At 63.9% G+C, this 57268-nt stretch carries 49 protein-coding genes (1 of these 49 cut by a window edge); 35 read left to right on the top strand and 14 right to left on the bottom strand.

Annotated elements, in window-relative coordinates; translation table 11 throughout:
• The 5 genes from Q1W26_RS01625 to Q1W26_RS01605 form a co-directional block, all read right to left on the bottom strand.
• Positions 1-678, bottom strand: partial view of a flagellin gene (locus tag Q1W26_RS01625; RefSeq protein WP_300434991.1) — the beginning only. 1086 nt of this gene lie to the left of the window's left edge; only the first 678 of its 1764 coding nucleotides appear in the window; its start codon is at positions 676-678; its stop codon lies off the left edge, out of view.
• Between the two features lie 293 nt (positions 679-971).
• Positions 972-2192 carry a class I SAM-dependent methyltransferase gene (locus Q1W26_RS01620; protein ID WP_300434989.1) on the bottom strand — a complete coding sequence of 407 codons (1221 nt, stop codon included), beginning with the start codon at positions 2190-2192 and terminating at the stop codon, positions 972-974.
• Positions 2189-3127: an SDR family oxidoreductase gene (locus tag Q1W26_RS01615; protein ID WP_300434986.1), complete on the bottom strand. Its 939-nt coding sequence runs from the start codon at positions 3125-3127 to the stop codon at positions 2189-2191. The genes Q1W26_RS01620 and Q1W26_RS01615 overlap by 4 nt, the downstream gene beginning before the upstream one ends.
• A complete protein-coding gene (locus Q1W26_RS01610; RefSeq protein ID WP_300434983.1) occupies positions 3124-5568 on the bottom strand; it encodes a tetratricopeptide repeat protein in 2445 nt (814 codons plus the stop codon). The genes Q1W26_RS01615 and Q1W26_RS01610 overlap by 4 nt, the downstream gene beginning before the upstream one ends.
• A gap of 425 nt (positions 5569-5993) precedes the next feature.
• The gene (locus tag Q1W26_RS01605; protein ID WP_300434981.1) at positions 5994-6650 is read right to left on the bottom strand and encodes an HAD hydrolase-like protein; all 657 of its coding nucleotides are present in this window, start codon (positions 6648-6650) and stop codon (positions 5994-5996) included.
• 82 nt (positions 6651-6732) lie between these two features.
• Here Q1W26_RS01605 and tcdA point away from each other — a divergent pair, with 82 nt between their 5' ends.
• Positions 6733-7521 (top strand): tRNA cyclic N6-threonylcarbamoyladenosine(37) synthase TcdA, encoded by a 789-nt coding sequence (gene tcdA / locus Q1W26_RS01600; RefSeq protein ID WP_300434979.1) that lies wholly within the window; start codon positions 6733-6735, stop codon positions 7519-7521.
• On the opposite strand, the gene Q1W26_RS01595 is transcribed toward tcdA, so the two are convergent.
• Positions 7496-8356 carry a peptidoglycan DD-metalloendopeptidase family protein gene (locus Q1W26_RS01595; RefSeq protein WP_300434976.1) on the bottom strand — a complete coding sequence of 287 codons (861 nt, stop codon included), beginning with the start codon at positions 8354-8356 and terminating at the stop codon, positions 7496-7498. The genes tcdA and Q1W26_RS01595 overlap by 26 nt on opposite strands.
• 178 nt (positions 8357-8534) lie before the next feature.
• Here Q1W26_RS01595 and Q1W26_RS01590 point away from each other — a divergent pair, with 178 nt between their 5' ends.
• The 12 genes from Q1W26_RS01590 to Q1W26_RS01535 all read left to right on the top strand — a co-directional run bounded on the left by Q1W26_RS01590 (position 8535) and on the right by Q1W26_RS01535 (position 24686).
• Entirely contained in the window at positions 8535-8900 is a 366-nt protein-coding gene (locus tag Q1W26_RS01590; protein ID WP_300434973.1) for a CbiX/SirB N-terminal domain-containing protein, read from the top strand.
• Positions 8901-8982: 82 nt separating this feature from the next.
• Positions 8983-9786: an ATP-binding protein gene (locus Q1W26_RS01585; protein ID WP_300434971.1), complete on the top strand. Its 804-nt coding sequence runs from the start codon at positions 8983-8985 to the stop codon at positions 9784-9786.
• 160 nt (positions 9787-9946) lie between these two features.
• Positions 9947-10975, top strand: a complete 1029-nt coding sequence (locus tag Q1W26_RS01580; protein WP_300434968.1) for an efflux RND transporter periplasmic adaptor subunit — start codon at positions 9947-9949, stop codon at positions 10973-10975.
• Between the two features lie 3 nt (positions 10976-10978).
• Positions 10979-14239 carry an efflux RND transporter permease subunit gene (locus tag Q1W26_RS01575; protein WP_300434965.1) on the top strand — a complete coding sequence of 1087 codons (3261 nt, stop codon included), beginning with the start codon at positions 10979-10981 and terminating at the stop codon, positions 14237-14239.
• Entirely contained in the window at positions 14236-14460 is a 225-nt protein-coding gene (locus tag Q1W26_RS01570; protein ID WP_300434962.1) for a DUF2892 domain-containing protein, read from the top strand. The genes Q1W26_RS01575 and Q1W26_RS01570 overlap by 4 nt, the downstream gene beginning before the upstream one ends.
• 68 nt (positions 14461-14528) lie before the next feature.
• Positions 14529-17939: a PAS domain S-box protein gene (locus Q1W26_RS01565; protein WP_300434959.1), complete on the top strand. Its 3411-nt coding sequence runs from the start codon at positions 14529-14531 to the stop codon at positions 17937-17939.
• Positions 17936-18856: a response regulator gene (locus tag Q1W26_RS01560; protein WP_300434957.1), complete on the top strand. Its 921-nt coding sequence runs from the start codon at positions 17936-17938 to the stop codon at positions 18854-18856. The genes Q1W26_RS01565 and Q1W26_RS01560 overlap by 4 nt, the downstream gene beginning before the upstream one ends.
• Positions 18857-18959: 103 nt before the next feature.
• The gene (locus Q1W26_RS01555; protein WP_300434954.1) at positions 18960-20543 is read left to right on the top strand and encodes a SpoIIE family protein phosphatase; all 1584 of its coding nucleotides are present in this window, start codon (positions 18960-18962) and stop codon (positions 20541-20543) included.
• Positions 20544-20639: 96 nt separating this feature from the next.
• A complete protein-coding gene (locus Q1W26_RS01550; RefSeq protein ID WP_300434951.1) occupies positions 20640-21215 on the top strand; it encodes an ANTAR domain-containing protein in 576 nt (191 codons plus the stop codon).
• A gap of 399 nt (positions 21216-21614) precedes the next feature.
• Positions 21615-22871: an ABC transporter substrate-binding protein gene (locus Q1W26_RS01545; RefSeq protein ID WP_300434948.1), complete on the top strand. Its 1257-nt coding sequence runs from the start codon at positions 21615-21617 to the stop codon at positions 22869-22871.
• Between the two features lie 87 nt (positions 22872-22958).
• Entirely contained in the window at positions 22959-23879 is a 921-nt protein-coding gene (ntrB, locus tag Q1W26_RS01540) for a nitrate ABC transporter permease (RefSeq protein WP_300434945.1), read from the top strand.
• Positions 23880-23894: 15 nt separating this feature from the next.
• Positions 23895-24686, top strand: coding sequence for an ABC transporter ATP-binding protein (locus Q1W26_RS01535; protein ID WP_300434943.1), 792 nt, complete (start codon positions 23895-23897; stop codon positions 24684-24686).
• A gap of 27 nt (positions 24687-24713) precedes the next feature.
• On the opposite strand, the gene Q1W26_RS01530 is transcribed toward Q1W26_RS01535, so the two are convergent.
• A complete protein-coding gene (locus Q1W26_RS01530; protein ID WP_300434941.1) occupies positions 24714-25535 on the bottom strand; it encodes an NADPH-dependent oxidoreductase in 822 nt (273 codons plus the stop codon).
• Positions 25536-25620: 85 nt separating this feature from the next.
• The gene (locus tag Q1W26_RS01525) at positions 25621-26205 is read right to left on the bottom strand and encodes a hypothetical protein (RefSeq protein WP_300434938.1); all 585 of its coding nucleotides are present in this window, start codon (positions 26203-26205) and stop codon (positions 25621-25623) included.
• A gap of 197 nt (positions 26206-26402) precedes the next feature.
• Here Q1W26_RS01525 and Q1W26_RS01520 point away from each other — a divergent pair, with 197 nt between their 5' ends.
• Positions 26403-26735: a hypothetical protein gene (locus Q1W26_RS01520; protein WP_300434935.1), complete on the top strand. Its 333-nt coding sequence runs from the start codon at positions 26403-26405 to the stop codon at positions 26733-26735.
• Positions 26736-26763: 28 nt separating this feature from the next.
• Here the strand turns inward: Q1W26_RS01520 and Q1W26_RS01515 are convergent, their stop codons facing one another.
• On the bottom strand, positions 26764-27534 hold the full coding sequence (locus Q1W26_RS01515) for a PEP-CTERM/exosortase system-associated acyltransferase (RefSeq protein WP_300434932.1): 771 nt from the start codon (positions 27532-27534) through the stop codon (positions 26764-26766).
• A 206-nt stretch (positions 27535-27740) separates the two neighbouring features.
• On the opposite strand from Q1W26_RS01515, the gene Q1W26_RS01510 reads away from it, so the two are divergent.
• The 5 genes from Q1W26_RS01510 to Q1W26_RS01490 all read left to right on the top strand — a co-directional run bounded on the left by Q1W26_RS01510 (position 27741) and on the right by Q1W26_RS01490 (position 33195).
• Complete coding sequence (locus Q1W26_RS01510) at positions 27741-28640, top strand: ThiF family adenylyltransferase (RefSeq protein ID WP_300434929.1); 900 nt, start codon at positions 27741-27743, stop codon at positions 28638-28640.
• A gap of 39 nt (positions 28641-28679) precedes the next feature.
• Positions 28680-29759: a nitroreductase family protein gene (locus Q1W26_RS01505; RefSeq protein ID WP_300434926.1), complete on the top strand. Its 1080-nt coding sequence runs from the start codon at positions 28680-28682 to the stop codon at positions 29757-29759.
• Entirely contained in the window at positions 29756-30700 is a 945-nt protein-coding gene (locus Q1W26_RS01500) for a cation diffusion facilitator family transporter (protein ID WP_300434924.1), read from the top strand. The genes Q1W26_RS01505 and Q1W26_RS01500 overlap by 4 nt, the downstream gene beginning before the upstream one ends.
• A 468-nt stretch (positions 30701-31168) precedes the next feature.
• Positions 31169-32614 (top strand): AAA family ATPase, encoded by a 1446-nt coding sequence (locus tag Q1W26_RS01495; RefSeq protein ID WP_300434919.1) that lies wholly within the window; start codon positions 31169-31171, stop codon positions 32612-32614.
• The gene (locus Q1W26_RS01490) at positions 32611-33195 is read left to right on the top strand and encodes a hypothetical protein (RefSeq protein ID WP_300434916.1); all 585 of its coding nucleotides are present in this window, start codon (positions 32611-32613) and stop codon (positions 33193-33195) included. The genes Q1W26_RS01495 and Q1W26_RS01490 overlap by 4 nt, the downstream gene beginning before the upstream one ends.
• A gap of 331 nt (positions 33196-33526) precedes the next feature.
• Here the strand turns inward: Q1W26_RS01490 and yjjJ are convergent, their stop codons facing one another.
• Positions 33527-34831 carry a type II toxin-antitoxin system HipA family toxin YjjJ gene (yjjJ, locus tag Q1W26_RS01485; protein WP_300434913.1) on the bottom strand — a complete coding sequence of 435 codons (1305 nt, stop codon included), beginning with the start codon at positions 34829-34831 and terminating at the stop codon, positions 33527-33529.
• A gap of 216 nt (positions 34832-35047) precedes the next feature.
• On the opposite strand from yjjJ, the gene Q1W26_RS01480 reads away from it, so the two are divergent.
• From Q1W26_RS01480 to Q1W26_RS01450, 7 genes are all read left to right on the top strand, one after another.
• On the top strand, positions 35048-35419 hold the full coding sequence (locus Q1W26_RS01480; RefSeq protein WP_300434910.1) for a metalloregulator ArsR/SmtB family transcription factor: 372 nt from the start codon (positions 35048-35050) through the stop codon (positions 35417-35419).
• Positions 35412-35921: an arsenate reductase ArsC gene (locus Q1W26_RS01475; protein ID WP_300434908.1), complete on the top strand. Its 510-nt coding sequence runs from the start codon at positions 35412-35414 to the stop codon at positions 35919-35921. The genes Q1W26_RS01480 and Q1W26_RS01475 overlap by 8 nt, the downstream gene beginning before the upstream one ends.
• A 22-nt stretch (positions 35922-35943) precedes the next feature.
• Positions 35944-36363: an arsenate reductase ArsC gene (locus Q1W26_RS01470; RefSeq protein ID WP_300434906.1), complete on the top strand. Its 420-nt coding sequence runs from the start codon at positions 35944-35946 to the stop codon at positions 36361-36363.
• The gene (arsB, locus tag Q1W26_RS01465; protein WP_300434904.1) at positions 36360-37433 is read left to right on the top strand and encodes an ACR3 family arsenite efflux transporter; all 1074 of its coding nucleotides are present in this window, start codon (positions 36360-36362) and stop codon (positions 37431-37433) included. Before Q1W26_RS01470 ends, arsB begins: the two co-directional genes overlap by 4 nt.
• A 35-nt stretch (positions 37434-37468) precedes the next feature.
• Positions 37469-37840 (top strand): arsenite efflux transporter metallochaperone ArsD, encoded by a 372-nt coding sequence (gene arsD, locus Q1W26_RS01460; protein ID WP_300434901.1) that lies wholly within the window; start codon positions 37469-37471, stop codon positions 37838-37840.
• An 11-nt stretch (positions 37841-37851) separates the two neighbouring features.
• Positions 37852-39612: an arsenical pump-driving ATPase gene (arsA, locus tag Q1W26_RS01455; protein WP_300434899.1), complete on the top strand. Its 1761-nt coding sequence runs from the start codon at positions 37852-37854 to the stop codon at positions 39610-39612.
• A 90-nt stretch (positions 39613-39702) separates the two neighbouring features.
• Positions 39703-40179 carry a hypothetical protein gene (locus Q1W26_RS01450; RefSeq protein ID WP_300434897.1) on the top strand — a complete coding sequence of 159 codons (477 nt, stop codon included), beginning with the start codon at positions 39703-39705 and terminating at the stop codon, positions 40177-40179.
• A 3-nt stretch (positions 40180-40182) separates the two neighbouring features.
• Here the strand turns inward: Q1W26_RS01450 and Q1W26_RS01445 are convergent, their stop codons facing one another.
• On the bottom strand, positions 40183-40668 hold the full coding sequence (locus tag Q1W26_RS01445) for a YaiI/YqxD family protein (protein WP_300434895.1): 486 nt from the start codon (positions 40666-40668) through the stop codon (positions 40183-40185).
• Between the two features lie 337 nt (positions 40669-41005).
• Between Q1W26_RS01445 and Q1W26_RS01440 the strand changes: the two genes are divergently transcribed.
• The 9 genes from Q1W26_RS01440 to Q1W26_RS01400 all read left to right on the top strand — a co-directional run bounded on the left by Q1W26_RS01440 (position 41006) and on the right by Q1W26_RS01400 (position 54245).
• A complete protein-coding gene (locus tag Q1W26_RS01440; protein ID WP_300434893.1) occupies positions 41006-41842 on the top strand; it encodes a fumarate reductase cytochrome b subunit in 837 nt (278 codons plus the stop codon).
• 2 nt (positions 41843-41844) lie between these two features.
• A complete protein-coding gene (locus Q1W26_RS01435; protein WP_300434890.1) occupies positions 41845-43827 on the top strand; it encodes a fumarate reductase flavoprotein subunit in 1983 nt (660 codons plus the stop codon).
• Positions 43824-44156 carry a hypothetical protein gene (locus Q1W26_RS01430; protein WP_300434887.1) on the top strand — a complete coding sequence of 111 codons (333 nt, stop codon included), beginning with the start codon at positions 43824-43826 and terminating at the stop codon, positions 44154-44156. Before Q1W26_RS01435 ends, Q1W26_RS01430 begins: the two co-directional genes overlap by 4 nt.
• Entirely contained in the window at positions 44156-44884 is a 729-nt protein-coding gene (locus Q1W26_RS01425) for a fumarate reductase iron-sulfur subunit (RefSeq protein ID WP_300434885.1), read from the top strand. Before Q1W26_RS01430 ends, Q1W26_RS01425 begins: the two co-directional genes overlap by 1 nt.
• Positions 44885-45113: 229 nt before the next feature.
• Entirely contained in the window at positions 45114-46832 is a 1719-nt protein-coding gene (locus Q1W26_RS01420) for a class I SAM-dependent DNA methyltransferase (RefSeq protein WP_300434882.1), read from the top strand.
• Positions 46822-48273 carry a restriction endonuclease subunit S gene (locus Q1W26_RS01415; protein ID WP_300434879.1) on the top strand — a complete coding sequence of 484 codons (1452 nt, stop codon included), beginning with the start codon at positions 46822-46824 and terminating at the stop codon, positions 48271-48273. Before Q1W26_RS01420 ends, Q1W26_RS01415 begins: the two co-directional genes overlap by 11 nt.
• Positions 48270-49559 (top strand): FRG domain-containing protein, encoded by a 1290-nt coding sequence (locus Q1W26_RS01410; RefSeq protein ID WP_300434876.1) that lies wholly within the window; start codon positions 48270-48272, stop codon positions 49557-49559. The genes Q1W26_RS01415 and Q1W26_RS01410 overlap by 4 nt, the downstream gene beginning before the upstream one ends.
• Complete coding sequence (locus Q1W26_RS01405) at positions 49556-50965, top strand: ATP-binding protein (RefSeq protein ID WP_300434873.1); 1410 nt, start codon at positions 49556-49558, stop codon at positions 50963-50965. The genes Q1W26_RS01410 and Q1W26_RS01405 overlap by 4 nt, the downstream gene beginning before the upstream one ends.
• A gap of 130 nt (positions 50966-51095) precedes the next feature.
• Positions 51096-54245, top strand: coding sequence for a type I restriction endonuclease subunit R (locus tag Q1W26_RS01400; protein ID WP_300434870.1), 3150 nt, complete (start codon positions 51096-51098; stop codon positions 54243-54245).
• Between the two features lie 171 nt (positions 54246-54416).
• On the opposite strand, the gene Q1W26_RS01395 is transcribed toward Q1W26_RS01400, so the two are convergent.
• From Q1W26_RS01395 to ada, 3 genes are read right to left on the bottom strand one after another with little or no spacing between them, the layout of a single operon-like run.
• Positions 54417-55271, bottom strand: coding sequence for an AlkA N-terminal domain-containing protein (locus tag Q1W26_RS01395; RefSeq protein WP_300434868.1), 855 nt, complete (start codon positions 55269-55271; stop codon positions 54417-54419).
• 4 nt (positions 55272-55275) lie between these two features.
• On the bottom strand, positions 55276-55929 hold the full coding sequence (gene alkB, locus Q1W26_RS01390; protein WP_300434866.1) for a DNA oxidative demethylase AlkB: 654 nt from the start codon (positions 55927-55929) through the stop codon (positions 55276-55278).
• Positions 55926-56999 (bottom strand): bifunctional DNA-binding transcriptional regulator/O6-methylguanine-DNA methyltransferase Ada, encoded by a 1074-nt coding sequence (ada, locus tag Q1W26_RS01385; RefSeq protein WP_300434864.1) that lies wholly within the window; start codon positions 56997-56999, stop codon positions 55926-55928. The genes alkB and ada overlap by 4 nt, the downstream gene beginning before the upstream one ends.
• Positions 57000-57268 lie beyond the last annotated feature (269 nt).

Here is a 57268-nt window from a genome sequence, read left to right as displayed (position 1 = left end):
CGCGGCGGCTTTGGCGATCGCGCTGTCGTCGCCGCCGCCGACGGAAACACCGTCGGATTTGGTCGGGCCGACGCCGTAGCCATTGACGGTGATGCCCGCTGCGCTGATGGCGCCGCTGGTTACGCTGCCGGTCACCGAGGTCGAGTAGGACGACGTGGTGCCGACGCCGAGGGAGTCGGCCTTGGCGCTGGCGATGGAGGAGATGTTGATCGTCTCGCCCTTGTTGGCGCCCACCTGGAAGGTTTGCGAGCTGAAGGTGCCGTCGAGAAGCTTGACGCCGTTGAACGAGGTCTGGCTGGATACGGTGTTGATCTGCGATACGAGCTGATCGACTTCCTTTTGCAGCGAGGCGCGGTCGGAAGCGCTGTTGGTGGCGTTGGAAGCCTGGACGGCCAGTTCGCGCATGCGCTGCAGGGAGTCACCAACGCTCTGCAGAGCGCCTTCAGCCGTTTGCGCCAGGGAAATGCCGTCGTTGGCATTGCGGGCGGCCTGGTTGAGGCCCTTGATCTGGGAGGTCATGCGGTCGCTGATGGCAAGGCCGGCAGCGTCGTCCTTGGCGCTGTTGATACGCAGGCCGGACGACAGGCGTTGCAGCGAAGTCGTCAGGGACGATTGCGACGTGCCGAGGTTGCGTTGGGCATTGAGCGACGCGGTATTGGTGTTGATAACTGCAGCCATTTTGAGTCTCCTTAATTCCGTTCAAGATAAGCGTTTAGGCTTAACTTTGGTTCGCCTTGCCCTGTGTGTGTAAGGCAACCGCCGTTGAAATCATTAACGGAACTGCCTGTGGGGACTTTAGAAAAAATGTTTATTTCTTTGTAGGTTTGTGGCCTACAAGAATCGGGCCGGATTACCGCTTGGCTTAAGATAGCGGCGCGAAAAATCAAAGCTTTAGGGCTGGATGGCGAGTACGGGGCGGGCGCCTGAAGGGGTGTTGTGGCACTGCAGTTGTCGTCGGTGGGAGGTCGGGCTCAGTAAGGGTGCTGTCCAAGCGCGAAGTCCACGAGGTCGCCCCCGTGTTCGATGAGTATTTGCCTGGCCGCGATGTGTTCGCGCTGCATTTCGGCCAGGATGTCACGGGCGCGCCATTGGGTCGGAATGATCACCACATCGATGACGTTTTTTTTGAGGACGTCACGGAACTGGATCTCCTGACCTGTGCCGGGTACGAAGCTTCCGGCCTTGGATGGGTCGGAGTCGACAACCAGCGGAAAGCGCCGGGCGTCAGCGCCATAGTGATGCATGAAGGCGGCCGACTTTCCGGTGCCGCCCCAGATGGCGATGCGCAGCCCGCTGCGGGCCAGGGCGTCGAGGCGTGCAGCGATTTGGGCACGATTCTGTGCGCTGCGTGCCGCAAAGGCCGTGGCGTTCGCCGCCCGTTCCCGGCGGGCTGCCGGCAAGCCCAGTTCGAGGCAGGCGAACACCACTTCCCCATCGTAGCCATGGGCCAGTTCGATCTGCTCTCCGCCACGGCCAAGCAGCGCACGGAACGATTCGGTGGTGAAGTGCGACACGTGTTCATAGAAGAAGTCGGCGAGCCGGTCGGTGGCGAAGACGCGGTCTATGCAGGGGACTTCGGCGAAAAGGTGGCACGTTTTTCCGGTCTGGGTCGCAGCCCAGGCCAGTTGCTCGATGAGTTGCGCCGGCTCGGTGAGGTGTTCCAGTACATGCCTGATGACCACCGCGTCGGGGCGGTAGACCGGCATGTGGGCAAGCGGGTCGAAAAGACTGGCGAAAAACTCCACGCCGTGGCCGGTTTCCGGGCTGGCGTTGGGGTCGAAGCCGATGAAGCGGCCCCGACCACCAAGGGTTTCGGACACTCCGCGGAGAAAATGCCCCTCGCCACAGCCGATCTCCACCACGGTAGGCGAGTCGGGGATGCGTGCTAGGAGTCTGTCGCGGGTATCTGCCAGGTGGCCGCGCCAGATCTGCCCGCTGTTGAACATGCGGTTGGGGTTGCTTTTGTAGGGAACGGCGTCATAGGAGAACGCGGCATTCCAGACGTGGGTGCAGGCCGGGCACTGGACGAACCGGAGCGGCAGGCGCGGCATATGAACGGCCTCGTCCGCGCTGGTGGGCCAGCCGAGGGTGGCCAGGGGGTGTTCTCCGCCGTCGAAGAAGGGCAGTGCCAGGGTGCCGGCACAGACGGGGCAGGTGTGCACGAGGGGGCGGGGAGCGGTCGCGGAGTTCATGGATTCAGCAGCTTCCTGAAATAGTTGATGGTTTCCTTTAAGCCGTCTTCCAGGGACACCTTCGGCGTCCACGCCAGTTTCTCCTGGGCCTGCGAGATGTCCGGCTGGCGGCGCACGGGATCGTCGGGGGGAAGCGGGCCGAAAACCAGTTGGCTCTTGGAGCCGGTGAGTCGCAGCACCATCTCGGCCAGCTCACGGACGCTGAATTCGGCGGGGTTGCCGAGATTGACCGGGCCGATCAGTTCGCCCTGGTTCATCATCGCGATCAGTCCGTCCACCAGATCATCCACATAGCAGAACGAGCGGGTCTGGGTGCCGTCGCCATAGAGCATGATGGGTTCCCCGCGAAGAGCCTGGACGATGAAATTGCTGACTACCCTGCCGTCGCGCGGGTGCATCCGCGGGCCATAGGTGTTGAAGATGCGCACGACCCGGATGTCCACCCCGAACTGGCGGTGGTAGTCGAAGAACAGCGTTTCGGCACAACGCTTGCCTTCGTCGTAGCAGGCGCGTTTGCCTATCGGGTTGACGTGGCCCCAGTAGTCCTCGCGCTGAGGGTGACGTTGCGGGTCGCCATACACCTCGGATGTGGACGCCTGGAGAATCCGCCCCCGGCGCCGCTTTGCCAGCCCAAGCATGTTGATCGCGCCCAGGACGGAGGTTTTGGTGGTGGAGACCGGGTCGTTCTGATAATGCACCGGGCTCGCCGGGCAGGCCAGGTTGAAGATGCGGTTGACCTCGATGTAGACGGGCAGCCAGATGTCGTGCCGGATGAGCTCGAAGTTGGGGCAGTTGAGGAGGTGCCGGATGTTGTCCTTGGTGCCGGTGTAGAAATTGTCGAGGCACAGGACTTCTTCCCCTGCCGCAACCAGCCGTTCGCTCAGGTGGGAGCCGATGAAGCCGGCGCCGCCGGTGATCAGGGTGGTGGGAATCATGCAGGGTGTTCCTCCGGGGTGGGGCCCAGCTTGGCGATGTCGTGAAGGGCGGCGGCGAAGTGTTGGGCGAAGCGGGGAGCGTCGAACAACGGGGTGGCGCGCAGGCGTGCGCGCATACCGGCGCGGAGGGCCGCCAGTGTGGGGAGGTTTTGGCTGAAGTGTGTCGCCAGGCGGACGTAGTCGTCGTCGTCGCGGGCGATCCAGTCGGCCATGCCGGCGTTGTGGGCGACCGTCTCGCCGACGCGGGACAGGAAACGGTCGCCCTGCCGGGTGATGACGGGCACGCCCATCCACAGAGCCTCGGCGCTGGTGGTGCCGCCAGGGTAGGGGAAGGGATCGAGGGCGATGTCCACCCGGTGGTAGCTGGCGAGCAGCTGGGCGCGCGGAGACTTGCCTTCGAGGATCAGCCGGTCGGGCGTAATGCCCAGCCGGGCGAAGCGTTCGCGGGTCGTCTGCTGCTGGTCTGCCTTGTCGAGCAGGCCGGTCTTGAGGAAAAGCCGGGAGTCGGGCTGGGCCTGCAGAATGCGGGCCCAGACTGTAACGACTTCGTCGGTGAGCTTGATGAGGTTGTTGAAGCTGCCGAAGGTGAGCCGGCCGTCGGCCAGCGCGGGGAGGGGGCACACCTCGCCGGCTTCGGCCGGTGGCGTGAAGCACAGATAGCTTTCGGGCAGCCGCCAGATGCGCTCGGCGAAATGGGGCTCGTCGCCGGGGGGCACCACCCACGGGTCGGCGAGGACGTAGTCGATCTCGGCCATGCCTGTGCTCGCGAAATAGCCGAGCCAGCTGAGCTGGATGGCCGCGGGGCGCCAGGCGAAAAGCGGCAGGCGGTTGAGGGCGGTATGACCGGACAGGTCGATGAGGATGTCGATGCCGTCGGCGTGGATGCGCTGTGCGGCGGTTGCGTCGTCGAGGCTGCGGATCGAGGTCCATCCGGCAAAGTGAGGGCGAATCCGGGCGCTCAGCGCATCGAGCTCATCGATGGTGTGATAGGCGTGGAGCTGCAGGCCCTCGCCGGCCAGATGGGGAAGGACGGCTTCGAGGAAGTGTCCGACCGGGTGATGTCGCAGGTCGCCCGATACGAATCCGATCTTCAGCACGCCATCCGGGTGGGGTGGGGGCCAGGCGGTGTGAGGGGCCTTGGCCAGCGCGGCGGCGCAGCGGCCGAAGCTGCGCGCCGCCGCGAGGTAATACTCCGGCGACTGGTGACCGAGATGGCTCAGGGCCATCAGGCGCATGCTGTGTATTTGGGGCAAGTCGCTGCGCAGGTTCAGCGCTGCGTCGAAGAAGGCCAGCGATTCGTCGATTCGGCCGAGCTTGAGGTAGAGCCGCCCCAGGCCGCCTAGCGCCTGCGCGAGGTTGGGCTGTATCTCCAGCGCCCGGGTGTAGCAGTGGGCGGCTTCGTCGTCTTCGTCCAGGTCGACGAGGGTATTGCCAAGGTTGCAATGGGCTTCGGCCATGTCGGGGTGACCGGCGAGGAAGCGCCGGCACAGCGCAGCGGATTCCGCCAGATCACCCAGTTCGCGCATCACGTGACCGAGGTTGCCGATGGCTTCCAGGCAGTCAGGGTCGAGGTTGAGAGCGCGTTGGAGGCTGTCCTGAGCGCCGCGCAGATCGTTGAGGTCTTTTTGCAGGTTGGAAAGGTTGACCCAGGTGAGCGGGCGTCGGGGTGCGAGTTTCAGGCTGCGCTCGAAACACTTGCGCGAGGCGTCGTAGTTGTGAGCTACCCGTTCGGCGATGCCCAGGTGGTCCCACACTTCCGCGTCGTCGGGCAGCAGTTCGCTGGCGCGCTTGAGTGCGACGCGCCCGGCACCGTTATTGCCGAGCTGTACGTGGGCGATGCCCAGGAGGTTCCAGTCCTTGCCCTGGAGTGGATTGCGGGTGACGCATTCCAGTGCCGCGGCGGCCAGTCCCTGCCAGTCGTAGGTGGCCAGCAGCGGGGCGAGCCGCGGACTGGCGATGGGGAAGGCCTTGCGTCGTACAACTGCCTTGCGGACGCTCAGGCGGGCCAGTTCGGTCAACGTCGCGACGAGGGCGGCGTCCGGCGTATTGTCTTGGCGCTGATTGCTGCGGGCCTCGTCGAGAAGGGCCGTCGCGCGTGGGTCGTCCAGTCCGGCGGCAATGGCGGTTGCGAGCACATGCTGGGCTTCTTCGGCACGGTTGAGAGCCAGCAGGCACTCGGCGATGGCCAGCCAGGTTTCACCGCGGGTGGAAACCGCTTCGCAGGCGCGAGTCAGAAAGGGCAGCGCGCTGCCCGGCGCCCCGGCGTAGAGGTGAGCCATGCCGAGCCCGTGGAGGGCGTCGGCATGAGCCGGGTCAAATTGCAGGATGGCATCGAAGAGGGCCAGGGCGTCCGCACTGCGCCCTGCGTCAAGACAGGCCCGGGCGAGGGTCAGTGTGTCGGCAATGGTCTGCTCGGCGGCGACGGTCGGGGCGGGCGGCATGGGGCAGTGGGCAGTCTTGGTTGATGAGGCTTGCTTAGATTAGCAGTCGGGTGGCGTGCGCAAAGACGTGAACAGGATGCTAAAAGGGGCCCAGATCGGTCCGTGGTCCCTGCGGTCGAGCCATCGCTCGCTCGGTCGCCTCCTGTTCTCGCGCTTACTTCCTGATTGGAAGCGGCAGGTTCCGCGACGCGTCAGCGACGACCGGTGCTTGGCGAGGCGTTGGTCGCTGCAGCACGAAAGCGAGGGGCGTAAAAAAAGCCCACCGGGCGGAATCGCGAGGCAGGCTTTTGCGAGAAGGAGAGCGTGGGCGCCAGGAAAATGGAAGGCCATGAAATCCGGGAGGTCGCGCTCGACGGCTTCCTTTCAGGGGCTGTCGTGATCGTCAGGGCTGGCGGGCTGCGGCAGGTCCGCATCGGAGTCGCGCATCAGCCGGCCAGAAGGGTGTCGGCCAGCTCGCCGGGGCTGGTGGCCACGCGCCAGTGCGCGGCCATTTCGGTGGGCTCGAGGCTGCCGTAGCCCCAGGTTGCCGCGATGAAGGGCAGCGTGTTGGCGTCGGCCGATTCTCCGTCTTCGCTGCGGTCGCCGATGTAGATCGAGCGGTCGGCGGGCAGTGCGTGGTCGGTCATGAGGCGCGCGATCATCGCGGCCTTGTTCGGCAGGCGGGGCTCGAAGAGGTCGAGGGCGTAGAGGTGGTCGAAATACGCGCTCCAGCCCAGGTGATCGAGGATCAGGCGGGTGGGGAGGATGCGCTTGTTGGTGGCGATGGACAGGGACAGGCCGGCGTTTTTCAGGCGCTCGAGCATGTCGCCCACGCCGGCGTAGGCGGCGGTCTGCCTGTAGCCTTCGCTGTCATAGCCGGCCTTGAAGCCGTTGGCTAGGGTGTCGATCAGGGCCTTGTCGTGGCTGCCGCTGAGTATTTGCAGGGTTTCGAGGAGTGGCGGGCCGATGATGCTTTCGTCGATGGCGACGACGGGCGTGATGCCGGTTTTGGCAAAGGCATTGCGAAAGCTGGCGAGAATGGCGGGGGCCGAGTCGATGAGGGTGCCGTCGAGGTCGAAAAGGATGTGGGTGTAGCGGGGCATGGCGGTTTCGGCGGGAGGATGAATGGCCGTGATTATCGCCCTCTCGGTTATATTTGCGCGCCTCGACTGAATCTGCGCCGCCATGGAAACCTCCGACACCTCCGCCCCCGACGATACCCGCCGCTTTGGCGGCATTGCCCGCCTTTACGGGGAGGCCGGACGGGCGCGGCTGGCCGATGCGCGGGTTTGCGTGGTGGGCATCGGCGGCGTGGGCTCGTGGGCGGTCGAGGGGCTGGCGCGCAGCGGCATCGGCAAGCTGACCCTGATCGACCTCGACCATGTGGCCGAGTCCAACATCAACCGGCAGATCCACGCTTCCGACGCGACCCTCGGCCAGGCCAAGGTGGAGGCCATGCGCGAGCGCATCGCGTCCTACAACCCGGAGTGCCGGGTGACGGTGGTGGATGATTTCGTGAGCGCCGACAACGTTGCCGAACTCCTCGGTGCGGGCTTCGATTGCGTGATCGACGCCATCGACGCGGTGCGGGTGAAGGTGGCGATGGTGGTTTTTTGCCGCGAGGCCGGCGTGCCGCTGGTCACCTGCGGCGCCGCCGGCGGGCAGATCGATCCGACGCAGATCCGCGTCGATGACCTGTCGCGCACCGAGCAGGATCCGCTGTTGGCCAAGGTGCGCCGGCAGTTGCGCCAGAACTGCGGTTTTCCCCGCGATGTGCGGAGAAAGTTTGGCGTGGAGGCTGTTTATTCCGCCGAGCCGCTGCGCTATCCGCCCACCGACGTGGCCTGCGAGGTGTCGGTGGGCGGGCCGGCGGGGCTCAATTGCGCCGGCTTCGGCTCGGTGGTGACGGTGACCGCCACCATCGGGCTGTTTGCGGCGGCGCGGGTGCTCAACGTGCTGGCACAGGCCCAATGAAGAGCGCTGGATCGACGGCCGCGCCGTTGAGATAGACGCTCCAGTGCAGGTGCGGTCCGGTGGCGCGTCCGCTGCTGCCCGACTGGCCGATGACTTCGCCGCGGCGCACCGTCTGGCCGGCTTCCACGCCCGCTTTGTCCAGGTGGCAGACCATGCTGACGAAGCTCTGGCCGTGATCCACGAACACTGTTTTTCCGTTGAAGTAGAAATCGTCGACGAGGGTGACCACGCCGTCGGCGGGGGCGCGGATCGGCGTGCCGGTGGGCACCGCGACGTCGAGCCCGGTGTGGGGCGCGCGTGGTTCGCCGTTGAAGACCCGGCGCAGCCCGAAGCGGCTCGACAGGCGGCCCTCGGCCGGCAGGGCGAGGTCGGTGCGGGTCACCGGCACTTCGCGAAACTGGCTGCGGATGCTGATCTGGCGGTCGCGCTCGGCGTTGATGCGGGCGAGTTGCTCCGGGTCCGGCGTCACCATTTTCTGGTTGGCGATCTTGAGTTTTTGTACCGGGTAGTCTTTGGCGGCCACCTGGAAGGGCAGCGGGCGGCTGCTGTCGTTTGGCCCGAGATCCAGTTTTTGCTCGCCCACCGGCGTGTCGAGAGGCAGGCCGACCAGGGCGTACCAGCCCGTTTTGCGCTGCTGCAGCAGCACCGGACGCCCGCCGAAGCGCACCTCCGGACGGGGGGCTCCGGCGGCGGCGACGGCGATTTCCGCAACGCCGCCGGGAACGGCTTCCGGACGCAGCTGGGCTTGGGCAAGGGTCGGGCCAAGGCCCAGAAAAATGGCCGTCAGCAGAACTTGAGGAACGAAATGTCGATTGAGCGGGACTATGTCACACATGGCGGCAGGAAGTTGAACGTGGAGGCGAATTTGAGCATGGAAGGCTCATCGCACGGTTTAACATCTTGTAAAGATTAATTTTGTTTCACCCGCGGTGGCCTTGCCCTTGTGGGCTGGCAGGGTTCGGGCGTGTATTTGCGTGCGTGGCCGGCTCGCGGGATGTACCAGGAGTTTAGCGATGTCCCAGGAAGCCATTGTGCTGTTTGCCCACGGAGCGCGTGATCCGGAATGGGCTGTGCCGGCCCGGCAGGTTGCCGCAGAGGTGCAGCGGCTGCGGCCGGACGTGTCGGTGAGCGTCGCCTTTCTGGAGTTCATGGAGCCGACGCTGGCCGATGCGGTCGATGCGGCGGCGGCGGCGGGGGCCCGGGTGTTGCGGGTCGTGCCGCTCTTCGTGGCCCGGGGTGGTCACCTCAAAAAAGACGTGCCGGTGCTGATCGAGGCCGCGCAGGCCAAGCACCCCGACTGCCGGATCGAGCTGGCTGCGGTGGTGGGCGAGGATGCCGGCGTTGTGCATGCCATGGCGGTTTATGCGGCGGGCGCCTGATGGCGCCGCGCCTGACTTGTAGATAGTGGAAGGCTGGGGTTCGATGGCGTGTCGCATCTGGCTGGTGGGAGATGATCCCCGGTTGGGAGAATTACTCGAAAGTTTGCTGGTGCCTGCCGGCTATGCCTGCGAGCGTCTCGGCACGGCCGAGGCGGGCGGATATCTTGCGACCGGTCGCCTGCCGGTCGAGCGGGTTATCGTGGATGCCTGTTCCCGCACGGGCAGTCTTGATCTCCTGACGCCGTTCAAGGAGGCCGGGTTGCCGGTCACGCTGCTGGTAGAGGCCGAGGATCTGCTGGCGGTCGAAACCGGCCTGCATGCGGGGGTCTCCGGATTTCTCGTCAAACCCTTCGATGAAAAAGCCCTGGGGGCCGCGCTGGCCTTGCCGTCGGGCGGCGTGGATGCACCGTCGGGAGGCTGTTTTCCGTTTCGTACGCTGGAAGACGTCACCGGACTGTCGCAACTGGTGGCCGGATTGTGTCCCGAAGCCGAGATGGTGCAGATCGCCCTGTCCGAGCTGATGCTCAACGCGGTCGAGCATGGCAACCTGGGCCTGGGCTTCGAGCGCAAGGGCCGGCTGATGACGACAGGCAGCTGGCGTAACGAGGTCGAGCGTTTGCTCGACGCGCCTGAAAACCTCGCGCGCTTTGCCTACCTGCGAATTGAATGTCGCCCGCGGGAAGTGCGCTTCCTGATTCGCGACCAAGGCGACGGCTTCGATCCCGCGCCCTATCTGAACCTCAATCCGGCCCGCTCCGTCGAGCCCCACGGGCGCGGCATCGCCATTGCACGCATGCTGGCTTTTCCCGATCTGGTCTTCCTCGACGGTGGGCGCTGTGTTGAAGGCGTAGTGCGTCGCCAGGCCTGGCTGGACATGGCGGCCTGATGCTTTTGCGCTGATTTTTCCCCGCCCGTTGTGCTGACGGGCGGTCTCGTTCGTCAGCCAATCTTGACGAGGCATAATATTAGAGTATTCTTATATTATGCCTCGATGCCATTTCTCCTTTCGTTTCAGTGTTTCTTCCTGCCTGCTCTCGGCGGCCCTTGTGCTGTCGTCGGTCCAGGCCTTTGGCGCGGATGAGCGCGGCACCATTCCAACCCTTCGTGTTGGCCTGCAGCCGCGTGCGCAAACCTATGCCAGCGAGGCCACGATAGAGGCCGTGCGCCAGGCCACCGTTGCGGCCCAGGTGCAGGGGCGGGTGCTGGAGGTGCGGGTGGATGCCGGCGCCCGCGTGCGCCAGGGGGATGTGCTGATGCGCATCGATACCCGCGAGGCCGACCAGGCCGTGGCCGGTGCCGCCGCCAACGTGGCCGCCGCCCAGGCCCGGCTCGTGGATGCCCGCGCCAACCTCGAGCGCTCGCGCAGCCTCCGGGCGCGCAATTTCATCAGCGCGGCCGGCCTCGACCAGGCCCAGGCTGCTTTCGATGCTGCCGCGGCGCAGCACAAGGCGGCCGAGGCCGGGCGTGCCCAGGTGGATGCGTCGCGCGGTTTTGCAACGGTCACGGCGCCGCTCGGTGGCATCGTCGCCCAGCGCCTCACCGAAGTCGGGGAGATGGCCCAGCCGGGCCGGCCGCTGTTTGTCCTCTACGAACCGGGCAGTCTGCGCGCGGTGGCGGACGTGCCCCAATCCCGCCTTGCCGAACTCGGCCGGGCCGGGCTCAAGGCCAGGCTCGAATTTCCGGAAAGCGGTCGCTGGCTGGATGCCGTGGCGGTGACCGTGCTGCCCTCGGCCGACCCCCGCACCCACACGGCGCGGGTCCGCGTGAGCCTGCCGGCGGACGCGTCCGGCGTGGTGCCGGGGATGGCGGTGCGGGTGCATTTTGTACTTGGCGATGCGCCGCGACTGGCCATTCCGGCTGCGGCCGTGCTGCGTCGCGGCGAGCTTACCGGTGTTTATGTGGCAGACGGCGTGGGCGGTTTCAGCCTGCGCCAGCTGCGCGTGGGCAGCCCCTTGCCGGATGGTGCCGTCGAGGTGCTGGCCGGGCTGGCGGGCGGCGAGACCATCGCCCTCGACCCGGTGCGTGCCGGCCTGAGTGTCAGTCAGGCCGGCCGCCCGGGCCGCCAGGCGCGCTGAGCCATGGGAATTTCCGGACGCATCGCGGCGCTGTTTCAGCGTAACGCGCTCACCCCTCTCCTGGCCCTGGTGCTGCTGCTCCTGGGCGTGTTTGCCACGATCGTCACGCCCAAGGAGGAAGAGCCCCAGATCGACGTGACCATGGCCGATGTGATGGTGGCTTTTCCGGGCGCCTCGGCCAAGGACGTGGAATCGCTGGTGGCCCGGCCGGCCGAGCAGGTGCTGTCGCGCATCGCCGGCATGGATCACGTGTATTCGGTATCGCGCCCCGGCATGGCGGTGATCACCGTGCAGTTCAAGGTGGGGGTCAAGAACCAGGACGCGATCGTGCGTCTGTACGACACCATCCATAGCCACCGGGACTGGATTTCTCCCGAGCTGGGCGTGGCCGAGCCGGTGATTAAGCCCAAGGGCATCGACGACGTGCCGATTGCCGCGCTCACGCTGTGGACCCGCGATCCGGCCCGTTCGGCCTTCGAGCTGCAGCAGGTTGGGCGGGCGGTGGAGGTGGAGCTCAAGCGCGTAAAGGGCACGCGGGACGTGGTCACCATCGGCGGCCCCGGCCATGTGCTGCGGGTGCTGATGGACGCCGGGCGGATGAACGGATTCGGGCTCACCCCGCAGGATCTGAAAGGTGCGCTGCTGCTCGCCAACGCGTCCCAGCCGAGCGGCACGCTCACCGGCAACAACCGCGAGGTGCTGGTGCAGACCGGCACTTACATCGAAAGCGCCGAGGACGTGCGCCGGCTGGTAGTTGGCGTGTCCGGCGGGCGTCCGGTGACCATGGCCGACGTGGCCACGATTGTCGATGGCCCCGACCAGCCGTCGCGCTATGTATGGCATGGCGTCGGCAAGGGCTCACCGCAGGCGGAGGCGCTGGGCCGCGAGCGTTTTCCGGCGGTCACCCTGTCCATTTCCAAGAAGCCCGGCGAGAACGCCGCCGATGTGGCCGAGGGCGTGATTCGCCGCATCGAGCTGCTTAAAGGCAGCATCGTGCCGGCCGGCGTCGAGGTGGCGGTGACTCGCAACTACGGCGCCACCGCCACCGAAAAAGCCGACAAGCTGATCGGCAAGCTGGTCTTCGCGACCTCGGCCGTCGTGCTGCTGGTGTTCTTTGCGCTGGGCTGGCGCGAGGCGGTGATCGTTGGTGCGGCGGTCACGCTGACGCTGGCGGCAACCTTGTTTGCATCGTGGGCCTGGGGCTTCACGCTCAACCGGGTGAGCCTCTTCGCGCTGATCTTCTCGATCGGCATTCTCGTGGACGACGCCATCGTGGTGGTCGAGAACATCCACCGCTGGCAGACGCTCGAACCGGACAAGCCCTTGTGGCAGCTGATTCCCAAGGCGGTCGACGAGGTGGGCGGGCCGACCATCCTGGCCACATTTACGGTGATCGCCGCGCTCTTGCCGATGGCCTTCGTGAGCGGCCTGATGGGGCCGTACATGAGCCCGATCCCGATCAACTCGTCGATGGGCATGTTCATTTCGCTGGTGGTGGCCTTTGTGGTCACGCCCTGGCTGGCGGGCAAGCTGATGAAGGGCGCGGCCCACGGCGCTGCGCCGGGCGGGCACGGCCCCGACAAGCTCACCCGCAGGCTCGAAGCCCTGTTCCGCCGCATCATGACGCCGCTGCTCGACCCGCGCACCGGTGGCCGGGCGCGGGCCGGTTTGTGGCTGGGCGTGCTGGTGGCGATTGCGCTGTCGGTGTCGCTGGCGGTGGTTCAGCTGGTGGTGCTCAAGATGCTGCCGCTGGACAACAAGAGCGAATTTCAGGTGGTGCTCGACATGCCGGTGGGTACGCCGCTCGAAACCACCGCCGAAGTGCTGCGCGAGATCGGCGACGAGCTGGCCGGTGTAGATGAAGTGACCGACTTCCAGGCCTACGCCGGCACCGCTTCGCCGATCAACTTCAATGGCCTGGTGCGTCAGTACTACCTGCGTACGTTGCCCGAAATGGGCGACATCCAGGTGAACCTGGTGGACAAGCATCACCGCAGCCGCAAGAGCCACGAGATTGCCGTGGCGGTGCGCCCGGCGGTGGCGGCGATTGCCAAGAAGCATGGCGGCTCTGCCAGGGTGGTCGAAGTGCCGCCCGGCCCGCCGGTGCTCTCGCCCATCGTTGCCGAGGTATATGGCCCGGATTACGCCGGCCAGCTTGCCGTGGCCGGCAAGCTGCGCAAGGTTTTCGAGGACACGGCGGACATCGTGGATGTGGACGACACGGTGGATGAGGCGGCGCCCAAGCTGGTGCTGCGCGTCAACCAGGCCCGCGCGGCGCAGCTCGGGGTGGCCCAGGCGGATATCGTCGAGGTGGTGCGCCTCGGCCTTGGCGGCGAGAACGTCACGCCGGTGCATGGCGGCGACAACAAGTACGAAATCCCGGTGCGCCTCACGCTGCCGCCCGAGAGCCTGTCGTCGGTCGATCAGCTTTTGCAGATGAAGGTGCGGGCCCGCCACGCCGAGGCCGGCGGAGCGCTGGTGCCGGTGTCCGAACTGGTTCAGGTGCTGCCGACCCAGCGCGAGCAGGTGATCTACCACAAGGATCTGCTGCCGGTTGTGTATGTCACCGGCGACATGAGCGGCAAGCTCGATTCGCCGCTTTACGGCATGTTCGACATCCGGGCCAAGGTCAAGGATCTGCCGCTGGTGGGCGAGCGCCTGGCCGGCACGCTCGACGAGTGGTTCATCCACCAGCCGGACGACCCCTACGCCGCCTACGCGGTGAAGTGGGACGGCGAATGGCAGATCACCTACGAAACCTTCCGCGACATGGGCGCCGCCTACGCGGTGGGGCTGGTGCTGATCTACGTGCTGGTGGTGGCCCAGTTCAGGAGCTACCTGGTACCGCTGATCATCATGGCGCCGATTCCGCTCACCATCATCGGCGTGATGCCGGGCCACGCGCTGTTGCACAGCCAATACACCGCCACCAGCATGATCGGCATGATCGCGCTGGCCGGCATCATCGTGCGCAACTCCATTTTGCTGGTGGATTTCATCGACCAGCAGGTGGCGGCCGGTACGAGTTTTGCCGAGGCCACCATCCACGCCGCCGCGGTGCGCGCCAAGCCCATCGGCCTCACAGGGCTGGCGGCGATGATCGGGGCCTTGTTCATCCTCGACGACCCGATCTTCAACGGGCTGGCGATCAGCCTCGTGTTTGGCGTGCTGGTGTCCACACTGCTGACCCTCGTGGTCATTCCCGTTCTTTACTACGCGGTCATGCACAAGCGCCGCGCCGCTGCCGAAGGAGACGCATCATGACGCTCACCGTCAACCAGTTCGTTCGTATTTTTGCCGGCGCTTTCGTGCTGATTTCGCTGGCCCTCGGGGTGGAGGGCAGCCCGCTTTTCGTGAGCGGCAAGTTTCTGTGGTTTACCGCCTTCGTGGGGCTTAACCTGTTCCAGAGCGGCTTCACCCGGTTTTGCCCGCTGGAGAATATTCTGCGCAAATGCGGCGTCAAGGACAGCGCAGGCTGCGCCTGATTTCAGCGCCATGACACGGCTTGGGGCGAGTCCTCAAGCTTTGGGGGCCGGGGCCGTTCACGCGTCTGATGAACCCGAGCGTTGCGCCCCTTTCAAAGATCAACCGGGCCCTTCGAGAGTCCGGCCGCCGGCCGGGCATCGAAAGGCTGTGGTTCTTTGTGGCGCTGATGCTGGGCATTCTCGTCACCGCCCTGGGCTGGGCGCAGCTGCGGGATCACGAACGCGATCTTGAACAGGCCTATCACGACGCGGCCGCAGACCGCCTGACGCAGCAGATCAGCGAACGGCTCGGCAAGGTCGATTTCATCCTGCGTGGTGTTGCCGGATTGTTTGGTGCCCAGAATCTGGTCGAGCGACACGAGTACGAAACCTATGTTGCCGGTGTGAAGCCGACCGAAGCCCTGCCGGAAATGGTCGGCATCGGCTACCTGAGGCGGGTCGAGACGGCCCGCGCCGAGGCCATCGAGGCCCTGCTTTCTGCCAGCTACGACCGCAAGGTCCGCATTCTTCCACCGCCAGATCCGCTGCGTTCCGGGGTGGCTTTTCCTGTTACCTACATCTGGCCGCTGGACGAGCGAACGAGTTTTTCCATCGGCTACGATGGTTACGCCGATCCCGTGCGCCGTCGTGCCATCGACATGGCCCTGCGTTCCGGTACCCTGGCCATGACCGCGCCGCTGGCCCTGCGTGCTGCCGGATCAGTGAAAGAGATTCCCGGCATACTGTTCTACCGGGTTGTCCACTCCATCGACCAGACGAGCGTGGGGGACGTGGCAGATGGCCTGATCGGAACAGGCATCAGCGTCGACGTAATGTTCGGCGGCCTGCGCGACATCGCCGCACCCGGTTACGGGCTGCTGGTGGAGGACGTTGGCGAAAGCGCGCCGCAGCTTCTTTACCGCAGTGCGGATGCGCCGCTGCAGCCCGCCTTTGTTGCCGTGCGCCAGGTGCCAATCGGTGGCCGGCTGTGGCGGCTGTCGCTGATTGCCCCGCCGCTGGCCAAGCCCCTGGCCGTCTCCACGCTCGCGGGCATCGGCGGGCTGGTGGCGAGCGGCATGCTCGCCTTCCTGCTCTCCAGCCTGTCGGGCCAGCAGCGGCGGGCCAGGCGGCTCGCCGATATCCTGGCCGAGGATTACCGGATCAGTGAAAAGCGTTTCGAGCTGGCCGTCTCGGCAACCGACGACGGCATCTGGGAGTGGCAGGCCGGACAGCCGTGGATGTTCCTGTCGCCCCGCTGCGACCGTTTGATGGCTTACCCCGATGGCGGCCTGCCGCGCAGCGGGCGTGGCATTTTGCGGGTGCTGCCCGTGGCGGCTCGGCGTGAGTTTCTGCAGGCTTTTCGCAGTCACCTCCGCGGGCAGGGTGTCCTCGAGTGCATCCTCCCGATCCAGCGGCTGGACGGCAGCACGGGCTGGTTTCATCTGGCGGGGCGCACCGAGTTCGATGCTTCCGGGCGGCCCGTTCGCACTGCCGGCGCGGTGTCCGACGTGACCGGATTGCGCCTTGCGCAGCAGGAGGTGATCGACGCCCATGCCCAGCTCGACGCCCTGTACCGGTATGCCTCGCTGGGCATGGCGCTGGTGGATGGAAAGGGCCGCTACCTGCAGGCCAACGCCGAGTTTTGCCGGATCACCGGCTACACGGAGGCCGAGCTGTGCAGCCCGGGCCTTCCGGCCCTGACGCCTCCCGAATACGCGGCGCGGGATACCCGGGCTGTCGTCGATGCCTGTCTGGGTGTCCGTGCCCAGACCTATGAGAAGGAATTTCTGAACAAGGACGGGCGGCGGATACCGGTGATGGTGGCGACCACTGCCGTGGGGGGCAGCGACGGCGCCCACCGCTGGATCCTCGTCGAAGACGTCACCGTCCGCAAGGCGGAGCAGCGCGCCATCCAGGAGGCCCACGCCACCAATGAGTCGCTGATTGCGGCGATGCCCGACATGCTGTTTCAGCTCGACGGCGAGTTGCGGGTGGTGCGCTACCACGCGGAGGACAAGGCGGGCCTGTCGATGGCGCCCGAGACTTTCCTCGGCAAGCGCATCGAGGATGTGCTGTCGCCCCGCCTCACCCGCAGCTTTGGCAATGCCGCGCTGGCGGCGGCCCGCAGCGGCCGTTTGCAGCGCCTTGAATATTCCTCCCGCCGCGGCGGCCGCATGCGGCATTTCGAGGCCCGCCTGCGCACCGTGCGTACCGGCGGCACTTTGGTGGTGGTGCGCGACGTAACCGATCTGAAGGAAGCCGAGCTGGCCCTCAGGGAGAGCGAGGCGCGCTGGCAGTTTGCCCTTGACGGTGCCGGCGACGGCGTGTGGGACTGGAACATCGCGACAGGCCACGTCTTCCGTTCGGCCCGCTGCCTGACCATGCTGGGCTATGCGCCGGGTGAAGCCCTGATCGGGCAGCATGACTGGGGCTCCCATGTGCATCCGGACGATCTGCAGGCGCTGCGCGAGGCCCGCGCCGCCCATCTGCGCGGCGAATCGCCGTCACTCACCCGCGAAGCCCGGCTGCTCTGCAAGGACGGAAGCTACAAGTGGGTGCGGGTTCGCGGGCTGGTGGTGGAGCGGGCCGGGGACGGGCGGGCGCTGCGCATGATCGGCACCCATTCCGATATCGACGAGGCCAAGGCCCGCGAGGCGCAGATTCTCGATCACAACCTCAACCTTGCCAGCCTGGTGGCGGCGCGCACCAAGGATCTGCAGGCCGCCAAGGAGGCCGCCGAGGCGGCCAACGAGGCCAAGTCGGTGTTTCTTGCAAACATGTCTCACGAACTGCGCACCCCGATGCATGGCATTCTCAGTTATGCACGGCTCGGTGAAACCCGGGTGGCAACGGCCGGCCACGAAAAACTGCGGAGCTACTTCGACCGTATCCGCTCGAGCGGTGATCGTCTGATGCTGCTCGTCAATGATCTGCTCGATCTCTCGAAGCTCGAGGCGGGCCAGATGATCCTCAACCTGGGGCCGGTGCACCTCAATGGGCTGGTGCGGGACGTCATCGGGGAATTCGATCTTCTGACGCAGGCCCGGGGCCTGCAGATTGTGCTGGGGCAGAACGTGCATGAGCTGCCGCCCTGCCTGGCCGACGCCGCGCGGATCGGCCAGGTGGTGCGCAACCTGTTGTCCAACGCGGTCAAATTTACGCAGGATGGCCGGATCATCCATGTGCGGGTCGATGCCGGCACGCTGCCGGACGGCAGGCCGGCCGTGGTGATCGGGGTTTCGGACGAAGGCATCGGCATTCCGCCGGACGAGCTGCATGCGGTGTTCGACAAGTTTGTGCAGAGTTCCCGCACCCGGACCGGCGCCGGTGGCACGGGCCTGGGGCTGGCGATCTGCCGCGAAATCGTCGAGGCCCACCACGGACGCATCGTGGCCCGCAACAATGCCGCGGGCGGAGCGGAATTCATCGTTGAACTGCCATCAGGGCTTGAGCCGGTGCGAGCGCTGCCGGCCCCCGTGGCGACTGGAGAAACTGGATGAGCACGGCAAAAATACTGGTTGTGGATGACGAGCCCTTCAATCTCGACATCGTGGCCGAATACCTCGACGAGATGGATTTCGACCTTGTGATGGTCGAATCGGGCGAAGCCGCGTGGGACGAATTGAGCCGTCCCGATTCCTGCTTCGACCTGGTGCTCCTCGATCGCATGATGCCTGGCATGGACGGTATCCAGGTGCTCAAGAAGATCAAGGGCGATGAACGGCTGCACGGCATTCCGGTGATCATGCAAACCGCCGCCACCTCGCCCGAGCAGGTTCGGGAGGGGCTCGCTGCCGGGGCGTTTTATTACCTCACCAAGCCCTTCGAGGGCGAGGCGCTGCAGACCATCATCCGCTCCGCCCTCGACGACATGCGCACGCGGCGCGAACTCAACGCCAACCTGGCCGACCATGCGGTGGCGCTGGCCTGCATCAAGGAGGGGGAGTTTTTCGTCCGCACGCTGGACGAGGCGCGCAAGCTGGCGTCCTTCATCGCGCTGCTCGGCCCGCAGCCGGAAACCCTGGCGATGGGGCTTTCAGAGCTGCTCGTCAACGGCGTGGAGCACGGCAATCTCGGCATTGATTTTGCCGAGAAAAGCCGCCTGCGCGAGGCGGATTGCTGGGAAAGCGAAATCCAGCGCCGTATCGGGCTGCCGGAAAACCGGGACAAGAAAGTGCATTTGCGGGTGCGCGGAGAAATCCAGCGCTGGGTGTTCGAGATCACCGACGACGGGGAGGGTTTCGACTGGCGTCGCTTCCTCGATTTCGATCCCGAGCGGGCCTTCGCGCCCAACGGACGCGGCATTGCACTGTCGCGCCAGTTGTCGTTTTCGACCCTGACCTACATCCCGCCGGGCAACAAGGTGGTGGTCACGGTGCCACGCGGCAGCGAACTTGAAGGCCAGGGGCCGCAATGAACGGGACGTGCCGGCGATTTCCGGCAGGCCGGCAGGATCTCCTGCCGATCGAATCTGCGGGCTTCGGCTTGAGCCGCCGCCTGCCACGGGTAGAGAACTGCTGATGTCTGAAAAACAGCTTAGGGTACTTGTCGCCGACGACATTGCGTCCAACCGGACCATCGTCGGCGCCTTTCTTGCCCACCTGAACTGCACGCCCATCTTTGCTTCGGACGGTATCGAGGCGGTGGATCTGTTTCGCCAGGAGGCCCCGGATATCGTGCTGATGGACCTCATGATGCCGCGCCTGGACGGCTTCGAGGCCATCAAGCAGATTCGTGCCATGGGGGGCGATCACTGGGTGCCGATCATCATCCTGTCGGCCCTCAGTGGCGAAGGTGACGTGGTGCATGGGCTCGAGGTCGGCGCCGATGACTACCTGACCAAGCCCTTGTCCTTCCCGGTTTTTGCCGCGCGTTTCAAGGCGCTGCGCCGGCTGCTCGACATGCAGCGGCGCCTGTCGGGTTCGCTGGAACAGGTGCGGGCGGTGGCCAATGGCGTCATCGACGGCATCATCTCCGCCGACGAAAGCGGCACGATCCTGTCCGTCAATCGCTCGGCAACCCAGATTTTCGGCTACACGGCCAACGAGATGGTCGGCCAGAACCTGCGCATCCTGATGCCCTCGCCCAACCGCGAGGCGCACGACGCCTACCTGCAGCGCTACCGGGAGTCGGGCGAGAAACGCATCATCGGCCAGATCCGTGAATTGACCGGCATTCGAAAGGATGGCTCCACGTTTCCGCTGGAGCTCGGCGTGTCGGACATTCACCTGCCCAACCGGCGGATGTTCATCGGGGTCGTGCGCGACACTTCGGAGAAGCGCCGCATCCAGCAGCAACTGGCCGAAGACGCGGCACGCCTGCAGCGCTATCACGACGAATCCGAGCGCGAGCAGGAACTCGCCATGGCCATCATGGAACGCCAGATCCGCAGCGACTGGCTGCGCGACGGTGCCGTGCAATATGCGGTCATGCCGGCGCGCAATTTTTCGGGTGACGTGGTGCTGGTGGCCCGCTCGCCGCAGGGCGCGCTTTACGCCATGCTGGCCGACGCCACCGGGCATGGGCTGGCTGCCGCGGTCAGCGTGCTGCCGGCGCTCGGCGCCTTTTACCGCGGGGCCGCAGGCAATGCGCCGCTACCGGCTCTGGTGACCGAACTCAACAGCCTGCTGTGCGGACTTCTGCCGCGCGGGCGCTTCGTGGCCGCGGCCGTGGTGCGGCTCGAGGCCGGCAGCCGCAACGGAAAGATCTGGGTGGGCGGGGTGCCGGATGTGCTGCGTATCGGCGACGACGGGCGTGTGCTCCAGCGCTTTGTCTCGCGCCAGCTGCCGCTGGGCATCCTGCCTTCGTCCGAAGCCGGGATCGTTCCCGAGGCGTTCAGCTGGAATGAGCCGAGCCAGCTCGTGCTGTGCTCCGACGGACTGACCGAGGCCGAGAACAGTGCCGGCGAGGCCTTCAGCGCGAGTGGGCTGGAGCGCACCCTGCAGAGCACGCCGCGGGCCTCCCGGGTCGCCGGTCTGCGCCAGGCGCTCACCGCGCACCTGGGGCGGCAGCCGGCCGGCGATGATGTGTCGGTGCTGATCATCGATTGTGCGATGGACGATGGAGGGAACGTGGCCAAGCCGGGTGAGGGCGGCAAGCTCTGACCGGCTCAAGGCGGGCGGCCATTGGCGGACAAAACAGGAGGCGTGCTGGCGCGCTTCCTGCTTTGTCTGGAGTATCCGTTTTCTTTGTGGTTCGCCATGCTCCGAGTGTTGGTTGTAGATTCTTCCCGCGAGCGCGCTGCAGACGTCTGTGCGGCGCTGGCGCTGGCCGGTCATCAGGTCACGGCGGTGCTGTCGAGCGCCTTCGAACTGTCCGCACAGGTGCTCGCCACCAAGCCTGACGTGATCTTCATCCAGGCCGATTCCCCCAGTCGCGACACCCTTGAACACCTGGCGATCATGAATCGCGACTGTCCGCGGCCGGTGCTGCTGTGTGCACTGGAAGCCGATTCGCAACTCATCCGCCGCGCCGTGAATGCCGGCGTGTCGTCGTATATCGTTGATTCCGTTGCCCCGGAGCGCCTCGATGCGCTGGTCGAGGTGGCGATTGCCCAGTTCGAGGCCTTTCAGCATCTGCGCGCCGAACGCGACGACGCCACGCGCCGGCTCTCCGAGCGCATCACCATCGACCGGGCCAAGGGCCTGCTGATGAAAGCCCGTGGGCTCGATGAGGGCGAGGCCTATCACGCCCTGCGCAAACTGGCGATGGAGCGCGGCCGCAAGCTGGCCGACGTGGCCCAGGACGTGATCGACATGGCCAGTCTGTTGCTCTGAAATAATCAAAAAGAGGTAGCTGCCCGGCCGGGCGTGCATGGAATCGGGGCGAAAACGCAGCGACGTTTTCGCCCCGATACCGTTGTTCACGCGGGGTTTGCGCCGGGGGTGTCCGTAACCGTGCCAAAGCGGTGCGTGCTGCACTGCATCAGTGCGTCTTTCGGGGTTTGTTTGCCTACCTCTTAGTGGGTATTTTTTTGGAGAAAATTACTTTATTGATATGAATCAATGAGTTGTTTTTCTTGGCACGCTCCTCGCTAAGAGTGAAATGAAGTTGGCCCAACGGCGGGCCAGCTTGATCAGGCGATCACACTTGGACAAGGGCGTCCATCCCTCGCAGGTTTTTGCGGGGCGATGCGACGCCCGTTTTTTTTTGAATGACCGGATCAGGGGCGAGCTATGAGCAAGCAATTCGATGACACGATTCTTTCCCGCCGCGGCTTTCTGAAGGCCGGGGCCACTTTGGGAGGTATGGCGGCAATGGGCACGATGCTCCCCGCGGGCGGCGTCTGGGCGGCAGGCTCGGACAAGCCGGAACTGGAAGAAGTGAAGATCGGTTTCATCCCGCTGACCGACTGTTCGTCGGTGGTGATGGCTTCCGTGATGGGCTTCGACAAGAAGTACGGCATCAAGATCGTTCCGAGCAAGGAAGCCTCCTGGGCCGGCGTGCGCGACAAGCTGGCCAACGGCGAACTCCATGCGGCGCATGTGCTTTACGGCCTGATCTATGGCCTGCACCTGGGGATCGGCGGCCCGAAGAAGGACATGGCGGTGCTCATGACCCTCAACAACAACGGCCAGGCCATCACCCTTTCCAACGGCTTGAAGGATAAGGGCGCAGTGGATGGCGCCTCGCTGGCCAAGGTCATCGCCAAGAAGGACAAGGAATACACCTTCGCCCAGACCTTTCCCACCGGCACCCACGCCATGTGGCTTTACTACTGGCTGGCGGCCCACGGCATCGACCCGTTCAAGGACGTGAAGAACATCGTCGTGCCGCCTCCGCAGATGGTGGCCAACATGCGCGTGGGCAACATGGACGGCTACTGCGTGGGCGAACCCTGGAACCAGCGCGCCATTGTCGACAAGATCGGCTTTACCGCGGTGACCACCCAGGACATCTGGACGGACCACCCGGAAAAGGTGCTGGGCTCCACCGCCGAGTTCGCTGCCAAATACCCCAACACGGCCCGGGCGGTGATCTGCGCAATCCTCGACGCCTCGCGCTGGATCGATGCCAGCGCCGCCAACCGCAGCAAGACCGCCGAAACGGTGGCCGCCAAGAGCTATGTGAATACCGACGTGGATGTGATCCGCAGCCGGATGATCGGCCAGTACGAAAACGGCCTCGGCAAGAGCTGGTCCGACAAGAACCTCATGAAGTTCTACAACGACGGCGCGGTGAACTACCCCTATCTCTCCGACGGCATGTGGTTCCTGACCCAGCACCGGCGCTGGGGCCTCTTGAAGCAGGACGTGGATTACCTGGCCGTGGCAAAGGCGATCAACCAGACCGAGCTTTACAAGCAGGCCGCCGGCATCGTCGGTGTGCCGGTTCCCAAGTCCGACTTCCGCACGTCCAAGCTGATCGACGGCGTGGTGTGGGACGGCAAGGACCCGAAGAAGTACGCCGCCGGTTTCAAGATTCACGGCTGACCTGTAGGGGCGAATTCCTTCGCCCATCACTGCCAATCCACACCCGCGGGCGAATTTATTCGCCCCTACAGAATCCTGGAGATCCTGATGACCACTGCGACCCTTACCTCCGGCCTCATGGCCGTCCGGCCCGAAGCCGACGCCACCCCAGTCAAGGAAACCGATATGGCTGCAACTTCTGCCGCAACCCCCGCGCTGGTAAGCACGCCCGACAACTCCGTTTCTTTCGGCGAGCATTTCAGCAACTTCATCCGCGCCGTGCTGCCGCCGCTCATCGGCTTTGCGCTGGTGATTGGCCTGTGGGCCCTGGTCGCGATGAAGTCCGCCGACTTCCCCAGCCCGGCAAAGACGCTCGATGCCGCCGTCGTGCTCTTCTCCGATCCCTTCTACCAGAACGGGCCGAACGACCAGGGCATCGGCTGGAACATCCTGTCGTCCCTCAAGCGCGTCGCCATCGGCTTCGGCTTCGCGGCGCTGGTGGGCATCCCGATGGGCTTCATCATCGGTCGCTTCGCCTTCATGAACAGCATGCTCGAACCGATCATCAGCATCCTGCGCCCGGTGTCGCCGCTGGCCTGGTTGCCCATCGGCCTGATGGTCTTCAAGGCCGCCGATCCGGCGTCCACCTGGACGATCTTCATCTGCTCGATCTGGCCGATGATCCTCAACACCGCCCAGGGCGTGCAGCGCGTGCCGCAGGATTACCTCAACGTGGCGCGGGTGCTCAACCTGTCCGAGTTCAGGATCATCACCAAGATCCTCTTTCCCTCGGTACTGCCCTACATGCTCACCGGCATCCGGCTGTCGATCGGCACCGCCTGGCTGGTGATCGTGGCGGCGGAAATGCTGACCGGCGGCGTCGGCATCGGTTTCTGGGTGTGGGACGAGTGGAACAACCTGAAGGTCGAGCACATCCTCATTGCCATCTTCGTGATCGGCATTGTCGGCCTGCTGCTCGAATACCTGCTGCTGCTGATCGCCCGCCGCTTCAGCTACGGCACCAACTGATTCGGGAGCCCCAAAATGAACGCAATCGTCAAAGTCGAAAACGTCGGCATGGCCTTCGAGACTAAGAAGGGCAGCTTCGTGGCCCTGAAAGACGTCAATCTGCAGATCCGCACCGGCGAAGTCGTGTCGCTGATCGGCCACTCGGGCTGCGGCAAATCGACGCTGCTCAACCTCATCGCCGGCCTCACGCTGCCCACCTCGGGCGTGATGCTGTGCAATGGCCGCGAGATTGCCGGCCCCGGCCCGGAGCGGGCGGTGGTGTTCCAGAACCATTCGCTGCTGCCCTGGCTCAACTGCTTCGAAAATGTCTATCTGGCCGTCGAGCGGGTCTTCAGCGCCAAGGAAGGCAAGGAGGCGCTGCGGGCGCGCACCCATGCGGCGCTCGAAATGGTGCACATGGGCCACGCCGCCCAGAAGCTGCCCCACGAGATTTCCGGCGGCATGAAGCAGCGCATCGGCATCGCCCGCGCCTTCGCGATGGAGCCGAAGATCCTGCTGATGGACGAGCCCTTCGGCGCGCTGGATGCGCTCACCCGCGCCGCGCTGCAGGACGAGCTGATCGGGGTGATGGCCAAGACCGGTGCCACGGTGGTGATGGTGACCCACGATGTCGATGAAGCCGTGCTGCTGTCCGATCGGGTGGTGATGATGACCAACGGCCCGGCGGCCACGATCGGCGAAATCCTCGACGTGAAGCTAGCCAAGCCCCGCGACCGCCTGCAACTGGCCCATGACCCGCACTTTGCCGAGTGCCGTGCGGCGATCCTCGAGTTTTTGTACCAGAAGCAAATGAAAAAGGCCGCCTGATGCGGCCTTGAGGCGGGGCGCTCTGCTTTACTTCAGCTCGAAGCCGCGCTGGTGCAGGGCCTCCACCAGCCGGTCGCGACCCGACAGCGCGGCGGTGTCGCGGACGCGCTTGGCAGAATGGTTGGACCACGTGCCACGCACCTTCATGCCCTGGCTGGCATAGAAGTCGCTCATGACCGTGTCGTAGGTTTCCAGCCCCGCAGCCTGGGCGGGCAGGGAATAGGTTTCGTTGTGCAGCACCACGGATTGCGGCGGGCGCGGCTTGACGGCGGCCGGCTGGTCCGGGTCGGGCGTGCCGACGCACAGGCCGAACACCGCCACCACCCGCGGCGGCAGTTGCAGCTCGGTCGCCACTTCTTCGGGGCGGTTGCGCATCGCGCCGATGTACACCGTGCCCAGGCCCAGGGATTCGGCGGCCGAAACCGCGTTCTGGGCGGCGAGGGCGGCATCGATCACGCCCACTTCGAACATTTCCAGGTAGTCCAGCGCCACGTGCTCCTCGCCGACTTTTTGCGCCACCTGTTCCAGCCGGGCCAGGTCGGCCAGCCAGACGAGCAGCAGCGGCGCCTGGCGGATGTGCGGCTGGTCGCCGGCCAGCACGGCCAGGCGGGATTTGCGTGCCGGGTCGCGCACGGCCACCACGCTCCAGGCGTGCAGGTTGGACGAACTGGCGGCCGACTGGGCGGCGGCCACGATGGCCGCCAACTGGTCGTCATTTACGGGATCGGGCAGGTAGGCGCGCACCGAGCGGTGGGCCAGAAGGTGGTCGATGAGCGTTGAGCCGGCGGCGGGTACGGCCACGTCGGGCGAGCCGTAGCGGGCCTGGTAGAGGGAGGCGCGGGTGGTCATGGGGTTCCTGACGAGGGTTCAAGCCGGGGCGGAGGGATTCCGCCGCCGGCCAAAACACTAATTTTAGCGCCAGGAGACGCCGGTTTCAGCCGGCGCGGGTCCTGCGGCTGCGCGGTGCCGGGGTGTCGGTGCCGGCTGCATCGCTGTCCACCGGCTCCGCGACGAGGGCCCCGGAGGCCTGGCGAACCTGCTCCTCGAGCATGCCGGTGCCCCGGGCGGCCGCGTCAGCCAGTTCGTTGAAGCCGCTCTCCGCCTGGCGGATGGCCGTTTTCATGTGGTCGATGGCCACTTCGCCGTTGGCGTCGGCGCTGAGGGCGGCGCGGTCCATCTGCCGCAACAGCACCGTGTCGAGCACCGCAACCTGCTTCTTGGCCAGGTGCAGAACCGCCTGGTGGGCGTCGCCGATGATGCCGAAGTATTCGCTGACGAGGCCGGCGGATTCGACGTGCCAGTCGTTGTCGTGCCGGAGCGCAATGCTGTCGAAGCTGAACTCGCGGGTGTCGGCGAGCGCCTCCATGCGGCTCACGCCGCGCTCGAGGGCCTGGCGCCCGGCGCGCATGGCCAGATCGGCAAGCTTCTCGGTGGCATCGACCCATGCGCGGGAGGCGAGGTGCAGGTTGTCGATGGTGTGCAGACGGGTTTGCTGGATATCGGTGGAGGACAGGTACATGACGGTCTCCTGAATGGGGGAAGCGGGCCCCTCAGGCTAAGTGCCCGTGATTGCAGCCGAATGACAGGGACGCGGGGCGCCGCCGGCGGAAGGCGTCTTGATTCGAAGGCCGGGCGCGCCGCTTTTTGATTCCGTTGGTGGGAACCCCTGCGCCGGAGCCCTGCCTTATAGCTGTGATGAACGCAGAGGAGAATCGCATGGACTGGCTGAAGCGCTTGCCCGGAAGCCGCAAGGAAAATCCGGGCCTGGAGTGGCGGATCCTGCGCAAATTGCCGCAGGCTGCGCTGATTGGCACGTTGTTGTCAGCGCTTTATGCCGTCAGCGCCCGCTTTTTCGACAACGGCCTGCCACCGGCCGAGTTGCTGAAGGTGGTCCAGTCGGCAGACATCGTGGCCGTTGCGGCCGTGGTGCTGCACTGGACGGTGGTTTTTACGGTGGCGATCGGCTGCAGCATCGTCATCGTGATGAAGGGGCATGCCTACGTGGCCGATGCCTATCCGCTGAGCGACCGGGATACACCGGCAGAGTGAGACTGCCCGTGGCGGAGCGACCCGTGTTTCAGGGCTTGCTGAGAAAGGCCGGCCGGCCGGTGGTGTAGCCGGCTTCGATTTCCTGGATCACGATTTTCCAGATCGGTTTGACGAAGAAGCGCAGCCCCTTGATGACGCTGTTCACGTCCATCATCGAGGGCACGCGGATGCCGCGGTGTTCCACCGGGCCGCCGATCTGGGTGATCTTCACGCCGAGCTTGGAGAAGTGGTCGGCCAGCCGCGGTTCGGTGAGCATGAACAGGGTTTCGATGCCCTCGTGCCGGGCCATGGCGATCACGGCCAGGTAAAGGCCGATGGGGATGTACGGGAAGCGGGGCTGCTCTTTGGTGCCGAAGTCGTCGTCGCTGAGGGCGAGGGCGGTTTTGGTTTCGCCTTTGCGGCGCCGGTAATGGGCGCGAACCGCCAGCCGGGAGACCTCGGCGATGGTGCCGCGGGGCAGGCGCGCGGGATCGATGATGGACCGGTCGAGGGTGGCGCGGCAGGTGTGTTCGAAAGGCAGCGGAAAGTCGGGGTCTTCCGGGCGGGCCAGCACCAGCCGGTTGCAGCCGACCAGGGTATGGGGCTCGCTCGAGCTGCGCATCAGGCAGTGCAGGCTGTGACGATCGTAATCGTCGGTTTCACGACGATCCGGTCGAACCGGCTCGAAGCCCAACTCTTCGCAGTACACCTCGTGGCGAATCCCGAAGACATCATTCTGGGTGCCGTCATCGAAAGCCGCGAGGACTTCGAAGTATTTCCTGAAGCCTTCGCCCAGACTGAATCTATCAAGTAGCGACATGGCAATTCGGCCTCTTCAAATGAAACATGATCATGAACGATGTCAACGACCGGAGGCCGCATACCTTGAAAGCCGGTTAGGCACTGGAGAGTGGCCGGGGGTCGGAAATCCCGGCCGGTAACGGCTTGCAGCGGCGACATGGCTGCGCGGGAAGCCCGTCCAACTGTCGTATCATACTGTTTCCCCGCCTGACGGATATAACGAGCATGTCTAACGCCGGCACCCCTTTCAATTATGACGAAGCCTTTTCCCGCAACATCGGATGGGTTACCCGGGCAGAGCAAGCCGCCCTGCGTGGCAAGCGTATTGCCATCGCCGGCATGGGGGGCGTCGGCGGGGTGCACCTGCTCACCCTGGCGCGTCTGGGGATCGGGGCTTTCAATATCGCCGACATGGATACCTTCGATGTCGTGAACTTCAACCGGCAGGCCGGAGCGTCGATGGCGTCGCTGGGACGCCCGAAGGCCGAGGTGATGGCCGAAATGGCGCGGGACATCAACCCCGAACTCGACATCCGGATCTTCGACAAGGGCGTCAATGCCGGCAACCTCGATGATTTTCTGAGCGGCGTCGATCTTTACGTCGATGGCCTCGACTTCTTTGCCTTTGCCGCCCGCCGCGACACCTTCAACGCCTGCCACCGGCTGGGCGTGCCGGCCGTTACCGCGGCGCCGCTGGGCATGGGCACGGCGGTGCTGAGCTTCCTGCCGGGCAAAATGTCCTTCGAGGAATATTTCCGTCTTGACGGCTGCGACGAGGACGAAATGGCGGTGCGCTTTCTGCTCGGCCTGTCGCCGGCCATGTTGCAGCGCGGCTACCTGGCCGATCCGTCGCGGGTCAACTTCACCGAGAAGCGCGGGCCGAGCACCATCGCCGCCTGCCAGCTGTGCGCCGGCGTGACGGCCACCGAATCCCTCAAGATCCTCCTCGGGCGCGGCAAAGTGATGTGCGCGCCCTGGGGCCTCCACTTCGACGCCTACCGCAACCGCTACGTCAAAACCTGGCGGCCGGGCGGCAACCGCAATCCCATCCAGCAGATCGGCCTGTTCATCGCCCGTCGCCAGTTGCGTGCCATGCGCCGCCTGGAACAGGCCGGCAAATCCTGATTTTCCAAGTCCCGAATCCGCCTTGTCGAGGAGCGCCTCATGGCCCGTCGTGAAACCCTGTTGAAAATCCTCGACCTGGCCCGCTGGGCGCCCAGCGGCGACAACACCCAGCCCTGGCGTTTCGAGATCGCCGCCGACGAGCACATCGTCATCCACGGCAACGACACCCGTGAATGGTGTCTTTACGATTTCAACGGCCACGCCAGCCACATGGCCCACGGTGCCTTGCTGGAAACCCTGCGCATCGCCGCCACCGGCGAGGGCCTGGCGGCCAGCTGGAGCCTGCGGCCCGGTTCATCCGACAAGGCGCCGGTGTTTGACGTGCGCCTCGAGGCCCGCCCCGGCATGGCGCCCGATCCGCTCCTGCCCTTCATCGAAAGCCGCGTCGTGCAGCGTCGCCCGATGCGCACCACGCCGCTGACAGCCGCCCAGCGCCAGGCCCTCAGCGCCGCGCCGGGGCCCGGCTACAGCATCAGCCTCTTCGAATCCAGCGCCGAGCGCCGCCAGGTGGCCGGTTTTCTGTGGCGCAGCGCCTACGTGCGCCTGACCTGCCCGGAGGCCTATCCGGTGCACAAAGAAATCATCGAGTGGCGCACCCGCTTCAGCAAGGACCGCATCCCCGAGCAGGCGGTGGGCGTGGATGGTGCCACCGCACGGCTGATGGAGTGGGTGATGGCGAGCTGGGGACGGGTCCAGTTCTTCAACAAATACCTGTTCGGCACCATCGCGCCGCGCATCCAGCTCGACTACATTCCGGCGCGGGCCTGTGCCGCCCACGTGCTGGTCAAGGCCGACGTTCCGGCCCGCAGTCTGGAAGACCACGTCCGCGGCGGCATCGCGCTGCAGCGGGTGTGGCTGACCGCCGCCTCGGTGGGCCTGCATTTGCAGCCCGAGATGACGCCGCTGATTTTCCGCTGGTACGCCCGGGCCGGGCTGACGTTTTCCAGCGTCCCCAAGATCAACGCGGGCGCGCTGGCGCTGGCCGACGAGTTCGAGCGCATCGGCGGTTTCGGGCCCGACCAGGGCCTCACCTTCTTCTGCCGTGTCGGCGTATCCGATGCGCCGCGCTCCCGTTCGCTGCGCAAGAGCGTCGACGAGCTGATGCTGACAGGCCGATGAGCCATGCCCATGAGCATGACCACGCCGGTGGTCATGGCCACGCTCATTCGCACTCCCACCATGGCCCGGTGTCCCATGACCGGGCCTTCGCCATCGGCATTGCGCTGAATGTCGTTTTCGTCGTCGTCGAGGCCTTTTATGGCTGGGCCTCGGATTCCCTCGCGCTGCTGGCCGATGCCGGCCACAACCTTTCCGACGTTGCCGGGCTGATCCTCGCCTGGGCGGCGGCCGCAGCCGGCCGCCTGCGCCCCACCCACCGACGCACCTACGGCTGGGCGCGGGCTTCCATCCTGGCCGCGCTGGCCAATGCCATGCTGCTGCTGTTCGCAATGGGGGCGCTGGCGCTCGAGGCCATCCAGCGCCTGCAGTCGTCCGAGCCCGTGGGCGGGCTCACGGTGATCGTCGTGGCGGCCATCGGCGTCGTCGTGAATGGTGTCACCGCGGCGCTGTTCATGTCCGGCAGCAAGTCCGACGTCAACATTCGCGGCGCCTTTCTGCACATGGCCGGTGACGCGCTGGTGTCCCTCGGCGTGGTGGCTGCCGGGGCGCTCTATCTCCACTACGGGTGGGTCTGGCTCGATCCGGTGGTCAGCCTGGTGATTGCGGTGGTGATCGTCGTCGGCGCCTGGGGCCTGCTGCGCGAGTCGCTGCACCTGGCCTTCGACGGGGTGCCAGACGGCATCGACCTGGCCGACGTGCATGCCTGCCTGGCCGCGCAGCCGGGCGTCGTCAGCGTGCATGATCTCCATGTGTGGGCGCTGGGTACTTCCGAGGTGGCCCTCAGCGCCCACCTCGTGATGCCTGACGGCCATCCTGGCGACAGCTTCTTCGTCGCCCTCGCCGAGCAGCTGGAACACCGTTTCCAGATCCGCCACCCCACCATCCAGATCGAACTCGACGGCATCGCCGACGGCTGCGCGGCGCCCCTGCACCTCGATTGAGGTCTTTGTCGGGCGATAAAGAACGTGAAAGCGCAGTCCTTGGTTCAGGCGCTGTTCGCCGATGGGGCATCGGTGTCAAGGTGGTGAAAGAGACGAAACCTGGATCGAGTCAGCCACGAGATTCAGATCCAGGGAGTTGCTTGTTGTCGCTGGCATGAGACCGGGTTTCGGCCTGAGCGGTCGTTGGTAATCGGACCCCCAGTGTCTGCAAGTGATAGATCAACGGTCGCTGGTCAAGAAATCAGAATGGCGTCTTCGACGAAGCGACCTCATTGAAGCGGTCATTTCCTGAGAAGCTTCGATCCCTAGTGCTGAAATGTCATTGAAGCGCGAGGGCAACGAATCCTTTGTTATCCTAAGCAAAAATCAAGCAAGCGCACAAATCACTCTGCAATTACAATTCGTTTTTTAAGGGCGTCGCAGAAGTGAAGTAACAATGCCAGCCAGGAAATCTAGGAAATCCAGTCGATGAAAATTACCTGCAAAAATTTTGGACCGCTACGAGAGTTCAGCATTGACCTTGAGGCCGACTTCGTCTTGATCGTCGGTGAGAACAACATCGGCAAGTCCTACGCAATTTCTCTCTTGTATGCGATCTTAAAGACACTCCTGTCAGCGGAGCAGATCGACCGTCCGTTCTACAGCGAACTCTTCCTCGACAAACTCTCCGACAAAGCGGACGACACAAAGACTCAGGCCTTTCTGAAAAGCCTAAAATCTGCGTCCAAAGATATCGACGTCACTGATTTGATTAAATCCGTGACAGAACGAGCTTTAGGAGTGTTCTTCGCCGATCAACTTGAAAAGACAATCCAAGGCACCTTTGGGGAAATCTCAAACCTTGAAAACCGGCGCAGCAATGACCCGACCTCGATAGTTATTTCCACGTCGGAACTGTCAGCTGAACTAAGGATCGCAAATGGGCGATTGTCAGTTTTTTCAATCTCTACCGCTGCAAAGGTCATCTACCGCAAGAGTAAGCAGCACAGAACTCCTCGCGCCGCGGGGAACGAGACAATTATCTATGGCCCTGATGTCCTTGAGCAGGCGCAAATCCGGGTACAGCTCTTTGCCTTTAGGGCGTTTCAGGACTTCGTGTTAGAAGCGGGTTCGACTGTTAGTGATGTCCATTACTTACCGGCTTCCCGATCTGGTCTTTACCAGGCTCTTAGTGCCTTCGGCCAAATAATCGCCGAACTTTCAAAGCGAAGGACCTTTCTCTCGCAGCGAATTGAACTGCCCGCAATTCCGGAACCACTTATTGACTACTTCCTCAAGCTCAACGAGATCCGTCCATCGAAGAAAGGAACGGAGAGTAGCTTCGCCCGCGTCGCTGATGAGTTGGAACGCCTCGCCCTTGGCGGCGCGGTTGAATTCGATCACAAGAGCAAGCGCCTTTTCTACAAACCATTCGATGTCGACCTCAAGCTAGATCTCTCCTCAACGTCCTCAATGGTTTCCGAAGTTGCGCCGATCATCACATACCTAAAGCATGTTCTTCCAGATAGCGATCAAAGGCGAAGTTCACGCAGGCGGCGAATTGCCGAAGACCAACGTCGAAAGCAAATAATCTTCATTGAAGAGCCAGAGGCTCATTTACATCCACACACGCAAGTTATTTTGATGAACGCATTTGCCAAACTCGTTTCTGGCGGCGAGGTGAAGATGATTGTGACGACTCATAGCAATTTCGTATTCAACAAGTTAAGTAATCTGGTGATCTCTAAGGCATTTGGAGAGTCGAGGATCGAGGCTTTTAGGTTCGTGAGATCTGAGCACGGCACAGCCAGCCACAGCTTGGAAGTCGACGAATTCGGAATAACTGACGAGAACTTTGGTGACGTAGCAGAAGATCTTTTCTCAGAAAAGCTAGATCTGCTGAGCGCCAACGAGCCTGAGCAGGATCAGCAATGATTCTGAACGAGGTAATCCAGATACCAGAGCTTTTTGCCATAAGGCGGTTAGATGTTTCAGAAAATGGGGTTGGCATTACTTTCCACCCCGAACTTCTGAATGAACAAGGAGATCTCAGGGAAGATCTGGTTTGTATTCTCAAGCTTGATGAATACCACGCATACAACACTCGGACTGCTCACAACCCTCCAAAGGTTATTGACAATCTCGTCATCGTTAAATGTTGCGACGGCCGTATCTCGGTTTATCTAATCGAGCTACGTCTTTCAAATGGTAGGAGACCTACTAGGCGTCTTCACCCAGGCGAGATTGAGGATAAGTTCAGTACAGCGATTCACGATTTTATAGAAAAGCGCTACGCGAATGTCTTTTCAGGTGACTTTATTAAAGAGATAAAGGCTTACCTTGTCGCTGACCCGTGGAAGCACTCCGGCAAGGAAAATGCCGATGAGCTCTTTGCAAAAAAAATGAAGGCGTCCGCGCTCGATGCATACTCTTCACGCAAGCCCTTTCGTCTTTTCGGCCATAACATCCTTATCAGCCCTATTGTGCCTCCTGAACCGGTCATCACTCCGTGTTAGTGTTCGTGCGAAGCATGCTGAGTATGCTTATGGTTTTTTGTAGGTAAAGTGAGTGTCGCGTCGCGAAAATGCCTACTCGGTTCGGCTGCATCCGCGTCTTTTTGGACACTGTCGAATGACTGGAAAGCAAAGTGCTGCCGCCGTTAGAGCGGCAAACCTTCAATTGGGCACCTCGAAAAACCTCATTTTCCAAAAATCACGCATCGATAAATCAAGGAGTTACGAAGCGCTCGAGGTGAAAATCAGGGGTTTTTCGAGGTACCCAATTACCGCTCTGGCCAACAAGGCGACTGTCACTCCGTCGTGGATTGTTACGGCTTGGCCTGGAGTTTTATCCCAAGCGGGCGATGCGGGATGCGGCTTCGTCAATGTGCCTGCGCATCGCCTCAATGCAGGGAGAGAAGCTGCCGGAGAGGCCCGCGCAATCGCCGACCCTGGCAAAGAACATTTCAGCCAGATGCAGTGCCTCGCGCCAGGTTTCACCATTGACCGAAACCGACAGTGACGCCGGCGGAAGCGTATTCACGATTGCGCCGCCACTTCTGGGGGCAAACCCCATGGGCAGCACGTCGTAAGCCGGCGCGAGCGAATACGGGCGGCCGTGACTGCTTAGAAACGACAAATTTCCCGCGTGCATGTCGGTGTTGCCGATCAGCGTTCCGAATGCCCAGAGCCTCGCAGAGCCCGCGGCGGCGTCGGCATGGACGTGGCCATCGGCGACAAGGCGACTGACCAGCGAGGGCCAAGGCGCCGAAACCTCTCCGACGAATTCCGCATCGAGCGCGCGCAGAGAGAGCACACCAACGCGGCCTAGCTGACCGATGCGGTCGAATCGCGGTACTTCGAGGAATCGCTGACCGCCGAAATCGAAAACCTCCGTTTCGACACCTAGCACCGAAAGAGCCAGGTGCTCGGCCAGCAGGAGGTCGCGCCAGCGCTCGCTGACAGGGTTGTCGTCCGGTGCGGAGAACTTCACCAGCACATGACCGCGCTCTGTGTAGGCGCAAAACTTCGGCTGCTCGCCACCCGCCGACGAGCCGGGAAGCTCCCCGGCGCCGGCGGCACGTGCCAGAGCGGGATAGTCTGCGGCCCGATCAACCGGGAGCGGGGCCGGCATTCCAATGAACCGGTCCCGCGCCCGCTCCCCAATCAGCAGGTTGCCGATTGCGTCATGGCCATGCGCAAGCAGCGCTCTGATGACTTCAGCGCCGCCCCAGAGCTCCGGGTTTGCCGGCAAGCCGAGACCGGCTGCATGCCTCGATGCGTAGGCCCGGCCGAGATACCCCTGTGGCCGCATGTCGAACAGCCACCACGGCAGCCCGTCGCTATGAATCGCCACGCCGTCGGTCTGCACCATGGCAAAGCCATCCGGGCGAACAGGAACGAGCGTGCCAATTTGCCGAATCAGCCCGTCATCGCCAATGCGGAAAATCGGAGTCGACGCGAAGCCGCGAGAGCTGTCCCGCAGGGCGTAACGAATAGATGGACCGGACCCTATCCGGACCACCTCGTCGCCAAGCGCAGCCAGCGCACGCGAAACCGTCGGCTGGCTGATTCCAGTTTTTTCAACGACTTGGCGAGAAGCCATCGGTCCTTGACTGAGCAGCAGGCGGATGGAGTCTGCATTACGAGCCATGGCTATGAATGGATAAATGAATACATTAATGAATAGCTAGTCTGGCCACTCAATCGCGACCCGTCACGATTTTTCTGAGGAATCGGCCTGGGTTCAGGAGCTGAAGTGGCGTGGGCGTTTAGCGGTCGCCGCTCTTCACTTTCTGCCTTACCCCGCAGCTCCGCTGCAACAAAACTGTCATTTGACCCGCTTTTATATTTCGATAATACTTGAAACATGGAAACGTTATCTGCTGCCGAATCCCTTGCCGCCCTCGGTCATGAGACGCGTCTGGCCATCTTTCGCGCCCTCGTGCAGGCCGGGCCGGAAGGCCTCAAGGCCGGTGCCGTTGGCGAAGCGCTGGGCCTTGCGCCTGCCACGCTGTCTTTCCACCTGGCTCACCTCAGCCGGGTCGGCCTGATTCGCGGGCGCCAGGAAAGCCGCTTCATCTTTTACTCGGCCGACTACTCGGCGATGGGCGAACTCATCGCCTTTCTCACCGACAACTGCTGCCAGGGCAAGGCCTGCCTGCCCAACGCCGTCTGCGCAGAAAATCCGGACCCGCGCTGCAATCCTGAACCTGCCTGTGAAGGGAATTCCCGTGACTGACCGTATCTACAACGTGCTCTTTCTCTGCACCGGAAACTCGGCGCGCAGCATTCTCGCCGAGGCCATCCTCAACCAGATCGGCAAGGGCCGCTTCCGCGCCTACAGTGCCGGCAGTCACCCGGCCGGCAAGGTCAATCCTTACGTTCTGGAAATGCTGGCAGCCCAGAACCTGCCGGTGGCCGAGCTGCGCAGCAAGAGCTGGGACGAGTTCGCGGCGCCCGGCGCCCCGGCGCTGGATTTCGTGTTCACCGTTTGCGACAACGCCGCAGGCGAGGTTTGCCCGGTATGGCCGGGTCAGCCGGTCTCGGCGCATTGGGGTATCGAGGATCCTGCGGCCGTCCAGGGCGACGACGCGGCCAGGCGTCACGCGGTGCACACCGCGCTGCAACTTCTGAACCGCAGGATTTCCGTATTCATCAACCTGCCCTTTGCCAAGCTCGACAAGATGGCCCTCAAGCAGGAAGTGGACAGCATCGGTCGCCTGCGCGAGCAGGGGCAATAAGCCGTATTTTTGGAACCCCGCAATGACTCCCACCGTACTCGTACTGTGCACGGGCAACTCGTGCCGCTCCCAGATGGGCGAAGCCATCCTCAACCACGATCTTGCCGGCCGGGTTCGCGCCCTGTCGGCCGGCACCGTGCCGCAGCCCAAGGTTGCCGACGGCGCCATCGTGGCCCTGCAGCTTGCCGGCCTGCCCACCGACGGCCTGCACCCCAAGCTGATCGACACGCTGCTCGATGAATCCATCGACCTCGTCGTCAGCGTGTGTGACAACGCCAAGGAGAGCTGCCCGATCTTCCCGCGTCCGGTGAAACGCATCCACGTGCCTTTTCACGACCCCCACGGCGAGCCGCTGGACAGCTTCATCGCCGTGCGCGACGAAATCCGCCGCGTGCTGGTGCCGGCCTTGGTCGAGGCCCTGGGGCTGGAGGCCAAGCCATGAGCGCCCAGTGCGAAGCCACGCTGAAGGCCGCTGCGGGCGTGCCGATGAGCGTTTTCGAGCGCTACCTCACGGTCTGGGTGTTCCTGTGCATTCTCGCCGGCGTGGGCCTTGGCCAGCTGGCGCCGGGCGTCTTCCAGGCCATCGGACGCATGGAGGTGGCGCAGGTGAACCTGCCGGTCGGCCTCCTGATCTGGGTGATGGTCATCCCGATGCTGGTGAAGGTGGATTTCGGCGCGCTGCATGAAGTGAAGGGCCACATCCGTGGCATCGGCGTCACGCTGTTCGTCAATTGGCTGGTCAAGCCCTTCTCGATGGCCTTTCTCGGCTGGCTCTTCGTGCGCAACGTGTTTGCGCCGATGCTCCCGGCCGATCAGCTCGACAGCTACATCGCCGGCCTCATCCTGCTGGCGGCGGCGCCGTGCACGGCGATGGTGTTCGTGTGGAGCCGGCTCTCCAACGGCGATCCGCTGTTCACGCTGTCGCAGGTGGCGCTCAACGACACGATCATGGTGGTGGCCTTTGCGCCGCTGGTCGGCTTCCTGCTCGGCATCTCGGCCATCACCGTGCCCTGGGACACCCTGCTGATCTCGGTGGTGCTCTACATCGTCATTCCGGTGATCCTCTCGCAGGTGTGGCGCAAGCTGCTGCTCGCCAGGGGCAAGCCGGCCTTCGATGCGGCGATGGAGACGATCGGGCCGTGGTCGGTCGCCGCGCTGCTGGTCACGCTGGTGCTGCTGTTCGCCTTCCAGGGCGAGGCCATCCTCAAGCAGCCGATGGTCATTGCGCTGCTGGCGGTGCCTATCCTGATCCAGGTTTTCTTCAACTCGGCGCTGGCCTACTGGCTCAACCGGGCGGTGGGCGAGAAGCACAGCGTGGCCTGCCCGTCGGCGCTGATCGGCGCGTCCAACTTTTTCGAGCTGGCGGTGGCCGCGGCCATCGGCCTGTTCGGTTTCGAATCCGGCGCAGCGCTGGCCACGGTGGTCGGCGTGCTGATCGAGGTGCCGGTGATGCTGCTGGTGGTCAAGGTGGTCAATTCCAGCAAGGGCTGGTATGAGCGCAGCGCGGCCTGAGTGGATTCACCCGCCATTTTTTCCGGAGACTGAAAATGAAAAAGCTTGAAGTGTTCGATCCCGCCATGTGCTGCCCGACCGGCGTGTGCGGAGTGGACGTGGACCCGGTGCTGGCGCAGTTTGCCGCCGACCTGAAATGGGCCGAATCCCAGGGCGTGGCCGTGGCCCGCTACAACCTGGGCCAGGAACCCCAGGCCTTCGCGGCAAACCCGGCGGTGATCAAGGAGATGGAAGCCGGCATGGAGCGCCTGCCGATTCTTGCCGTCGATGGCCAGATCGTTTCCACCGGCCTCTACCCGAGCCGCGCCCAGCTGGCTGCGAAGCTCGGGCTGGTGGCCACCGCCGACAAGCCACGCATCCGCATTCCGGTGAGCGGCGGCTGCGCCCCCGGTTCCGGCTGCTGCTGAGGGCCGCCGCCATGCCCTTGCCCGCTGTCGATACGCGTTACCTTTTTTTCACCGGCAAGGGCGGCGTCGGCAAGACCAGCCTTTCCTGCGCCACCGGCCTGGCGCTGGCCGCGGCGGGCAAGCGGGTGCTGATCGTCAGCACCGACCCCGCCTCCAATCTCGACGAAGTGCTCGAAGTTCCCCTCGGCGCCACGCCGACGCCGGTGCTGCCGGGCCTTTTCGCCCTCAACATCGACCCGGAAGCCGCCGCGGCCGCTTACCGGGAGCGCATGGTCGGGCCGTACCGGGGCGTTCTGCCCGAGGCCGCCATCCGCAGCATCGAAGAGCAGTTTTCCGGCGGCTGCACCGTCGAGATCGCGGCCTTCGATGCCTTTGCCGAGCTTATCGGCCTGCCGGCGCGCACCCAGGATTTCGACCACGTCATCTTCGACACCGCACCCACCGGCCACACGCTCAGGCTGCTCACGCTGCCCTCGGCGTGGTCGGAGTTTCTCGACACCGGCGCGGGCGGCGCCTCGTGTCTCGGGCCGCTGGCGGGCCTCGAAAAACAAAAGAAGCTCTACGCCGCCACGGTGGCCGAACTGGCCGACCCGGCGCGCACCGCGATCATCCTGGTTTCCCGCCCCGAAGCGGCCGCCCTGCGCGAAGCCGAACGCACCCGGCGCGAGCTGGCCGAACTCGGCGTGAGCACCCCGCGCCTCGCCGTGAATGGCGTGTTCGTGGCGCACAGCGACGACCCTGTCGCCCAGGCGATGGCGGCCCGCCACGCCGCCGCGCTGGCTGACATTCCGGCCGGGCTGGCGGGCCTGCCGCAGAGCGAGACACCCTTCGTCGCCCGCGGCATGGTCGGCCTCGATGCGCTGCGTGCGGCCCTGTTGCCGTCGGCACCGCAAGCCGATGCCGCGCCGGCGCCGGTTCCTGCGCCTGACATCGCGCTGCCGCCCGGTCTGGCCGGGCTCGTCGACGAGCTGGCCGCCACTGGCCATGGCGTGGTGATGACGATGGGCAAGGGCGGCGTCGGCAAGACCTCCGTCGCCGCTGCCGTGGCGCTGAGCCTTGCCCGGCGCGGCCACCGGGTGCTGCTCACCACCACCGACCCGGCCGCCCACGTGGCCGATCTGCTGGATGCGGGCGTTGCCAATCTGCGCATCGGCCGCATCGATCCGGCCCTGGAAGTGGCCCGTCACCGTGCCGAAGTGATCGCCCGGGCCGGCGATCAGCTGGACCCCGGCGCCCGGGCCGTGCTGGAAGAAGACCTGCGCTCACCGTGCACCGAGGAGATCGCGGTTTTTCATGCCTTTGCCCGCACCGTGGAGGAGGGCGCCGATGGCTTCGTGGTGCTCGACACCGCGCCCACCGGCCACACCATTTTGCTGATGGACTCCGCCGAGGCCTACCACCGGGAAGTGCTGCGCAGTCGTGGCGATCTGCCGGATGCCGTGCGCCAGCTTTTGCCGCGCCTGCGCGACCCCGACTTCACCCGCGTGCTGATCCTGACCCTCGCCGAAGCCACGCCGGTGCACGAAGCCGAGCGCCTGCAGGCCGACCTGGGCCGGGCGCAGATCAAGCCCTTCGCGTGGGTGATCAACCAGAGCCTGCTGGCCAGCGGCAGCCTCGACCCGGTGCTGGCCGCCCGTGGCCGCTTCGAAGCGCCGTTCATCCGGCGGGTTGGCGAGCTGTCCAGCCGGGTCGCGCTGATCCCGTGGCTGGCCGAGGCGCCGACAGGGCAAAAGGGGCTGGCCGGCATGCTGGCCGCGGGTCTTGCACCCTGAAACTTGAGCTGGATTAAGTTGAGTATTTTTGTCGGGTATATCATGCAAGGCCTGTTGAAACCTTCTCATGGCTTTGCAAAGGATCTGCTGATGAAAACCCGAATCTCTGCCGCGCTCGCGTTTCTTGCCCTCGCCTTGCCGCTCGCCGGCCAGGCCGCGGGGCATGAGCACCATGAACATCACGATCACGGTGCGCCGACGCTGCAGCTCAACGCCGGTAAAAAATGGGCCAGCGACGCCCCGCTGCGTCAGGCCATGGGCCACATCAACCAGGCCATGGCCAAGGCGCTGCCACGCATCCACAAAGACCAGTTCAAGGACGCTGACTACCAGGCCCTGGCCAAAACGGTGAACGATCAGGTGGCCTACGCGGTCGCGCACTGCAAGCTGGCACCCAGGGCCGACGCCATGCTGCACGGGGTGATTGCCGAGCTGCTGGCGGGCGCAGCAAGCATGGAAGGCAAAGAGGGCGAAGCGCGCCACGACGGCGCGGTGACGGTCTTGAAGGCCCTTGATGCTTACGGCAGGTATTTCCAGCATCCGGGCTGGAAAACCGCCCGGGGCTGAAGCTCAGGCAGGGCGTGAGCCAGGGGCTCTGTCCTGCGGCTTTTTTACCGCTTTCGCCAGAAAGCGGTCCAGCGCGGCGCCAAAGGCCTGCCGGTCGGCCTGACTGAAGGCGGCGGGGCCGCCGGTCTGCACGCCGCTGCCGCGCAGTTCCTCCAGAAAATTTCGCATCGACAAGGCTTCGGCGATGTTGGCCGCGGTGTACATCTCGCCGCGGGGGTTGAGCGCGTGGGCCTGGCGCGCCAGCACGTTCGAGGCGAGCGGAATGTCGGCGGTGATCACCAGATCTCCGGCCTTGAGCTGGTCGACGATGTGGGCGTCGGCCACATCGAAGCCGGACGGCACCTGAATGGCCCGGATGAAGCGCGAGGGCGGGGTGCGCAGCATGCGGTTGGCCACCAGGATGGTCTCGAGCTGCAGGCGTTCGGCAGCGCGGAAGACGATTTCCTTGACGACCACCGGGCAGGCGTCGGCATCGATCCAGATTTGCATGAACAGGGGGCGGACATTTGGGGAGGTGGCCAGTTTACTCCGGGCCGCCTGGGGCCGCCTGGGGCCGCTTGTTGCCGAAAAGCAACAGATTTTGGGGCCGTCTTGTTTCCATGTCGCTTCGGGATGGCAAGGGGTAGGAAACTGGCCTATGTTGCAGTGCAGCAACCTGTGCTAAATTGATCCAATAAAAAGCGTAAACCGCTATCCGTACGATCAGGAGACAAAAGGTGCCGGCGCGCCTGCCGACCAGGGCCGCGGGGTTTTCAACCCGGCCTGGTGGCACTGCCGGCTCATGCTCCCCTTGCGGGGAGAAGCTAACCGCGGTCTCTGTTTCCCCATGACTGGCTCAATAGAACAAACCGGCCTGCCCGCCGACATTCCGGACCTTCCGGCGCCTGGCCGGGCGGCTGCCATCCCCGTTTCCGCCACCCGTGCCGGTGCCCGCCTGCGCAAGAGCCGCTGGCCGGCGCGGCTCGACCTGCTGCAAAGCGTTTCGGGCCTGTTCCTGGCGCTGTTTCTGGTGGCGCACATGTTTTTCGTGTCGTCGATCCTGATCAGCAAGGATGCCTTCCATACCGTTGCCCGCTTCTTCGAGGCCGCCTGGCTGTTCGGCAAGCCGCAGCCCTGGGTGGTGTCGGTGGTGGTCGGGGTGGTGTTCACGGTGTTCGTGCTGCATGCCTGGCTGGCGATGCGCAAGTTTCCGGCCAGCTTCCGCCAGTACCGGGTTTTTTCCGAGCACAAGGCGCAGCTGCGTCACAGCGACACCGGCTTGTGGTGGATTCAGCTGTGGACGGGCTTTGCGCTGTTCTTTCTCGGCTCCGTGCATCTCTACGGCATGCTCACCCAGCCCGAGCTGATCGGGCCGTATGAATCCGCCGACCGCATCTGGACGGGCACCATGTGGCCGCTCTACCTGCTGCTGCTCTTCGCGGTGGAAATCCACGGCAGCCTTGGCCTTTATCGCCTGGCGCTCAAGTGGGGCGCCTTTGAAGGGCGCGATCCGGTGCACACCCGCCGCCGCCTGCGCGTGGCCAAGACCTGTTTCAGCGTGTTCTTCCTGGGCCTCGGCCTCGTTACGCTGCTGGCCTACGTGCAGCTGGGCATCGCCCACGCCGACCAGGCGGGTCAGCGTTATGCGCCGTCGGTGGTGGGCAACGTGGCGGTGAGGAACTGATCATGCGCATCGTTTACACCGACGTTCTCGTGGTGGGTGGCGGCCTGGCCGGGCTGCGTGCCGCGGTTGGCGCCCGGCGCCGCGGGCAGGACGTGATCATCCTCAGCCTCGTGCCGCCCAAGCGTTCTCACTCGGCGGCCGCCCAGGGCGGTATGCAGGCCAGCCTCGGCAACACATTCAAAGGCGCCGGCGACAACGAGGACGTGCACTTTGAAGACACCGTGCGCGGCTCCGACTGGGGCTGTGACCAGGAAGTGGCGCGTCTTTTCGTGCATGCCGCGCCGCAGGCCGTGCGCGAGCTGGCCGCCTGGGGCGTGCCCTGGAACCGGGTCAAGGCCGGCCCGCGCCAGGTGGTGATGGACGGCCAGCACGTCACCCTCACCGAACCCGACGCCTCCCACGGCCTGATTGCCGCCCGCGATTTTGGCGGCACCAAGAAGTGGCGCACCTGTTACGTGTCGGACGGCACCGGCCACGCCATGCTCTACGCGGTGAGCGATCAGGCGGTAGCCGAGCGCATTCCGGTGCATGAGCGCACCGAGGCCGTCGCGCTGATTCATGACGGCACGCGCTGCCACGGCGCCATCGTGCGCGATCTGGTCACCGGCGAGCTTTCGGCCTACGTGGCCAAGGCCACCTGCATCGCCACCGGCGGTTTCGGGCGCATTTACCGGGTCACCTCCAACGCGCTGATCAACGAAGGCATCGGCGCCGCCATTGCGCTGGAAACCGGCGTCGCGACGCTGGCCAACATGGAGGCGGTGCAGTTTCACCCGACCACCATCTTCCCCGCCGGCATTCTGGTAACCGAAGGCTGTCGCGGCGACGGCGGTTTGCTGAAGGACGCCAGCGGCCACCGCTTCATGCCCGACTACGAGCCCGAGAAAAAGGAGCTTGCCTCCCGCGATGTGGTCTCGCGCCGCATGGAAGAACACATCCGCGCGGGCCACGGCGTGAAGACCCGCTTCGGCGATCACCTGTGGCTGGACATCACGCTGCTGGGCGCCCAGCACATCAACGGCAAGCTGCGCGAGGTGAAGGAAATCTGCCAGCACTTCCTGGGCATCGACCCGGTGAAGGACATGATTCCGGTGCGCCCGGCCCAGCACTATTCGATGGGCGGCATCCGCACCGACGCCGCCGGCCAGGCCCGCGGGCTGGCGGGGCTGTTCGCCTGCGGCGAGGCGGCCTGCTGGGATCTGCACGGCTTCAATCGCCTGGGCGGCAACTCGGTGGCCGAAACGGTGGTGGCGGGCATGATCGTCGGCGAGACGATGGCCGATTTCGTGGAATCGTCGGCGGGAGAACTGCAGGTGTCGACGGCACTCGTGCGGGAATTCCTCGAACGGGAGCAGGCAAAGATCGACACTTTGCTGCATGGCAACGGAACGGAAAACGCATCCGAACTGATGCGCCGCATGCAGGACATCATGACCGAGAAAGTAGGCATCTTCCGCCGGGGCGATCTGCTCCAGGAAGCCGTGGATGAGTTGCAGGCACTGCTGCTGCGAAGCCGCAAGATCGGCATCGGCACCAAGCGGGCCGGCGCCAACCCGGAACTCGTTACCGCCTATCGCCTGCAAAAGATGCTCAAGCTGGCCCTGTGTGTGGCCTACGGCGCGCTGCAGCGCACCGAGAGCCGCGGCGCCCACTTCCGTGAAGACCACCCCCGGCGTGACGATGCCGGCTGGCTCAAGCGCACCCTGGCCACCTGGCACGACGACTTCCAGACCCTGCCGACCCTCGCTTACGAATCCCTCGACGTGACGCGCATGGAGCTGCCGCCGGGCTGGCGCGGCTACGGTGCCAAAAACGCCATCGAGCACCCCGCGACCGAAGCCCGCGTGGCCGAAGTCGCCACCATCAGGTCGGCTTTCGGGCACGCCGACCGTTACACCGTGCAACAGGCCCTGATGCCGTTCGACCACCTTGTCCCGGAAGCCTTCCGCGGCAGGAATGCACGGCCCGGAGATGAAACATCATGAACGCCCCCCTGTCCCAAGTCCGCATCGTTCGGCTGCACCTGCCGCTAGGCGGTGGCCGTACGCAGAAACTCGAAGTCATCGAAACCGAGGGCATGACCCTGCTGGGCGCCATGCGGCAGGTGCGCGGCACCCTGCCGCCCACCTGGCTGGACAGCTTTCCCTGTCACGCCGGGGCCTGCAACACCTGCAGCATTCTTATCGGGAGCACGCCCGGCGTGCCCTGCAATGCCCTTGTCCGTGATCTCGGCGAGGACATCAGCCTTGCCCCCGGCAAGCATTCCCGGGGCTGGGACGCCCTGCGCGACGACGCCCGCAAGGTGCACGGCTGATGAGCACGAGCCCCCGCATTCTTACCCTGCGCGTTCTGCGCAGCAGCCCGGCCGAGGGCGAGGCGCCCCACTGGGAAGATTTTCGCGTCGAAGAGGCCGAGGGCATGACCCTCTTTCTCGCGCTGACCGAAGTCCGCGAGCGTCTGGCGCCCTCTCTGCAGTTCGATTTTGTGTGCCGCGCCGGCATCTGCGGCAGCTGCGGCATGCTCATCGACGGCAAGCCGGGCCTTGCCTGCTGCGCGCTCACGCGGGATCACGGCAGCACCATCACCCTGGCCCCGCTGCCGGTCTTCGAGCTGATCGGCGATCTTTCGGTCAATACCGGCAAGTGGATGCGCGGCACCGCCGAGCGCCTCGAAACCTGGATCCACAGCGAAGCGCAGCCCGATCTCACGGCCGTCGAGCCGCGCATGGAGCCCGAACTCGCCGAAGCCATTTACGAACTCGACCGCTGCATCGAATGCGGCTGCTGCGTTGCCGGCTGCGGCACCCTGCGGATGCGCGAGGAATTCGTCGGCGCCATCGGCCTCAACAAGATCGCCCGCTTCCGGCTGGACCCGCGGGATGAGCGGAGCGATGAGGATTTCTACGATCTGATCGGCGACGACACCGGCGTGTTTGGCTGCATGTCGCTGCTGGGTTGCCACGACGTGTGCCCGAAGGGGCTGCCGCTGCAGACCCAGATCGCGTTTCTGAGGCGCAAGATGGTGGCGGTGGGGCTGAAGTAGCAGGCCGCTTCGAAGCCCTCCACGCTTGACGGGACAGAGCCAAAAACAAGCCTCATCAGCCTCTTGAAAACCCGCATCGTTACTGATGCGGGTTTTTGTTTTTAGACTGCACATTTCTTATTGTAGGGAGCTTTTACTGGGTAGTTGAACGGAATATATGTGCAGCTTCTGACTACCGGGTTGATAGAATCTTGGGCTTTGACTTGTCTGCAGATCATTAGGCGGCGCCATGAACAACATCGAACAACAATTCTTCAGCGACCTCGAAAAAAAGCTCTGGACTGCTGCGGACAAGCTGCGCTCCAACCTCGATGCTGCTGTTTACAAGCATGTGGTGCTTGGACTGATCTTTCTGAAGTACGTCTCCGACGCCTTCGAGGAGCGGCAGAAAGAGCTGCGCGAGCAGTTCCAGAACCCGGACCACGATTACTACATGGCCCCCGAGGAATACGGCGGTGCGGGCACCCAGGAATACGAAGAAAACCTCGCCGCCGAATTGGAGGTGCGCGACTACTACACCGAGAAAAACGTCTTCTGGGTGCCGCTGGAAGCACGCTGGCAGACCCTGCGCGACTGCGCCCAATTGCCGCCCAAGGCGCCACTGCTGTGGAACAAGCCCGGTAAGGACGAGCCCGAAGAGATGCGCAGCGTCGGCTGGCTGATCGACAACGCCATGGAAGCCATCGAGCGCGAGAACGAGAAAAAGCTCAAGAACGTGCTCAACAAGGATTTCGCCCGCACGCAGATTGACAGCCACAAACTGGCCGACCTGATCGCCCACTTCTCGGACACCGACTTCAACCGCAAGGACTACAACGGCCAGCCGCTGGGCCTGAAGAGCAAGGACATCCTCGGCCACGTCTACGAATACTTTCTCGGCCAGTTTGCCCTGGCCGAAGGCAAGAAGGGCGGCCAGTACTACACGCCAAAAAGCATCGTCACGCTGATCGTCGAAATGCTGCAGCCCTTCAAGGGCCGGGTGTACGACCCGGCCATGGGCTCGGGCGGCTTCTTTGTGCAGAGCGAAGAATTCATCGAACTGCACGGCGGCAAGGTGGCCAACGGCAAAGCTGGGCAAATCAGCGTCTACGGCCAGGAGAGCAACCCCACCACCTGGCGCCTGGCCGCCATGAACATGGCCATACGCGGCATCGACTTCAACTTCGGCGGTGCACCGGGTGACACGCTATTGAACGATCAGCACCCCGATCTGCGCGCCGACTTCGTCATGGCCAACCCGCCCTTCAACATGAAGGAGTGGTGGAACGCCAAGCTGGAAAACGACTGGCGTTGGATCGCTGGCACGCCCCCTCAGGGCAATGCCAACTTTGCCTGGTTACAGCACATGCTCGCCCATCTGGCCCCCGCCGGCAGCATGGCCCTGCTGCTGGCCAATGGCTCGATGAGCAGCAGCACCAACAACGAAGGTGAAATCCGCAAGAAGCTGATCGAGGACGATTACGTGGAGTGCATGGTCGCGCTGCCCGGCCAGCTTTTCACCAACACCCAAATCCCGGCCTGCATCTGGTTCCTGACCCGCGACAAACGCAATGGCCTGGCGCTGAACAAAACCAAACGCGACCGGCGCGGTGAATTCCTGTTCATCGACGCCCGCCAACTCGGCTACATGAAAGACCGCGTGCTGCGTGATTTCACGGTCGATGACATCAAAAAGGTGGCCGATACCTTCCACTCCTGGCAGATGGGTGAAGGTTATGAGGATGTGGCGGGCTTCTGTTATTCCGCTTCGCTGGCCGACATCCGCAAGCACGAGCATGTGCTGACACCGGGGCGTTATGTGGGCGCCGAGGAGCAGGAGGACGACGGCGAAGTCTTCGCCGACAAGATGGCGCGGCTGACAGCGCAACTTGCAGAGCAGTTTGCCGAAAGCGCCAAGCTGGAAGGCGAAATCAAGAAAAACTTGGCAGGGCTCGGCTATGGCTGGTAAATGGCCTTACAAGCGCGTTGAAGAAATCGCACTGAAGATCGCGATGGGGCCATTTGGCTCGTCGATCAAAGTGGAAACCTTCACTGATTCAGGAATTCCAATTATCAGTGGCCAGCATCTCCGTGAAGCTCAGGTGACTGATGGCGAGTTCAAATTCATCACAGAGGCACACGCTGATTCTCTGAAAAATGCCAATGTCCAGCGGGGGGACGTGATCTTCACCCACGCGGGCAACATTGGACAGGTGGCATTTATTCCTGATGATTCCGCATATCAAAGGTACGTCATTTCTCAGCGACAGTTTTATCTTCGCTGCAATACGGACCTTATGCTTCCAGAATTCATCACCTACTACTTCAAGACTCCAGAAGGGCAGCACAGGCTACTTGCTAATGCCAACCAGGTTGGCGTGCCATCTATTGCACGACCATCTTCCTACCTCAAGACAATTGAGGTCCCTGTGCCCTCAATTGAGGAGCAGCAAGTTGCCGTTTGGAACATAAAGGCGCTCGATGCCAAGATCCGTTTGAACATCGGCATCAACCAAACCCTCGAAGCCATGGCGCAAGCCATCTTCAAATCGTGGTTTGTCGATTTCGACCCGGTCAAAGCCAAGCTTGCCGCCATTGTCGAAGGCCGCGACCCGCTGCGTGCCGCCATGAGCGCCATCAGCGGCAAGTCTGAGTCTGAAATCGACACCCTGCCGCCCGAACAATTCGAGCAACTCGCGACCACCGCTGCGCTGTTTCCAGATGAGATGGAACAATCAAAGTTGGGGGAGATTCCGAGGGGGTGGAGCGCTTCACCGTTCGGCTCACTGCTCTCGCATACTATCGGTGGTGACTGGGGCTCAGATTCGCCTGATTCGAGCAATGACACTCGTGTTGCCATCATTCGGGGCACTGATATTCCAGACTTGGACCTGGCTCAAGCCCATCGAGTACCTTTTCGATATACCACGCAGAAGAAGTTGGCTTCACGGCATCTTCAAGTTGGCGATATTGTGTTGGAGGTTTCTGGAGGCAGTAAGGATCAGCCGACAGGTCGATCTATTCGAATAGCTGTGAACACAATGCGCGAGTTTGATTGCCCCATTGAGCCTGCGAGCTTTTGCCGATTGCTGCGCCCCATCAGTCCGGAGATAGGCGTCATACTGGGTTTACACTTGGTGTATATCTACGCGCAAGGAAAGACATGGGAATACCAGAACCAAAGCACCGGTATTGCGAACTTTCAAACTGCCCACTTCCTTGATGCGGAGTTTGTTGCCAAACCGCCTACGATGGTCGCGGAGAAGTTCTACGGTTTGGTAAATCCGCTGTTGGAACGCCGACACGATCCGCAAAGCCGGCGGTTGACGGCGCTTCGCGACTCGCTGCTTCCCAAGCTCCTCTCCGGCGAGTTGTCAGTCACCGAGGCTATTGCGGAGGCCGAGGCATGAGCGAGCCGATCATGTCATCCGTTGCTGTGGTCACACAGCAACCAAGCGACTACTTCGAGCAGATTCCGCAGTGGCGCGCCGAGGGCAGCACCAAGCGCTTTGAGATCATGGCCGATGAGTTAAGCGGTCGCATTCCAGTCACGCGATTGGAATCCTGGCGCGACTTCACTGAGTTGCTGGAGAGCGACTTCTTCAACCGGCAAGGTGTGCAATTGGTGTTTCGCGGGCATCGCCGCTTTGACTGGAGTTTGATGCCCACGCTGGGGCGCTTGACCACCAATGGCATCGTCACCGAGCAGCTGGCACAGGCGCAACTGGAGCGCTTCAAGCGCGCAGTGCGCGGGCGTCTGAACGATGCGGCCATGGTGGATGAGGATGACGAGCTGTGGTCGGTGGGCCAGCACCATGGCCTGATGACGCCGCTGCTGGACTGGACTTACTCGCCTTATGTGGCGTTGTTCTTTGCCTTCCACAAGGACGACAGCAAGGAAGAGGCCGCCAACCCCTATCGCGCGGTGTATGTGCTCAACAAGAGCTTTCTGACCGAGCATGAGCACGAAACCGGCATCCGATTATGGGAGCCGCGCCGCGATGACCACGGCCGCTTGGTAAACCAGGCAGGGTTGTTCACCTTCTCACCCACAGACGCCACCATCGAGAACAAGCTGGCCACTGTGCCGGCTGATGACGAGCTGTTTGAAGACGAGGAACTGCGCTCTGCATCCGAAGATGAGCAGCCGGACATCCTGGCCCGCTACATCTGCAAGATCTACATCCGCAATGAAGAGCGCGATGCCTGCCTGCGCCACCTGCGGCGCATGAATGTGCACCACGCCAGCCTGTTCCCTGATTTGCTGGGAGCCTCGGAATATTGCAATGTGATCACCACAGAAGTCGAGATGGCGGCGGCAGTGCAGCAGCGCGGCAAGCACCACGAAGTCACGATCACTGAGAGCGTGACAGCAACGAATCAAGTGGACGCGCAGGTAACACCGTCGGCTGCAACCGCCGCCACGCTCACCAGTATTGAAGACGTGCTGCGCCAGCCTGCCGGCGCTGAGCAAGTTGAGCCGGGCCGTATCGCCCTGATGGCCGAAGAGTTGGCCGCGTCCATCGCCAAGAACAAGGTGGTGGACTGGGAGACCCGCGACGCCGTGCAGGCTCGCCTGCGCAACGTGGTGCGCGTGGTGCTTCGCAAATACGGCTACCCGCAGGTCTTGCGGGATGAGGTGGCAGAACGCGTTATTGAGATCGCCAAGTTGGACGCCACCGGGGAGCAGTCATGACCATTTCGGCAGAGCAGATCGATTTGTGGCGCGGCAGCGCCTCGGAAACCCAGAACCTGGAATTCAAGGAGGCCGGCAACCAGTACGACACCCGAAAACTCTGTCGGTATTGCGTGGCCATTGCTAACGAAGGTGGCGGGCATCTGGTGTTGGGTATTGCGGATAAGCCTCCGCGCGCGGTGGTGGGCAGCCAGGCGTTCTCCAACACCCAAGACATTGCCGAGAAGCTGTTTCACTGGGTGGGGTTTCGCGTCGATGTGGAGGCGGTCGGGCATCTCCAAGGGCGGGTGGTGGTTTTCAGTATTCCTGGTCGGCCCAAGGGCACGGCCTACCACTACGAGGGGGCTTACCTGATGCGTTCGGGCGAAGAGCTGGTGCCGATGAGCGAGGATCAGTTGCGCAAGATCTTCGCGGAAGGGCAGCCCAGCTGGCTGGAGAATCCAGCGCTGAAGGATATCTCCGCGCAAGACGTGGTGCAGTTGCTGGATACCCAAACTTTCTTTGACTTGCTGCGTCTGCCTTATCCCACTGATCAGGCTGGCGTGCTGGCCCGCCTGCTGGATGAACGGCTGATCGAGCGCAGCGCAGCAGGCTTTCACATCCTGCACATTGGCGCGGTGTTGCTGGCCAAGAATATGCGGCAGTTCCCCGACATCAGCCGCAAGGCGGCGCGGGTGATCGTGTATGCGGGTGAGTCCAAGATGCAGACCGTATCTGACATCACGGGTGAAAAAGGATATGCCGTCGGCTTTGCTGGGTTGGTGCAGTACGTGATGGGCAAGCTGCCGCAGAACGAGGTGATCGAAGGGGCCATTCGCAGGGAGGTCAAGCTGCTGCCCGAGGTAGTGGTGCGAGAGCTGCTGGCTAACGCGCTGATCCATCAGGACTTTGACGCAAGTGGTGCATCGCCCGTGGTGGAGGTGTTCAACAACCGTGTGGAAATCTCCAATCCTGGGGAACCGATCGTACCGGTGGAGCGGTTCATCGATGGCTATCAGTCGCGCAATGAGCGCTTGGCCGACCTGATGCGCCGCTTCGGGATTTGCGAGGAGAAAAGCAGTGGCATCGACCGGGTCATCGAGACCGCCGAGATCATGCAGTTGCCGGCGCCGGAGTTTCTGACCAGCTACCGTCGAACGATTGTGGTGATCCACGGCCCGCGTGCCTTTCGCGACATGAACGGCAGCGACCGGGTGCGGGCTTGCTATCAGCACTGTGTCTTGCAGTACGTACTGCGCAAGCAGATGACCAACCAGTCGTTGCGCGAGCGGTTCGGCCTGCCAGAGGGCAGCAGCAACACGGTTTCGCAGATCATCACTGCGACGATGGAACAGGGTTTGGTGAAGAGCGATCCTAACGCGCCCGATTCGCGGCGGTATGCCCGGTACATCCCGGTATGGGCGTAGCCGCCATTTCATTGCAGCTAGCGTGTGCTGGTTTGTTGTTTTTTATGTGTTTGATTTATAGGTGTTTTCTTATTTCATCACAAACCGGGTTGGTCGCTTATCACCCCCAGGGAGACACAGGGTTTTCAGCATGCTGAACGAACAAGAACTCGAAGACCTGTGCATCGGCTGGTTTCAGGAAACCGGCTGGCAGTTTGTGCATGGGCCGGACATCGCCCCTGATGGCGCGAATCCGGAACGGGCCGATTACCGGCAGGTGATCCTGCGCGACCGGCTGCTGGCGGCCTTGGCGCGCATCAACCCGCACATTCCCGCCGCTGCGCTGGAGCAGGCAGCACACACCGTGCAAACCATCAGCGAGCCGCAGGCCGTAGTGCGCAACTGCAGTTTTCACCGGCTGCTGCTCTCGGGTGTCGCGGTGGAGTTCTCGGTAGGGGATGAAAAGAAAGCCGATCTGGTTCACCTGATCGACTTTGCCAACCCGCAGCACAACGAATTTCTGGTCATCAACCAGTTCACGGTCACCGGCACCAAGCAGCCGCGGCGGCCTGATCTCGTGGCCTTCATCAACGGCTTGCCGCTGGCAGTGATTGAGCTGAAGAATCCGGCCAACGAGCAGACCGATGTCTGGGATGCCTTCAATCAGTTGCAGACTTACAAGGACGAGATTAGCGATCTGTTCAACAGCAACGAGGCGCTGGTAGTCAGTGATGGCTGGACAGCGCGCGTGGGCTCGCTTACGGCCAACGCCGAGCGCATGCTGCCTTGGCGCACCCTTGCCAATGAGGATGACCGGCCCCGCCTGCAACTGGAGCTGGAAACCGTGGTGCGCGGCTTTTTTGCTCCGGAGCTTTTCCTCGATTACATCCGCCACTTTGTGCTGTTCGAGCAGGATGGCGATGCGGTGATCAAGAAGATCGCGGGCTACCACCAGTTCCACGCTGTGCGTGAGGCGGTGCGCGCCACGGTGATCGCGGCCAGCTCGCCCGACAAGGGCTTGTTGGAGGTGCGAGAAGAACGCGCCACCTACGGCAAAGAGGTGAAGCCGGGCTCGCGCAAGGCCGGCGTGGTGTGGCACACGCAGGGCTCGGGCAAGAGCATCACCATGGCCTGCTACGCAGGCAAACTGCTGCAACAGCCGGAGATGAAAAATCCGACGCTGGTGGTGGTGACAGACCGTAACGATCTAGACGGGCAGTTGTTTGCCACTTTCTGCGCAGGCAGTGACTTGCTTAAAACCACGCCGTTGCAGGCGGGCAGCCGCGATGAATTGCGCGAGATGCTGGCCTCGCGTCAGGCGGGCGGCATCATCTTCACCACGGTGCAAAAGTTCGCACTGCTGGACGAGGAGGACGAACACCCGCTGCTGTCTGGGCGGTCCAATATCGTGGTGATTTCGGACGAAGCGCACCGCAGCCAGTACGGTATGAAGGGACGCTTCGACGAGAAGGCGGGCAAGTATATGTTCGGCTATGCCAAGCACCTGCGCGATGCGTTGAAGAACGCCACCTTCATCGGTTTCACTGGCACGCCGATTGCCCTCGAAGACAAAGATACCCGCGCGGTGTTTGGCGACTACGTCAGCATCTACGACATTCAGGATGCGGTGGACGATGGCGCAACGGTGCCCATCTACTACGAGAGCCGCCTGGCCAAGCTGGATGTAAAGCAGGCCGAGATCGACGCGCTCAACGAGCAAGTCGATGAGGTGGTGGAAGACGAAGAGGACATCGCCAGCCGCGAGAAGACCAAGAGCGAATGGGCCGCACTGGAAAAGCTGGTGGGTGCCGAGCCACGCCTGGCGCAAGTGGCGAAGGACTTGGTCGAGCACTTTGAAACCCGCAGTGCGACTCTGGATGGCAAGGCCATGATCGTCTGCATGAGCCGCGACATCTGTGCCCAGCTCTACAAAGCCATCGTCACCCTGCGGCCTGACTGGCACGACGATGATCCGGAAAAGGGCGTCATCAAGGTGGTGATGACCGGTTCAGCGGCCGACAAAGAACTGCTGCAGCCGCACCTTTACAGCAAGCAGGTCAAGAAGCGACTGGAAAAACGCTTCAAGGATGCCAAAGACCCGCTGAAGCTGGTGATCGTGCGCGACATGTGGCTGACCGGCTTTGATGCACCGCCCTGCCACACGATGTACGTGGACAAGCCCATGAAGGGTCACAACCTGATGCAGGCCATTGCACGGGTGAACCGGGTTTTCAAGAACAAGCCGGGTGGTCTGGTGGTGGATTACATCGGGATTGCCAATGAACTGAAGGCGGCGCTCAAGACCTACACCGAGGCCAAAGGCAAAGGCGATCCCACGCACAGCGCCGCAGAGGCATTGGCCGTGTTGCTGGAGAAGATGGACATCGTGCGCGGCATGATGCACGGCTGCGACTACAGCGGCTTCGAGACCAGGGCGGCGGCACTGATGGTGCCTTGCGCCAACCATCTGCTTGGCCTGAAGGATGGAAAGCGGCGTTTCCTCGACGCTATGGTAGCGGTGGCCAAGGCGTATTCGTTGTGCGGCACGCTGGACGAGGCGGCTGCGCTACGCAAGGAAATTGCGTTTTTCTCGGCCATCAAGGCGGCTATCACCAAGTTCACCACGGTGGACAAGAAGCGTTCTAGCGAAGAGAAGAACAGTGCGTTGAAGCAGATTCTGGATAACGCCATTGTCGCCGACGGCGTGGCTGACATCTTTGCGCTGGCTGGTTTGGACAAGCCCAACATCGGCCTGCTTTCAGATGAGTTTCTCGAAGACGTGCGCCAGATGGAGAGCCGCAACCTGGCCGTGGAATTGCTAGAAAAGCTGCTACGCGACGAGATCAAGGCACGTGCGCGCAACAACGTGGTGCAAGAGAAAAAGTACGGCGACCGCTTGCTGGAAACCTTGCGCAAGTATCACAACCGCGCCATCGAGACGGCCCAGGTCATCGAGGAGCTGATCCAGATGGCCAAGGAGTTCCAGGCCGTGCTGGAGCGGGAAGCCGCGCTCGGCTTGGGGCAGGACGAAATCGCCTTCTACGACGCGCTGGCCAACAACGAAAGCGCAGTGCGTGAGCTGGGTGATGACACTTTGAAGAAGATCGCCGTCGAGATCACCGAAAAACTCAGGTCCAGCACGACGGTCGATTGGCAAGTAAGGGAAAGCGTTAGGGCACGGCTGCGGATTTTGGTGCGCCGTACTCTGCAAAAATGGAAATATCCTCCGGATCAGCAAGCGGATGCTGTGGAGTTGGTTCTGCAGCAGGCAGAGAGTTTGTCTAATGAGTGGAGTCAATGAGCGACCACACGACGGGCTGCTTGATACACCATAAGTTGATGAAGGCGATTCTGGAACACGCACTTTGTTTTTTACGAGGACATGCCGGTCAGCAAGGAAGGCAGCCCGGTTTCCCTGAACCTCTGCGGAAGACAGCTGAAGCGCTGAGGTGCTGCATTTTTTCGGGCCTTCTCACCCCGCCCACAAATGTGCGGCGACCAGTGCCCGCCAGGGGGCGAAGCGGGCGAGCCAGGCTTCGGCTTCGTCGGCGTCGATTTTTTCTGCTCGCCCGAGCAGTTTTTGCAGGCCGCGCCTTACTGCCACGTCACCGTGCAGGGAGCCGTCGACGGAGGCGAAACCGCGCAGGAGCGTGTAGTTGATGGTCCACGGGCCGATGCCGCGGATGCTGGCGAGGCGGGCGCGGATCGTGTCGGCACTGGCCGTGTGAAGCCAGTCGTCCAGCGGCAGCTGGCCTTCGGCGGCGAGGCGGGCGACGGTGAGCAGGCTGCGGGCCTTGGTGGCGGAGAGGCCGGCGCTGCGCAGGGTGGCTTCGTCGAGACGGGCGAGGGTGGCGGCGTCGGGGTAGCAGGCGAGGCCGCCGCTGTGGCGCAGGCCGGCGGTTTCGATGAGGCGGCTGCGCACCGAGCCCGCCGCGGCGACGCTGATCTGCTGGCCGGTGATGGCCCAGCTGAGCGCTTCGAAGGGGCTTGCGGTTTGCGGCACGCGAAGGCCGGGGCGCTGGGCGATGAGGGCGCCGAGCCGGGGGTGATGGCCGTGGGCCGCTTCGAAGGCTTCGACAGGCTGGCTCAGCCCGAGCATGTGGCCGGCGAGCCGGGTGACGTGTGCCGGGTCGGCGGGTGGGCCGTCGACGGTGAGGGTGACTTCGGCGTGGTCGGGGTGGATGCCGATGTGGAGCTGGGCGGGGTGGCCGTGCCACATCAGGCCCTTGTCGATGCAGTGGCCGGTGACGCGTTCGGCCCGTTGTTGCGGGTCGCGGGCGTGAAAGGCGAGGACTTCTGCGGCGCGGAAGTTTTGGGGCAGGTGCATGGTTTCAGCCGGCCTTGCGCAGGGTCAGGTTGATCCGGCAGGCGCCGGTGGCCGGGTGGCTGCCGTCTTTTAGCGGGGCGATGCCATGAAAGCGCAGGCGGGCGGGGCCGCCCCAGACGAACACATCGCCGTGCACCAGCGGTACGCGGGCCGCCTTGTCGCTGCGTTCCAGGCCGCCGAACAGGAATGTTGCCGGCAGGCCGAGGGAGACGGACACGATGGGCTGGGTGAAATCGTGTTCGTCGCGATCCTGGTGCAGGGCCATTTTGCTGCCGGGGGCGTAGCGGTTGATGAGGCAGGCGTCGGGGATGAAATGCTCGAAGTCGGCGCGGGCGGCGGCTGCCAGGGCCAGGCGCAGCAGCACGGGCGGGATGGCGGGCCAGGGCTGGCCGCTGTCCGGGTCGAGGGGGGCGTAGCGGTAGCCGCGCCGGTCGGTGATCCAGCCCAGCGGGCCGCAGTTGCTCATGGCCACCGACATGCGAAAACCGCCGGGCGTGGTCATCTGGCGAAAAGGGGCCTGGGCGGTGACGGCCCCGATGGCGGCGAGAATGGCCGGGGCATCGGCCAGCGCAAAGCCGTGGAGCAGCACCGCGCCGGGGGCGACGGGCGTTTCGGGCGGTGGGGCGAGGAGCCCGCCAAACAGGTCGGCGGTGCTCATTGTCCGGCTTCCCGCTTGATCAGCGCGTCCTTGCGTTCGACGCCCCAGCGGTAGCCCGCGAGGCCGCCGTCGCTGCGCACGACCCGGTGGCAGGGGATGGCCAGGGCCAGCGGGTTGGCGGCGCAGGCTGCGGCCACGGCGCGACAGCTTTGGGGCGCGCCGATGCGTCGGGCCAGTTCGGTGTAGCTCAGCGTCGTGCCGGGCGGAATGGCGCGGAGAGCCAGCCACACGCGTTGCTGGAAGGCGGTGCCGCGAATGTCGAGGGGCAGCTCGAGGCCGCTGCCCGGCGTTTCGACGAAGCCGACAACCCGGGCCACCCAGTCCTCGAAGTCACGCTCGGCACCGATGAGCCGGGCATGGGGAAAGCGATTCTGCAGGTCGCGGGCGAGCTGTCCGGGGTCGTCGCCCAGTGCAATGGCGCACACGCCGCGGGGGCTGGCGGCGACGAGAATGGCGCCGAGGCTGCACTGGCCGATGGCGAAGCGGATGTCGGTATCGGCGCCGCCGGCGCGCCAGGTGGTGGGCGTCATGCCGAGTACCTCGGTGGCGTTGGCGTAGAAACGGCCGGTGGAAGGGTAGCCGGCGTCGAGGATGGCGTGGGTGATGCTGGCGCTGTGGCCGAGTTCGTCGCGCAGGCGGCGGGCCCGGTGGGCTGCGGCGTAGTCGCGGGGTGTGAGGCCGGTGATGGCCTTGAAGACGCGGTGCAGGTGATGGCGGCTCAGGCCGGCGCGCGCTGCCAGTTCGGCCAGGCTGGGCGGCGCCTCGGCGCTTTCGATGAAGCGGCACAGTTCGGCGATGCGGGCGGCGTGCTGTTCGGCGAGGGGCGGCTGGTCTGGCCGGCAGCGCCGGCACGGGCGAAAGCCGGCGGCAAGGGCGTCGGCGGCGCTGGCGTGAAAGGCCACGTTTTCCGGGCGTGGGCTGCGGGCGCCGCAGGACGGGCGGCAGAACACGCCGGTGCTGCGCACCGAGTAGACGAAGTGCCCGTCGGCGGCCGGGGCGCGAGCGAGGACCAGCGCCCAGCGCGGGTCGGCGGTGGTTTTGGCGGCGCGGGTCTCGAGGCTGGGGTTCATGGCACGGCTGCTTGCGGGGACATGCCTGTAATTTAGCCCTTGCCGTGTGGCGATGCACTCCGCGGCTTGCTTTTGAATTGGCTATGTTCGCGTTAAGTGTGGAAAGCGTTTTCCCCGCGACAGGTAAGGCTTTCCGAGTCTGGCAGGCCTGCCAGGGAGGGTAATGGCATGCCGGCGCGAAAATGGGCTCTTCCTGGATTGAGCTTTCAAGGGTGGGCTTTCCGGTGTTTGGCGTCACATTGGCCGGGTCTCGCCCCGGCGGGCGACCT

This window comes from Zoogloea sp. (assembly GCF_030157465.1).
GTDB lineage: Bacteria > Pseudomonadota > Gammaproteobacteria > Burkholderiales > Rhodocyclaceae > Zoogloea.
This window is presented reverse-complemented; position numbering and strand designations above follow the sequence as displayed.

Excerpts from the sequence above, each read along its gene's own strand:
- Q1W26_RS01415 (WP_300434879.1), top strand. The coding sequence starts at position 46,822 with ATGGCTGGTAAATGGCCTTACAAGCGCGTTGAAGAAATCGCACTGAAG.
- Q1W26_RS01605 (WP_300434981.1), bottom strand. The coding sequence starts at position 6,650 with ATGCCCCGCTACACCCACATCCTTTTCGACCTCGACGGCACCCTCATC.
- Q1W26_RS01495 (WP_300434919.1), top strand. The coding sequence starts at position 31,169 with ATGAAAATTACCTGCAAAAATTTTGGACCGCTACGAGAGTTCAGCATT.
- Q1W26_RS01520 (WP_300434935.1), top strand. The coding sequence starts at position 26,403 with ATGGACTGGCTGAAGCGCTTGCCCGGAAGCCGCAAGGAAAATCCGGGC.
- yjjJ (WP_300434913.1), bottom strand. The coding sequence starts at position 34,831 with ATGGCTCGTAATGCAGACTCCATCCGCCTGCTGCTCAGTCAAGGACCG.
- Q1W26_RS01425 (WP_300434885.1), top strand. The coding sequence starts at position 44,156 with ATGAGCACGAGCCCCCGCATTCTTACCCTGCGCGTTCTGCGCAGCAGC.
- Q1W26_RS01525 (WP_300434938.1), bottom strand. The coding sequence starts at position 26,205 with ATGTACCTGTCCTCCACCGATATCCAGCAAACCCGTCTGCACACCATC.
- Q1W26_RS01420 (WP_300434882.1), top strand. The coding sequence starts at position 45,114 with ATGAACAACATCGAACAACAATTCTTCAGCGACCTCGAAAAAAAGCTC.
- Q1W26_RS01545 (WP_300434948.1), top strand. The coding sequence starts at position 21,615 with ATGAGCAAGCAATTCGATGACACGATTCTTTCCCGCCGCGGCTTTCTG.
- arsB (WP_300434904.1), top strand. The coding sequence starts at position 36,360 with ATGAGCGCCCAGTGCGAAGCCACGCTGAAGGCCGCTGCGGGCGTGCCG.
- Q1W26_RS01480 (WP_300434910.1), top strand. The coding sequence starts at position 35,048 with ATGGAAACGTTATCTGCTGCCGAATCCCTTGCCGCCCTCGGTCATGAG.
- Q1W26_RS01550 (WP_300434951.1), top strand. The coding sequence starts at position 20,640 with ATGCTCCGAGTGTTGGTTGTAGATTCTTCCCGCGAGCGCGCTGCAGAC.
- ntrB (WP_300434945.1), top strand. The coding sequence starts at position 22,959 with ATGACCACTGCGACCCTTACCTCCGGCCTCATGGCCGTCCGGCCCGAA.
- Q1W26_RS01395 (WP_300434868.1), bottom strand. The coding sequence starts at position 55,271 with ATGCACCTGCCCCAAAACTTCCGCGCCGCAGAAGTCCTCGCCTTTCAC.
- Q1W26_RS01445 (WP_300434895.1), bottom strand. The coding sequence starts at position 40,668 with ATGCAAATCTGGATCGATGCCGACGCCTGCCCGGTGGTCGTCAAGGAA.
- Q1W26_RS01515 (WP_300434932.1), bottom strand. The coding sequence starts at position 27,534 with ATGTCGCTACTTGATAGATTCAGTCTGGGCGAAGGCTTCAGGAAATAC.
- ada (WP_300434864.1), bottom strand. The coding sequence starts at position 56,999 with ATGAACCCCAGCCTCGAGACCCGCGCCGCCAAAACCACCGCCGACCCG.
- Q1W26_RS01555 (WP_300434954.1), top strand. The coding sequence starts at position 18,960 with ATGTCTGAAAAACAGCTTAGGGTACTTGTCGCCGACGACATTGCGTCC.
- Q1W26_RS01400 (WP_300434870.1), top strand. The coding sequence starts at position 51,096 with ATGCTGAACGAACAAGAACTCGAAGACCTGTGCATCGGCTGGTTTCAG.
- Q1W26_RS01560 (WP_300434957.1), top strand. The coding sequence starts at position 17,936 with ATGAGCACGGCAAAAATACTGGTTGTGGATGACGAGCCCTTCAATCTC.
- Q1W26_RS01500 (WP_300434924.1), top strand. The coding sequence starts at position 29,756 with ATGAGCCATGCCCATGAGCATGACCACGCCGGTGGTCATGGCCACGCT.
- Q1W26_RS01570 (WP_300434962.1), top strand. The coding sequence starts at position 14,236 with ATGACGCTCACCGTCAACCAGTTCGTTCGTATTTTTGCCGGCGCTTTC.
- Q1W26_RS01565 (WP_300434959.1), top strand. The coding sequence starts at position 14,529 with ATGAACCCGAGCGTTGCGCCCCTTTCAAAGATCAACCGGGCCCTTCGA.
- alkB (WP_300434866.1), bottom strand. The coding sequence starts at position 55,929 with ATGAGCACCGCCGACCTGTTTGGCGGGCTCCTCGCCCCACCGCCCGAA.
- Q1W26_RS01450 (WP_300434897.1), top strand. The coding sequence starts at position 39,703 with ATGAAAACCCGAATCTCTGCCGCGCTCGCGTTTCTTGCCCTCGCCTTG.
- Q1W26_RS01615 (WP_300434986.1), bottom strand. The coding sequence starts at position 3,127 with ATGATTCCCACCACCCTGATCACCGGCGGCGCCGGCTTCATCGGCTCC.
- Q1W26_RS01590 (WP_300434973.1), top strand. The coding sequence starts at position 8,535 with ATGTCCCAGGAAGCCATTGTGCTGTTTGCCCACGGAGCGCGTGATCCG.
- Q1W26_RS01610 (WP_300434983.1), bottom strand. The coding sequence starts at position 5,568 with ATGCCGCCCGCCCCGACCGTCGCCGCCGAGCAGACCATTGCCGACACA.
- Q1W26_RS01535 (WP_300434943.1), top strand. The coding sequence starts at position 23,895 with ATGAACGCAATCGTCAAAGTCGAAAACGTCGGCATGGCCTTCGAGACT.
- Q1W26_RS01435 (WP_300434890.1), top strand. The coding sequence starts at position 41,845 with ATGCGCATCGTTTACACCGACGTTCTCGTGGTGGGTGGCGGCCTGGCC.
- Q1W26_RS01430 (WP_300434887.1), top strand. The coding sequence starts at position 43,824 with ATGAACGCCCCCCTGTCCCAAGTCCGCATCGTTCGGCTGCACCTGCCG.
- arsA (WP_300434899.1), top strand. The coding sequence starts at position 37,852 with ATGCCCTTGCCCGCTGTCGATACGCGTTACCTTTTTTTCACCGGCAAG.
- Q1W26_RS01510 (WP_300434929.1), top strand. The coding sequence starts at position 27,741 with ATGTCTAACGCCGGCACCCCTTTCAATTATGACGAAGCCTTTTCCCGC.
- Q1W26_RS01530 (WP_300434941.1), bottom strand. The coding sequence starts at position 25,535 with ATGACCACCCGCGCCTCCCTCTACCAGGCCCGCTACGGCTCGCCCGAC.
- Q1W26_RS01620 (WP_300434989.1), bottom strand. The coding sequence starts at position 2,192 with ATGAACTCCGCGACCGCTCCCCGCCCCCTCGTGCACACCTGCCCCGTC.
- Q1W26_RS01440 (WP_300434893.1), top strand. The coding sequence starts at position 41,006 with ATGACTGGCTCAATAGAACAAACCGGCCTGCCCGCCGACATTCCGGAC.
- Q1W26_RS01595 (WP_300434976.1), bottom strand. The coding sequence starts at position 8,356 with ATGTGTGACATAGTCCCGCTCAATCGACATTTCGTTCCTCAAGTTCTG.
- Q1W26_RS01410 (WP_300434876.1), top strand. The coding sequence starts at position 48,270 with ATGAGCGAGCCGATCATGTCATCCGTTGCTGTGGTCACACAGCAACCA.
- Q1W26_RS01470 (WP_300434906.1), top strand. The coding sequence starts at position 35,944 with ATGACTCCCACCGTACTCGTACTGTGCACGGGCAACTCGTGCCGCTCC.
- Q1W26_RS01490 (WP_300434916.1), top strand. The coding sequence starts at position 32,611 with ATGATTCTGAACGAGGTAATCCAGATACCAGAGCTTTTTGCCATAAGG.
- tcdA (WP_300434979.1), top strand. The coding sequence starts at position 6,733 with ATGGAAACCTCCGACACCTCCGCCCCCGACGATACCCGCCGCTTTGGC.
- Q1W26_RS01505 (WP_300434926.1), top strand. The coding sequence starts at position 28,680 with ATGGCCCGTCGTGAAACCCTGTTGAAAATCCTCGACCTGGCCCGCTGG.
- Q1W26_RS01405 (WP_300434873.1), top strand. The coding sequence starts at position 49,556 with ATGACCATTTCGGCAGAGCAGATCGATTTGTGGCGCGGCAGCGCCTCG.
- Q1W26_RS01575 (WP_300434965.1), top strand. The coding sequence starts at position 10,979 with ATGGGAATTTCCGGACGCATCGCGGCGCTGTTTCAGCGTAACGCGCTC.
- arsD (WP_300434901.1), top strand. The coding sequence starts at position 37,469 with ATGAAAAAGCTTGAAGTGTTCGATCCCGCCATGTGCTGCCCGACCGGC.